The 57671-nt window shown below is 60.5% G+C and carries 48 protein-coding genes and 1 pseudogene (1 of these 49 running past the window's edge); 21 read left to right on the forward strand and 28 right to left on the reverse strand.

What is annotated here, in order from left to right; all coding sequences use genetic code 11:
* Positions 1-292 (forward strand): annotated as a pseudogene (locus tag C0V97_RS18310) (calcium-binding protein); the annotation flags it as partial.
* A gap of 147 nt (positions 293-439) precedes the next feature.
* Complete coding sequence (locus C0V97_RS05575) at positions 440-3154, forward strand: glycosyltransferase (protein WP_233581991.1); 2715 nt, start codon at positions 440-442, stop codon at positions 3152-3154.
* Positions 3155-3646: 492 nt separating this feature from the next.
* Here C0V97_RS05575 and C0V97_RS05580 read toward each other — a convergent pair whose 3' ends face one another.
* The gene (locus tag C0V97_RS05580) at positions 3647-6196 is read right to left on the reverse strand and encodes a membrane-bound PQQ-dependent dehydrogenase, glucose/quinate/shikimate family (RefSeq protein ID WP_127101549.1); all 2550 of its coding nucleotides are present in this window, start codon (positions 6194-6196) and stop codon (positions 3647-3649) included.
* 235 nt (positions 6197-6431) lie between these two features.
* Positions 6432-7394 (reverse strand): LysR family transcriptional regulator, encoded by a 963-nt coding sequence (locus C0V97_RS05585; protein WP_158625351.1) that lies wholly within the window; start codon positions 7392-7394, stop codon positions 6432-6434.
* A 434-nt stretch (positions 7395-7828) separates the two neighbouring features.
* Here C0V97_RS05585 and C0V97_RS05590 point away from each other — a divergent pair, with 434 nt between their 5' ends.
* From C0V97_RS05590 to C0V97_RS05600, 3 genes are all read left to right on the forward strand, one after another.
* Positions 7829-9976, forward strand: a complete 2148-nt coding sequence (locus tag C0V97_RS05590) for a TonB-dependent receptor (RefSeq protein ID WP_127101553.1) — start codon at positions 7829-7831, stop codon at positions 9974-9976.
* Between the two features lie 29 nt (positions 9977-10005).
* Positions 10006-11301 (forward strand): MFS transporter, encoded by a 1296-nt coding sequence (locus C0V97_RS05595; RefSeq protein ID WP_127101555.1) that lies wholly within the window; start codon positions 10006-10008, stop codon positions 11299-11301.
* 98 nt (positions 11302-11399) lie between these two features.
* Complete coding sequence (locus tag C0V97_RS05600; RefSeq protein ID WP_127101557.1) at positions 11400-12812, forward strand: amidohydrolase; 1413 nt, start codon at positions 11400-11402, stop codon at positions 12810-12812.
* Positions 12813-12878: 66 nt separating this feature from the next.
* Here the strand turns inward: C0V97_RS05600 and C0V97_RS05605 are convergent, their stop codons facing one another.
* The 9 genes from C0V97_RS05605 to C0V97_RS05645 all read right to left on the reverse strand — a co-directional run bounded on the left by C0V97_RS05605 (position 12879) and on the right by C0V97_RS05645 (position 22922).
* Entirely contained in the window at positions 12879-13916 is a 1038-nt protein-coding gene (locus C0V97_RS05605) for an ABC transporter permease (RefSeq protein ID WP_127101559.1), read from the reverse strand.
* Entirely contained in the window at positions 13909-14928 is a 1020-nt protein-coding gene (locus C0V97_RS05610) for an ABC transporter permease (protein WP_127101561.1), read from the reverse strand. Before C0V97_RS05610 ends, C0V97_RS05605 begins: the two co-directional genes overlap by 8 nt.
* Entirely contained in the window at positions 14921-16408 is a 1488-nt protein-coding gene (locus C0V97_RS05615) for a sugar ABC transporter ATP-binding protein (protein WP_127101563.1), read from the reverse strand. The genes C0V97_RS05610 and C0V97_RS05615 overlap by 8 nt, the downstream gene beginning before the upstream one ends.
* Entirely contained in the window at positions 16405-17421 is a 1017-nt protein-coding gene (locus C0V97_RS05620; RefSeq protein WP_199751652.1) for a substrate-binding domain-containing protein, read from the reverse strand. Before C0V97_RS05620 ends, C0V97_RS05615 begins: the two co-directional genes overlap by 4 nt.
* 82 nt (positions 17422-17503) lie before the next feature.
* Complete coding sequence (locus C0V97_RS05625; protein WP_127101565.1) at positions 17504-18385, reverse strand: sugar phosphate isomerase/epimerase; 882 nt, start codon at positions 18383-18385, stop codon at positions 17504-17506.
* The gene (locus C0V97_RS05630; RefSeq protein ID WP_127101567.1) at positions 18382-19413 is read right to left on the reverse strand and encodes a LacI family DNA-binding transcriptional regulator; all 1032 of its coding nucleotides are present in this window, start codon (positions 19411-19413) and stop codon (positions 18382-18384) included. Before C0V97_RS05630 ends, C0V97_RS05625 begins: the two co-directional genes overlap by 4 nt.
* 149 nt (positions 19414-19562) lie before the next feature.
* Positions 19563-20417 carry a sugar phosphate isomerase/epimerase gene (locus C0V97_RS05635; protein WP_127101569.1) on the reverse strand — a complete coding sequence of 285 codons (855 nt, stop codon included), beginning with the start codon at positions 20415-20417 and terminating at the stop codon, positions 19563-19565.
* On the reverse strand, positions 20414-22030 hold the full coding sequence (locus C0V97_RS05640; RefSeq protein WP_127101571.1) for an L-lactate permease: 1617 nt from the start codon (positions 22028-22030) through the stop codon (positions 20414-20416). The genes C0V97_RS05635 and C0V97_RS05640 overlap by 4 nt, the downstream gene beginning before the upstream one ends.
* 130 nt (positions 22031-22160) lie before the next feature.
* On the reverse strand, positions 22161-22922 hold the full coding sequence (locus C0V97_RS05645) for an SDR family NAD(P)-dependent oxidoreductase (protein ID WP_127101573.1): 762 nt from the start codon (positions 22920-22922) through the stop codon (positions 22161-22163).
* Between the two features lie 397 nt (positions 22923-23319).
* On the opposite strand from C0V97_RS05645, the gene C0V97_RS05650 reads away from it, so the two are divergent.
* Complete coding sequence (locus C0V97_RS05650; protein ID WP_233581992.1) at positions 23320-24789, forward strand: carbohydrate porin; 1470 nt, start codon at positions 23320-23322, stop codon at positions 24787-24789.
* A gap of 128 nt (positions 24790-24917) precedes the next feature.
* Here the strand turns inward: C0V97_RS05650 and C0V97_RS05655 are convergent, their stop codons facing one another.
* The 4 genes from C0V97_RS05655 to C0V97_RS05670 form a co-directional block, all read right to left on the reverse strand.
* Positions 24918-25943, reverse strand: coding sequence for a polysaccharide deacetylase family protein (locus C0V97_RS05655; RefSeq protein ID WP_127101575.1), 1026 nt, complete (start codon positions 25941-25943; stop codon positions 24918-24920).
* 225 nt (positions 25944-26168) lie between these two features.
* Positions 26169-26891 (reverse strand): histidine phosphatase family protein, encoded by a 723-nt coding sequence (locus tag C0V97_RS05660; RefSeq protein ID WP_127101577.1) that lies wholly within the window; start codon positions 26889-26891, stop codon positions 26169-26171.
* Entirely contained in the window at positions 26888-28966 is a 2079-nt protein-coding gene (locus C0V97_RS05665; RefSeq protein WP_127101579.1) for a hypothetical protein, read from the reverse strand. Before C0V97_RS05665 ends, C0V97_RS05660 begins: the two co-directional genes overlap by 4 nt.
* 247 nt (positions 28967-29213) lie before the next feature.
* Positions 29214-30134: a LysR family transcriptional regulator gene (locus C0V97_RS05670; protein ID WP_127101581.1), complete on the reverse strand. Its 921-nt coding sequence runs from the start codon at positions 30132-30134 to the stop codon at positions 29214-29216.
* A 139-nt stretch (positions 30135-30273) separates the two neighbouring features.
* Between C0V97_RS05670 and C0V97_RS05675 the strand changes: the two genes are divergently transcribed.
* The 3 genes from C0V97_RS05675 (at position 30274) to C0V97_RS05685 (ending at position 32947) form a co-directional block, all read left to right on the forward strand.
* Entirely contained in the window at positions 30274-30990 is a 717-nt protein-coding gene (locus C0V97_RS05675) for an SDR family oxidoreductase (RefSeq protein WP_233581993.1), read from the forward strand.
* A 135-nt stretch (positions 30991-31125) separates the two neighbouring features.
* Positions 31126-32322 carry an aldose epimerase family protein gene (locus C0V97_RS05680; protein WP_127101585.1) on the forward strand — a complete coding sequence of 399 codons (1197 nt, stop codon included), beginning with the start codon at positions 31126-31128 and terminating at the stop codon, positions 32320-32322.
* Between the two features lie 178 nt (positions 32323-32500).
* Positions 32501-32947 carry a DMT family transporter gene (locus C0V97_RS05685; protein ID WP_127101587.1) on the forward strand — a complete coding sequence of 149 codons (447 nt, stop codon included), beginning with the start codon at positions 32501-32503 and terminating at the stop codon, positions 32945-32947.
* A 4-nt stretch (positions 32948-32951) separates the two neighbouring features.
* Here C0V97_RS05685 and C0V97_RS05690 read toward each other — a convergent pair whose 3' ends face one another.
* Entirely contained in the window at positions 32952-33875 is a 924-nt protein-coding gene (locus C0V97_RS05690; protein WP_127101589.1) for a sugar-binding transcriptional regulator, read from the reverse strand.
* A 143-nt stretch (positions 33876-34018) separates the two neighbouring features.
* Here C0V97_RS05690 and C0V97_RS05695 point away from each other — a divergent pair, with 143 nt between their 5' ends.
* From C0V97_RS05695 to C0V97_RS05720, 6 genes are all read left to right on the forward strand, one after another.
* A complete protein-coding gene (locus C0V97_RS05695) occupies positions 34019-35449 on the forward strand; it encodes a sugar porter family MFS transporter (RefSeq protein WP_233581994.1) in 1431 nt (476 codons plus the stop codon).
* A gap of 67 nt (positions 35450-35516) precedes the next feature.
* Positions 35517-37004, forward strand: coding sequence for a xylulokinase (gene xylB, locus C0V97_RS05700; RefSeq protein ID WP_127101591.1), 1488 nt, complete (start codon positions 35517-35519; stop codon positions 37002-37004).
* Positions 37001-37684, forward strand: coding sequence for a hypothetical protein (locus tag C0V97_RS05705; protein ID WP_127101593.1), 684 nt, complete (start codon positions 37001-37003; stop codon positions 37682-37684). Before xylB ends, C0V97_RS05705 begins: the two co-directional genes overlap by 4 nt.
* The gene (locus C0V97_RS05710) at positions 37681-38712 is read left to right on the forward strand and encodes an NAD(P)-dependent alcohol dehydrogenase (protein WP_127101595.1); all 1032 of its coding nucleotides are present in this window, start codon (positions 37681-37683) and stop codon (positions 38710-38712) included. Before C0V97_RS05705 ends, C0V97_RS05710 begins: the two co-directional genes overlap by 4 nt.
* Before the next feature lie 75 nt (positions 38713-38787).
* Positions 38788-39330, forward strand: a complete 543-nt coding sequence (gene hxlB / locus C0V97_RS05715) for a 6-phospho-3-hexuloisomerase (protein ID WP_127101597.1) — start codon at positions 38788-38790, stop codon at positions 39328-39330.
* A gap of 156 nt (positions 39331-39486) precedes the next feature.
* Positions 39487-40116 (forward strand): EcsC family protein, encoded by a 630-nt coding sequence (locus C0V97_RS05720; protein ID WP_127101599.1) that lies wholly within the window; start codon positions 39487-39489, stop codon positions 40114-40116.
* A 104-nt stretch (positions 40117-40220) separates the two neighbouring features.
* Here C0V97_RS05720 and ilvC read toward each other — a convergent pair whose 3' ends face one another.
* From ilvC to miaA, 4 genes are read right to left on the reverse strand one after another with little or no spacing between them, the layout of a single operon-like run.
* The gene (gene ilvC, locus C0V97_RS05725; protein ID WP_127101601.1) at positions 40221-41240 is read right to left on the reverse strand and encodes a ketol-acid reductoisomerase; all 1020 of its coding nucleotides are present in this window, start codon (positions 41238-41240) and stop codon (positions 40221-40223) included.
* On the reverse strand, positions 41240-41767 hold the full coding sequence (ilvN, locus tag C0V97_RS05730) for an acetolactate synthase small subunit (RefSeq protein WP_127101603.1): 528 nt from the start codon (positions 41765-41767) through the stop codon (positions 41240-41242). The genes ilvC and ilvN overlap by 1 nt, the downstream gene beginning before the upstream one ends.
* Positions 41767-43563, reverse strand: coding sequence for a biosynthetic-type acetolactate synthase large subunit (ilvB, locus tag C0V97_RS05735; RefSeq protein ID WP_127101605.1), 1797 nt, complete (start codon positions 43561-43563; stop codon positions 41767-41769). The genes ilvN and ilvB overlap by 1 nt, the downstream gene beginning before the upstream one ends.
* Before the next feature lie 32 nt (positions 43564-43595).
* Positions 43596-44594, reverse strand: a complete 999-nt coding sequence (gene miaA / locus C0V97_RS05740) for a tRNA (adenosine(37)-N6)-dimethylallyltransferase MiaA (RefSeq protein ID WP_127101607.1) — start codon at positions 44592-44594, stop codon at positions 43596-43598.
* 41 nt (positions 44595-44635) lie between these two features.
* Here miaA and serB point away from each other — a divergent pair, with 41 nt between their 5' ends.
* Positions 44636-45526, forward strand: coding sequence for a phosphoserine phosphatase SerB (serB, locus tag C0V97_RS05745; protein WP_127101609.1), 891 nt, complete (start codon positions 44636-44638; stop codon positions 45524-45526).
* A 62-nt stretch (positions 45527-45588) separates the two neighbouring features.
* Here the strand turns inward: serB and C0V97_RS18635 are convergent, their stop codons facing one another.
* Both C0V97_RS18635 and C0V97_RS05755 read right to left on the reverse strand, forming a co-directional pair.
* Entirely contained in the window at positions 45589-45777 is a 189-nt protein-coding gene (locus C0V97_RS18635; protein ID WP_127101611.1) for a helix-turn-helix transcriptional regulator, read from the reverse strand.
* Positions 45774-46154: a hypothetical protein gene (locus C0V97_RS05755; protein ID WP_127101613.1), complete on the reverse strand. Its 381-nt coding sequence runs from the start codon at positions 46152-46154 to the stop codon at positions 45774-45776. The genes C0V97_RS18635 and C0V97_RS05755 overlap by 4 nt, the downstream gene beginning before the upstream one ends.
* A gap of 414 nt (positions 46155-46568) precedes the next feature.
* On the opposite strand from C0V97_RS05755, the gene C0V97_RS05760 reads away from it, so the two are divergent.
* On the forward strand, positions 46569-46982 hold the full coding sequence (locus C0V97_RS05760) for a hypothetical protein (RefSeq protein ID WP_127101615.1): 414 nt from the start codon (positions 46569-46571) through the stop codon (positions 46980-46982).
* Positions 46983-47066: 84 nt separating this feature from the next.
* On the opposite strand, the gene C0V97_RS05765 is transcribed toward C0V97_RS05760, so the two are convergent.
* Entirely contained in the window at positions 47067-48218 is a 1152-nt protein-coding gene (locus C0V97_RS05765; RefSeq protein ID WP_127101617.1) for an alpha/beta fold hydrolase, read from the reverse strand.
* 609 nt (positions 48219-48827) lie between these two features.
* Between C0V97_RS05765 and C0V97_RS05770 the strand changes: the two genes are divergently transcribed.
* The 3 genes from C0V97_RS05770 (at position 48828) to C0V97_RS05780 (ending at position 51740) form a co-directional block, all read left to right on the forward strand.
* Complete coding sequence (locus tag C0V97_RS05770) at positions 48828-50324, forward strand: CoA-acylating methylmalonate-semialdehyde dehydrogenase (RefSeq protein WP_127101619.1); 1497 nt, start codon at positions 48828-48830, stop codon at positions 50322-50324.
* Positions 50325-50501: 177 nt separating this feature from the next.
* Positions 50502-50774, forward strand: a complete 273-nt coding sequence (locus C0V97_RS05775) for a DUF3297 family protein (RefSeq protein WP_127101621.1) — start codon at positions 50502-50504, stop codon at positions 50772-50774.
* A 21-nt stretch (positions 50775-50795) separates the two neighbouring features.
* Positions 50796-51740 (forward strand): nucleoside hydrolase, encoded by a 945-nt coding sequence (locus C0V97_RS05780; RefSeq protein ID WP_127101623.1) that lies wholly within the window; start codon positions 50796-50798, stop codon positions 51738-51740.
* Between the two features lie 99 nt (positions 51741-51839).
* Here the strand turns inward: C0V97_RS05780 and C0V97_RS05785 are convergent, their stop codons facing one another.
* The 4 genes from C0V97_RS05785 to C0V97_RS18785 form a co-directional block, all read right to left on the reverse strand.
* Positions 51840-54062 (reverse strand): TonB-dependent siderophore receptor, encoded by a 2223-nt coding sequence (locus C0V97_RS05785; RefSeq protein ID WP_127101625.1) that lies wholly within the window; start codon positions 54060-54062, stop codon positions 51840-51842.
* Positions 54063-54218: 156 nt separating this feature from the next.
* Positions 54219-54344: a hypothetical protein gene (locus C0V97_RS18780; RefSeq protein ID WP_255424162.1), complete on the reverse strand. Its 126-nt coding sequence runs from the start codon at positions 54342-54344 to the stop codon at positions 54219-54221.
* Between the two features lie 24 nt (positions 54345-54368).
* Positions 54369-54761: a hypothetical protein gene (locus C0V97_RS18540; RefSeq protein ID WP_199751657.1), complete on the reverse strand. Its 393-nt coding sequence runs from the start codon at positions 54759-54761 to the stop codon at positions 54369-54371.
* Positions 54728-54862, reverse strand: a complete 135-nt coding sequence (locus tag C0V97_RS18785; RefSeq protein WP_255424163.1) for a hypothetical protein — start codon at positions 54860-54862, stop codon at positions 54728-54730. Before C0V97_RS18785 ends, C0V97_RS18540 begins: the two co-directional genes overlap by 34 nt.
* Positions 54863-55447: 585 nt before the next feature.
* Here C0V97_RS18785 and C0V97_RS05795 point away from each other — a divergent pair.
* Positions 55448-56635 carry an outer membrane beta-barrel protein gene (locus C0V97_RS05795; RefSeq protein WP_233581996.1) on the forward strand — a complete coding sequence of 396 codons (1188 nt, stop codon included), beginning with the start codon at positions 55448-55450 and terminating at the stop codon, positions 56633-56635.
* Between the two features lie 111 nt (positions 56636-56746).
* On the opposite strand, the gene C0V97_RS05800 is transcribed toward C0V97_RS05795, so the two are convergent.
* Positions 56747-57671, reverse strand: the 3' portion of a protein-coding gene (locus C0V97_RS05800) for a low specificity L-threonine aldolase (protein WP_127101629.1). 122 nt of this gene lie beyond the right edge of the window; the window shows 925 of its 1047 coding nt (coding positions 123-1047); the start codon falls outside the window, past its right edge; its stop codon occupies positions 56747-56749.

The raw sequence follows: 57671 nt of genomic DNA on the forward strand, positions 1-57671 counted from the left end.
GAATGGCGACAGCTTCGCCACCGTCACCGGTGGCAGCGGCGCAGCCAACACCTTCGGTGTGCTCGCCGGGCATAATGGTGGTGACATCACCATCACCGATTTCGGCAGCGCGGCTGGCAACATGTTCTTCATGTATAACTACCGCCCGGCGGATGCCGACAAGGCCATCCAGGATCTGCTGGCAACGGCAACGGTCACTGGCGGCAACACCACGCTGCAGCTCGACAACAACATGAAGGTTACCTTCCTCGGCGTGACCGATCTGAAGGCCTCGAACATCGTGATCAGCTGATCGTCAACAAACCATCAGTCACTCGCGTCTCTCTGCGAAGGCCCGGCTCACAGACCGGGCCTTCGTTTTTGTAACGGGTAAATCTGGGCTATAGAGCACACAGGCTGCTTCCAGCCAGTTTTGTCCTCATCACCCAGTGAGTGATTCTTGCCCGATCTATCCGACAGACAGACCCCCTCTGCCTTTGACATCGACACTCCCCAGGAAGAGACCCTGGCGGCCTCAGCCTATCTCGCAACCATTCGCGCAGATTCGCTCCAGGCGGAGCTACGCCTGACGAACCAGCAGCTGAAGCTGATGCGCCGTTCGCTGTCCTGGCGAATCATGGAGCCGCTGCGCTGGGTTCGGGCCTTGACCCTCGGTCGTCTGCCGCGCGGCATCCCTATCAATGAGGCCTGGGAGCAGTGGCTCGATTCCTATCGCACCGAAGGATTCTTCAAGGCGATGGGTCGGTTTTTTGCCGGGGGAATCGCGAAACGACGTCTTTCACGGCATAGTGATCAGGCGGGCGATCCGCTTTTTGTCCCGACCAAGGAGCTTGCTGCCTTTCTGCGACGCCCGGCGCCCAAGGCGACCCAGATGCTGCGCCCCCACTATCTGCTGATCGCCGATATGGGTTTGCAGCAATGTACCAAATATCGCGTGACCCAGAAGGCCGAGCTGATCCGTCGTCTCGGCTGGACCGTGCAGATCGTCGACTGGCAGGACAGCAGCGAGGCGCTCTCCTCGCTTCAGGTAGCGACCGAGATTCTGTTCTATCGCGTACCGGGCGTTGCCTCGGTACTCGGCCTGGTTGCAGAGGCCAAGAGGCTCGGTCTCAAACCGCGCTGGGAGATCGACGATCTTCTGTTCAGCAAGATCCTCTACCGGCGCAACGGCAATCTGGCGACATTGAGTTATCATGAGCGCCAGGGCCTTTACCATCTTGCCGATCTCTATCTGCGCGCGCTCCGTGCCTGTGGGCGTGGCATGGCCTCCACGGAAGCCCTGGCTACCGAAATGCGCAAGATCGGCATCGAGGATGTGCTGGTTCTGGAGAACGCGCTCGACACCCAGACTCTTGAGGTGGCCGCGAGCCTGCTCGCCAACCCAGCCCCGCGCGATGAAGACAGGATCTGGGTCTGCTACGGCTCGGGCAGCCGCGCCCATGACATGGACTTCAAGGTCGCGGAAACCGGTCTGATCGCTGCCATGAAGGCAGAACCGCGCGTGAATCTCCTGATTATCGGCCCTCTGAAGATCTCACCGCTCTTTGCGCAATTCGGCTCGCGCGTTCAGCGTCGGAACGAAGTCTCCTATGCCGCCTATCTGGGAGAACTGGCCAAAGCGGATATCGCCATTGCGCCGCTTGAGGACACGCTCTTCAATGACTGCAAGAGCAATATCAAATTTCTAGAGGCTGCCATCCTGGAGCTTCCCTCCATCTGCTCGCCCACCGATACCTATCGGCGGGTCATTCAGTCCGGTGATAACGGGTATCTCGCCCGCACCGCCGAAGAGTGGCGGGACACGGTTCTGGCGTTGGCCAGCGACGCGCAATTGCGTCGCCGCATCGGTCTGAAAGCGCGCGAGGCGGCGCTCGCGCTCTATGCGCCCGACCGTATCCTGACCCAGCAGGCCGCTCCGGTCTTCGGCAAGCCTCCCGCCTTTACCCACAAGGCACCGCGTGTCCTGCAGGTAAACATCTTCATGGCACCGCGCTCTTTCGGCGGGGCCACGATTGTGGTGGAAGCCCTTCTCAAGCCGCTCGCCAAGGCCGGCTTCGAGAACAGCATCATGACCACGCGCCCGGTTCTGGAGGCCCTCCCCGACGGGGCCCTACGCTATCGCGTGCTCGACACGGACGTCTTTTCCGTCGTGGCCGGGCGTAATGCCGCAACCGACAACATCACCATCGCCCGTCAGATCGAGCGCTGGATCGATGCATGGGACGTCGAGCTGGTGCATTTCCATGCAATCCAGGAGATGGGCGTCGGCATGGCCCGCATCTGCCAGCAACGCGGCGTGCCCTACGTGATCAGCCTGCATGATTGCTGGTGGCTGTCTGATAATCTCTTCATTACGCGCGATGACGGGCAGTACCATCTGGAGAAGAACGAAGTGCCGCTCGCCCCCGGTGAGTCGACACGCGCCCATTACCTGAATGAACGCCGTAAGGTCATGCGCCAGGCTCTGGCTGGTGCGGCAGCCATTCTGAGCCCCTCGGAAGAGCATAAGGGGCTCTATGTGCGCAATGGCGTGCCCTCCGACCGGATTCTGATCAATCGTAACGGCTTCACCTGGCCCTCGCGCCCCAAGGCGAAACGCCCGCCAGGTAGCAAGCTGCGCTTCGGTTTCGTCGGGGGAATCGGGTTTGTCAAAGGCTATGACCTGATCCGCAAGGCGCTGGAGCGCACCAAGCGCGATGACTGGGAACTGGTACTGGTCGATAACACGCTCAACCTGGGTTTCCCCTCGATCGATACGTCGGAATGGCTGGTAAAGGGCACGATCCGCACCGTTCCAGCCTACACCCAGTCCGGACTGGATGATTTCTATGATCAGGTGGACGTGCTGCTCTTCCCCTCGCAATGGCGCGAGAGCTATGGCCTGACCGTGCGCGAGGCTCTGTCGCGTGATGTCTGGGTGATTTCGACGGCACCGGGCGGCCAGGCTGAGGAAATCGTGGATGGCGTGAATGGCTCACTCATCCCGATCATCGATGATCCCGCCCCCCTTCAGGCCGCGATTGAAGCCATCCTCGATCAGAAGAGCCGGTTCGATTCCTATGTGAATCCGAACAAGGGCAGCCTTCCGAGCTACGAGGATCAGGCGCAGGAACTCGCCACGCTTTATAACCGCATCCTCGGACGCACAGCCTGAACAAACCAAGCCTCCACGGCTCAGCCCTCCCCCCTCTTCCGGCGACGGAAGAGGGGTTTTCTTTTGCCCATCGTCTCACGCAGAGAGCGCACGCCCAGCATGATTGCGGATCAGACGGCACCGAACGACTGTGCAAAGAAAGGCCGACGGTCCCGAGCTCAGATAGAGAGATACACCCAAGGCGCTCGTAGTTGGTTCTTCGGTACGTCAGCCGGTACTGTGCTGGCAGGCTGGCACTGACATAGAGGATAAGGCGGATATCCGGCTTGCTTGTCAGGACCTGATCATCCTGCCCCCGGGTCATCAATCCCGAGGGAGTATGGGCCGGGCCGGACCTTGTTGCGGTAGTGCATCTGCCGCAGCGTTACCCGGCATCATCCCCTGGGTATCAGACCCGGCAGAGCGCGGGCCTGACTGAGGATCCGTGATGAAACTGGAACCTCGAAGGGGCTCCCCTGCCGCGTCAAAACGGCAGGGGAACGAGAGAAACCGTCAGGGCGTTGCCGGGAGAGCATAAGCCAGGACGTAATCCCCCTTGTTTTCATTGGTGCCCGTACGCGTCGCGCCACCCGCGACCACCAGCACATATTGCCTGCCCTGTTCGACATAGGTCATGGGCGTACCCTGCCCCCCGACAGGCAGACGCTCGCGCCAGACTTCCTTGCCGGAGCGGAGATCGAACGCACGCAGGTAGTTATCAAGAGAGCCATGGAAGAAGGCGAGATTGCCTTGTGTCAGCATCGGACCCCCCAACGTGGGCATGCCAACCGGGATGTAAAGATGCGGAATGATCCCCTTCTGGCCGAACACGCCATGAATGGCGGCGTCCTGGATGCTGCCAACCGGCACCTGCCAAAGCGTCTTTTGCGTCCTCAGATCGATGGCTGTGAGCGAGCCATAAGGAGGCTTGAAGCACGGCGCACCGAGCGGAGAAACGAACATGGAGCGCTCCACGCCCCAAGGGGTGCCGAGCTGCTCGGAATATTCGCCCTCGGTCGAGGGAACGAGGCCGGCATGGGCGGCGTCCTCGCGCTTGATGAACTGTCCCCACATTGCCATGCGGATGTCGTTCACCACGAGCACACCGGTTTGCGGGTCAAGCGCCCCGCCGCCCCAGTTCGAGCCACCGTAATAGCCGGGCCAGATCAGGGTTTTCTGCTTGTCGCTCAGCGGGGTGAATTCCCCCTCCCAACGCATCTTCCGGAAAGCAATGCGGCAATAGAGCTGGTCGAACACCGTACCGCCCCACATATCGCTTTCCTTCAGCGGATCGACGCCAATGGAGAGAGCGGAATAGGGCTGAACCGGGCTGATTCGCTGGCCGGGCATACCGTCAGTCGCGACCTTGCGATTGGTCACAGGCACGACAGGTTTGCCTGTACGGCGGTCGAGCACGAAAATCTGGCTGCGCTTGGTCAGAGCAACGACGACCGGCGTGGTCTCGCCCTTGCCATCGGGCATATCGTACAGGATCGGCTGCGACGTCACGTCATAGTCGAACATATCGTTATTGGCGGTACGAAAATGCCAGTGTTCCTGGCCCGTGCGGATATCGAGTGCCAGAATTGCGTCGGTATATTCGTCCGAATAGTCATGGCGATTACCGGTCCAGAAATCCGGCGTCTGATTGCCCATGGGAATGAAGGCAAGGCCCAGCTTGGGATCATAGGAGGCCGTTCCCCAGAAATTCGGGGTTTCGGTGGCATAGATCTGTCCAGCGGGGAGTGGGCGGCTGTCCTTGTTGCCACGCGAGGCATCCCAGGCCCAGACCAGTCGGCCCGTGCGCACATCATAGCCGCGAATGACGCCCGAGGGCTCACCGACGGTCATGTTGTCGTTGATCTTGCCACCCACCATGATCACGCCATCAGCCACGAGCGGGGCGGAGGTCAGATAATAGGAGCCAGGTGCCGTCGGGCCGAGCCCTTCGAGCAGATTGACCATGCCATGATCGCCGAAATCCTCGCAGAGCGCTCCGGTCGTGGCATCGAGTTCAAAGAGGCGGGCATCGTTGGTCGTGCTGACGATACGACGCGCACAGGGGGTTTCCGCCGTGATGGCAACAGGCGCGGGCGTCGCGGTTTCTTCGGGCGGTGCAGCGGGCGCTGCCACGGGGGAGGCCTGGTCGGCAGACGCAGGAGCTTCCTCCGGGCCAAACGCTTTCGCATCAGGCGCCAGCAGCGACATGGTCGTGAGATCGGCATAGCTGACGCCACGGCAGCGCTTCCAGCCCTTGTTGCCGCGCGTCACCTGCATATGCGGGTCAAAACGCCATTTCTGCTTGCCCGAAACCGGATCGAGCGCAATCACCTTGTTCAGAGGCGTGCAGAGATAGAGCGTATCGGCGATCTTGAGCGGCGTGACCTGGTACTCAGACCCGTCAATGGCGAGGTCCCCTGTATGGAAGGTCCAGGCGAGTTTGAGATCGGTCACATTCTGCGCGTTGATCTGCGTATAGGGCGCAAAGCGGTCACCGCTCAGATTGCGGCCCCAGGCAGGCCAGTCATTGCCGTTCTGCTGCCCCAGAGCCCCATTGGGCTTGGGCTGCTGTGAGGCCTCTGCCGTGACCTCCGCATGAGGCTGGAACACGCCCAGAATGATGCCACAGAAAATGATGGCATAGATCGCGGCAATGCCCATGCCCCAGGCGCGAGGGACGCCTCCGGAGCGCAACGCACCACCACGCCCGCCCCCTGCAACAGGGCCACGCTCTGTGGCGCCGAAGAAAGGCGCCAGCACGCCCACAACGATGGGCAAAACGAGAAAGACCCCGACGCGTGGCAGAACGAGCCAGAACACATCCCCCACCTCGCCGAAAGCCCACCCAGCGGCGACCAGACTCAGGAGGATCGACAGGGGAAGGGCAATGGTCCGTCGGGCCATGACCAGGAACCCGACACAGGCCATGAGCAGGCCGAGGGCGATATAGGCCCAGCTTCCGCCAAGCCAGGCGAGATACACCCCGCCCAGGGCCAAACCCACACCGAGCAGACCGATCACCAGGCCAGCAAGGGTGCATAATAAAGGAACAACGCGTCGCACGGGACATCCTCACGCTACGCCCCCGGATAGGCTCTGCCCGGTATCCGGGCCCGCCACGCCGAAAGCCGATGGAGCTACGAGACCGTCAGACCAGTAAACCCTCCTTGATCCGAGAGAGGGGTTGTCCGGCTTGACAACTCAAAGGGTGGGTAATGTGCGTCAGGTACCTTTCTTTTCCTTCATCACGATTTCATTATCCCGCAATACTTCACCATTTTTTGTCCGATACCTCGCATCAGAAAACCTGCTCACCTCCCTCCCCTGTCCGGAAGGAATCAGGCAGGTTCGACATGATCGCGAGCGCATAGGCGACAGGCGCAGTGCGCACGGTGCCGCGCGCCCAGGCAATGCCGTGCTCCATGAAGAAATCATCCCCCGGCAGCCCTCCCTCCAGGACAGGGAGGCGTGAGAGCTGCGACTCCGACAGAAGCGAGACGGGCACGAGAGCGACCGCGTCGCAGGCCTCGCGCAATTCCTCCAACCTGCTGGGCACGCTGATCTCGACCAGACGATCGGGCAGGGACAGGCCGCGCGCCTGGAGGACCTGTTCGAAGCGATCGCGCATCGCCATGCCCTTGACGGGGAGCAACCACACGCGGTCAGCGTAATGCGCCCAGCCATCCAGAACCGCAGAGACGGTCAGCAACTCCCCGTCAGACTGAACCAGACAGTGCTCCAGGCAGAGCGTCCGGGTTTCGAAACGCCCCGACACAGCAACTCCCAGAAGATTGATCGCCACCATGTCGAGCCTGCTGGCATGCAGATCATCGAGCAGACGCTGACGCATGCCATATTCGATACTTATAGTGAGGAAAGGCTGCTCGCGCTTCATGCGCGACACCCAGACGATAAGTGGTCTCTCCAGCATCGGAGCCTGCAAGCCAATACGGACCTTGCCATGCAGCAGGGCCGTCTCACGCGCGAAATCCTCACTCAGCGCCTGCAACTCATGATCGATCCGCCGTGCCGCCAGCAAGACGCGCTCGAGTCCTGGCAGGGGCACAAGGCGGCCATGCACGCGCTCGAACAGGCGCTGACCGAGCAGGGCTTCAATCTCGATACAGGATTTCGAGACAGCGGCGGGCGAGATGTTCAACCTCTGCGCGGTCAGGCGCATGCTGCGTGTCGCATTCAGCATTTCCAGCAGATGCAGATGGCGCAGTTTGAGCCGCCGATGCAGCCTCGATCCAGTCACCATGCCCTGCCCGCTCCTTCGACAACCAGACGGTTGACGCAGCATAACCTTATTTCGCTTCAATAACGAAACGTTTTGCTTTCATTATCTTCCTACAACCCGCTCGGGGCGGCAGGTGTTACCGCCGCCTGCACTAATAATAACCGGCAGGAAGCACGATGACAGACAAGCCATTCCAGACGCGCCAAAAGGCCCTGTGGTGCCGTTCATCCTTCTTTTTGTTGATAGCGACGGCCCTGACACCAGCTCTCGGCTTTCAGGCCCAGGCTCAGGATCAGGCTCCTTCTGCCGGGGGCGGGCACGGGGCGCACAAGGCGCTTTCGCGGCACGCCTCTCCCGCGACCAGGGTATCTGTCCCTACCTCAGCCCCTGCATCGTCACGAAACCGCAGCGCACGGGATGCGACATCACGTCCCGGGGCATCACGTCCCGGGGCAATGAAAAGCGGCTCCGAAACGCTGACGGTCACCACAGCACGACGGCGCTTCCATTTTACCGCAGCCCAGCATGAAGCCGATGCCACCACCCATATCACGGCCGAGACCCTGACGCGTCAGGGAGTGGTGTCTTTGCTCGATCTGCCCCGCGTGGCCCCGAACCTGACCGTTCAGAGCGTGAACGGCACAGGTACAACCAATTTCTTCCTGCGCGGCATAGGGCTGAATGACTACACCCAGAACAATATGTCCTCGGTTCTCGTCTATTATGACGACGTCGCCTATCCCCTGGCGCGCATGGCCTCGGGCATGATGTTCGATATCGCCGGCGCCGCCGTCGAGCCCGGGCCGGTCGGTTTTGCTCATGGCCAGGCCGATACAGGGGGAGAGGTGGCATTTCATACCAATGACCCGACCGATGACTGGCATGGCGGGGTTTCACAGGATATTGCCTCCTACGCCCGCAGCCGCACCAATCTTTTTGTGTCCGGTCCGATCGTGACAGACAAGCTCAGCTTCAGGATCGCGGGGCAGACCATGCAGGGTGGCGGCTGGCAAACCAATCCGAGCAATGGCGCCCATCTGGGGGATGCAAATCTGGGCGCGCTGCGCGCCAAACTGCGTTGGCGGCCGGAAGAGCATACGGAAATCATGCTGAGCGGGCATTGGGTCCAGGATGATTCCGAGGTCGTCGCAGCCAAACCCGTCGTGAATTTCCTGCCAACGCGCCCCTACCCGACCCTCACCTACCAGCAGGCCCAATGGGACTATAATACGCGTCTCGCCAGATTGATCGGCCGCCCGACGAATCTGAAGCCCAGCGAGCACAATACAATGTGGGGGGCCGATCTCAAGGCATCGCATGATTTTGGCTTTGCGACACTCAGGAGCATCAGCGCCTTCGAAACCGAGCGCGTGGGCGAATATACCGATCAGGATGGCACGCTCTGGGCCACGGGCGATAACTACCGCAATATCGTCGCCAACAGCTTCTCGCAGGAACTGCGTCTGGAATCCCGCAAGAACCGGCCGCTCGACTGGGTGATCGGCGCCTATTACGACCGCGTGCGCATGACGCAGCAGTCCTTTTTCGATTTCACCGATTACGTGCCCACACGCGGCTATCTTCAGGAAACATCCTTCGGCCAGAACCAGCAGACATTCTCGCAATTCGCGCATCTGGCCTACAAGCTGCCCCATCGCCTGACGCTGATCGGCGGGCTGACCCATGAGGCTGATGACCGACAATTGCTGAATTTGCGTACGGTCCAGTTCGGACGTCGCTCCCTGCAGTTCCAGTCTACCGGGTCCAACATGAACCAGTTTGCCGGCACATTGGGCCTGCAATTTCAGGCTACGAAAGACCTCATGACCTATTTCAAGGTCAGCCGGGGCATGAAGCCGGGCGGTATGACCGCCAATAATACGGTCGTGCAGGGGCAGCTCGACCCGTTCAAACCCGAAACCGTGCTGGCCTATGAACTCGGCTTCAAGGCCGATCTCATTCCCAATCGTTTCCGGCTCAATGCAGCCGCCTTTTATTACGATTATCACGACCAGCAATATCTCGGCACCTATGTCGTGCCCAGCTATGGTCCTCTCGGACGCTTTGACAACATCCCGAAATCAGAGATCTGGGGGACTGAGTTCAATACCGAAATCAATCCGATACGCCATGTCTACCTGACGCAGAATTTCGGCTATCTGCGCAGCAAATACCAGCGCTTCCAGGCCATTAACGCTGCCGCCGTCAATGCCCAATACGCGCGCACGGGCATATGGGCGCCCATCTACACCGATTACGCCGGTACAGAAGGCATGAACCCAAAACTGACCCTTAATGGCTCTGGCGATTATCGTATTGCCTTCCTCAAGCGCTATGAGGGAGAGGCCGGGATCGACTGGAATTTCCGATCCGCACAATCCATGGTGCCGGGCGGCACCGGTCCCTATCAGCTTCCCGCCTATTTTTTGCTCGGCGCGCATCTCACTGTACATCCGCTCAAAGGACCGTGGACAGCCACACTCTATGCGTCGAATATCCTGAACAGGGAGTATTTCACCACGAGTTCGCAATCGACCACGACCTATTTCCGCATTCCCGGCCCGCCGCGCTTTATCGGCGGTCGGATCGGCCTGACCTACTGAACGCCCCCACCCGCAAGGAGAGTGACGCCATGACAGGATCGGAACAGGACAGAAAGCGGATCATCATGGCCGCCTGTGTCGGGAATTTTCTCGAATTCTATAATTTCATGGCTTATGCGTTTTTCGCGCCCATGATCGCCAAGGCTTTTTTTCCGCATAGCAGCGGTCTGGCCGGATTGTTCGATGCGCTCATCACCTTTGGCGCCGGTTTTTTCCTGCGGCCTCTGGGCGCGTTCTGCGTCGGCATCTATGCCAGACGCCATGGCCATCAGGCCGCACTCATGCTGACTTTTGTGATCATGGCAGTAGGCTCGCTGCTTCTCGCCGCCACCCCGCCAACGGGCGCGATCGGCATCATCGCCGCCTTCATGATTGTTCTGGCGCGCATGATGCAGGGGTTTTCCGATGGCGGCGAGGTCGGTCCGGCTACCGCCATGCTGTATGACGCCGCGCCTCCAGGCAAAGGCGGCATTATCAGCATCATGCAATATGTGACGCAGATTCTGGGTATGCTGGTGGCGGTGATCTTTGGGCTGATCCTCTCGCTCGTCCTCTCCCATGATGCGCTTTATGACTGGGGCTGGCGCGTCCCGTTTGTCATCGGCGTGGCCATACTCCCGTTCGGATTCTGGCTGCGTCGACAAATCCCTGCCGCGCATACAACGCATCACGAGCCCCATCCTTTTGGCGCAACGCTGCGCCTGCTGGTCACGCCCAAAATCCTGCTGGTCTTCGCACTCATCATTTGCGGGACCATCACCAATTACCTGCGCACATTCGGTGTCAGCTACGCCATTGCGGTGCTGCATCTGCCGCCCGGTATCGCCATGTTCGCCATGACCATCGGCCTGATCTGCGGCGTTACGGCGGTCATCGCCGGTATGCGTATCGCCAATCGCAATCCCGATCCGATGCGTTTCGTGCTTTGGGTTTCCCTCATCGGCACGCCGCTCTGCATGGTCTATTATGGGCTTTCCATCACCTATCCGGGGCTCTGGACCCAGATCGGCCTGAACGTCACGATCTTTCTCTCCTCGGGTCTGCTCATCGCCCCCGTTTGGCGCTTGCTGTTCGACGCTATTCCCGACCATAGCCGCGCCTTTATCTTTGGCCTCGTTTATGCCGTAGCCGTCTCGGTTTTCGGCGGTCTGACACAGCCGATAACCGTGCTGCTGATCGCCCGTTTCCATGATGCCATGGTGCCTGCCTGGATGATCGGTGTGCTGACGCCTCTCTCGCTTCTGGCCTATCTGGGCCTGCGCCACCTCATGAAGCAAGGGCATCGGCCAAGCGCCTTTTCCCCCCTGCCCGATCGTGCCTTGTGACATTGCCCAGCCAAGATTGGGTTCTGACATCCCCTGAGGGCACTCTTCCGCACGCGCTGGGCCTGCCTTCCTCTTCCGCCGACAAGGATTTTCTTCTCATGAAAAATACCGATGCCATCCTCTCCTTTGTCGATGACCGCGCTTCAAGCCTGATCGCGCTCAGCGATGCAGTATGGGAAGTGCCCGAGACCAATTTCGAGGAAGTCCGCTCCTGTGCGCTCCATACCGAGAAACTGGCTGAAGAAGGGTTTCGCGTCACACGCAACGTAGCCGGCATGCCCACCGCCGTCATGGGTGAGGCCGGCCAGGGTGGACCCGTCATCGCCTTTCTGGGCGAGTATGATGCACTTCCCGACCTGACCAATGCCGCAGGGGTCATGGAACACACCCCGCTCCCCGGCAATGGGAATGGCCATGCCTGCGGCCATAATCTGCTGGGCTCCGCCGCGTTGCTCGCTGCCACGGCATTGAAGAATTTCCTTGCCGCGCATGATCTGCCGGGACGCGTGCGCTATTATGGCTGCCCCGCCGAGGAAGGCGGTGCAGGCAAGGCCTTCATGGTGCGTGAAGGCGTGTTCGATGATGTCGATGCCGCGATCTCCTGGCATCCTCTGTTTTTCACCGGCGTGTTTCCCCCCTCCTCCCTCGCCAATATCCGTCTCGATTTCACCTTTACCGGCAAAGCCGCCCATGCCGCGGCTGCACCCTTCTTGGGGCGGTCCGCCCTCGATGCGGCAGAGCTCATGAATGTGGGTGTGAATTATCTGCGCGAGCACATGCTGCCCAGCTCGCGCATTCACTACGCCTATCTCGATGCAGGTGGCGCTGCGCCCAACGTCGTGCAGGCAAAAACCACCATACGCTACGTGGTACGGACGCTCGATCTGGCCGATCTGGTGCCGCTGACGGAGCGTGTGCGCAAGATTGCCCAGGGTGCCGCGCTGATGACGGAAACACAGGTGGAAGAACGCGTGATCAGCGCCATGGCCAATATCCTGCCCTGCCCCCCGCTCGAAGCCGCCATGCAGGGTCATGTCGAGCGTCTTGGACCGCCGCCATTCGATGAGGATGACCGTGATTTCGCCCGCAAGATGCAGGCCACTTTCCCCAGAAGCGACATCATTGCCGCCTTCCATCATGCTGGCGCCAGACCCGATCTGGACAAGCCGCTCGCCGATTTCGTTCTGCCTGCCGGGGGCAATCGCTCGTCACTCGGCTCAACCGATATAGGCGATGTGAGCTGGACCGTGCCCACCGTTCAGGCGCTTGGCGCAACCTGCGCTATCGGTACCCAGCTCCATTCCTGGCAGATGACCGCCCAAGGGCAGTCTTCGGTGGCGCATAAAGGCATGGTGCATGTGGCGAAAATCATGGCCCTGACCGGGCTCGACCTCGCAACCAATCCGGAGTTGCTCGAGGCGGCGAAGGCCGATCACGCGGCGCGTCTCGCAGTTCAGCCCTATGTGTCGCTCATTCCGGCGGAAACAATGCCCTCTGCCGATAATGAATGAAACCCTCAGGGCGGTCGGAGTCAGAGTCGCCGCCCTTTCGAGGATTCAGGTCGTCAAGGGGCGCTCTCAGCGCCTCTTTTTGACCATGGACTGGGCACAGGCCACCCCGATCAGCACCAGCCCCCAGATGGCGAGCGTCAGATAATCGCTGAAGCCGAGCAGATTGAACCCGGTCGCAATCAGCTGAAGCATGATCATGGCCAGAACCAGCCCTGTCACCCGTCCGAAACCGCCATTGGGATCGACCCCGCCCAGAACAGCGGCCAGAACGGTGACCAGCAGATAGGATTTGGCATAAGCCGCGCTGGCCGAATTGAATCGCGCCAGCATCAGGCAGGCGGCGCAGAAGCACAGGAAACCCGAAAGCGCGTAGATCCTGATCGTCACGCGATCGACATTGACCGCCGAATAGCGCGTGGCGAGTGCATTCGACCCGATCATGCGGATCGAAATCCCGAAAGCCGTATGCTGAAGCAGAAGATGCACCACGCCCGCCACCGCCAGAAAGGCGAGAAAGGCCAGCGGTATCTGCGCCAGTGAGGCATTGCCGATCTGACCATAAAGGGCAGGCAGTCCCGACACCACCTCACCACGCGTCAGCCAGATGCTCGTGCCTTCGACAATCGACATGATTCCCAGCGTGACCAGAATGGGATGGACTTTCGTCCGCACAATCAGCCATCCGGTCACGCCTCCCAACGCCGTCCCCAGCACCGCCCCCACCATGAGAGCGATCACGATGCAGAACCCGACATAGCCCGCGCCATGGCCCGCCAAAGGCAGATGGCCGAGCACCGTCACCATGGCAAGGCCACAGGCATTGGCAATCGCGATGATGGCCAGATTCAACCCGCCCGACATCATGGGGATCGCCATGGCCAGCGCCAGAAGACCGAGTTGCGGGAGCTGGAACATCATGGAGCGCATGGAGCCGAGGCTGAAAAACCCGGGCACGATGAGGCTGAACCCGATGGCGAGCGCCAGCGCGGCCAGAGCCTGCCCCGACACACGCGCAGGAAACAGCCGCCGGAACGGAGCGGCAAGATCGGTCATGGAGGCGGAATGTCCTGTCTTATTGCCGGTAACGGGCAGATTTTCAGACATGGGCTTGCTCCGGGATGGGCGCTTCCTCAACGAGCCGGGAGCGCTTGCGGCTCTGGACCGAAAGGGCAGTGAGCGTCGTGGAAGCGAGAATGATCGCGCCCGTGATGATCTCGAAGCAGTAGGGTGAGATATCGAGCAGATTGAGCCCGTTCTGGATGATGGCGAGCAGCAGGATACCGAGCGTGATCCCGCCGATCGTCCCCACGCCGCCCAGAAGCGATGCGCCGCCCAGAACGGCGGCGGAAAGGACCGATAATTCCGTGCCATAAAGCGCATTCGGCACGGCTTCACCCACGCGATTGGCCTGAACCAGCCCCGCCAGAGCCGCCATGAAACCGGCAAAGCCATAGGCAAAGAACTGCAGCTTCGAGATATTCAGGCCGATGCGACGCGCCGCCTCGGCATTGCCGCCCATGGCGTAAAGCTGCCTGCCGGTTCTGGACAGGGTAAGAAGGACCCAGCACAACAGGAGCGACACCACCATGACCACGATGGGCAAAGTGATGCGTATGAGATCGCCCCCCGATGTCTCGAATTGCAGGAAGGTGACGCGCTCGCTCCACCATTCGGGCAGGTTATAGATGGAGTGACCGCCCGTCGCATACATCAGCAGGGCGAAATACACATTCATGGTGGCGATGGTGATAATGATGGAATTGACACGCGCATAATGGATCAGCGCGGCGTTCAAAAAGCCGAGCCCCGTTCCCACGACAAGCCCAGCGGGGATAACGAGGAAGGGCGAGAGCCCATAATGCGTGGCCAGAAGCGCTGCAACATATTGCGCCACCGAAGCCGTGGCCGCGAAGGAAATATCGATCCCCCCAGCAATGAGCACGACGAAAAGCCCCGTAGCCATGATGGCCTGCACGGCGTAGCTTTCGGTCAGATCGACGAAATTCGACAGGCTGAGAAAGCTTGGCGTCGACAGGGACAGGGCTGCACCGAAAATGACGATCACCCCGGCCAGCCAGAACTCGGGCCGACTGCGCAGCGTGGCAAAATCAGGCATAGATCTGCGCCTCCAGCGCCTGTTCTGTGATGTGTGCCGGGGAATAATCACCCGCGATACGGCCATTGCGCATATGCAGGATGCGATCACAGGTGGCAAAAAGCTCGATCATCTCGTCCGAGATCACGAGAATGCCCACGCCCTGGGCGCTCAATTCGCGGATCAGGGCGTAGATCCCCTCCTTGTTCTTGATGTCCACCCCCACTGTAGGACTGTCGAGGATGAGAATCTTGGGATGGGATGCGAGCCAGCGTGCCAGAATGACGCGCTGCTGGTTGCCACCCGACAGGGTGTTGATGGCATCCTGAACCGAATTGACCTTGATATTCAGACGCGCCACCCAGTCCCGGGCGAGCTGTACGCGCGCCCGATCGGTGATGATGCCAAAACGATTGGCCAGACTTGGCAGAACGGCAATATCGAGATTATCGACGATGGATTGCTCGGCATTGATCCCGAGATTGAGCCTGTCTTCAGAGACATAAGCCAGACCCGCCGCCAGAGCATCCTGATTGGTCCGAAAACGACATTCCTGGCCATGCACGAGCATTTTCCCGGAATCTGGTCTGGTCATGCCAAAAAGCGAGAGGGCAAATTCCGTCCGTCCGGCACCCAGAAGGCCTGTCAGGCCCAGAACCTCGCCCTCATGCAGGGTGATCGAGACGTTCTCATACTCGCCCTTGCGCGTGAGCTGGCGGGTTTCCAGCAGGGCGGGACGGGCACTGCAATCGCGGGGAGCATGATGGGTCGCGATCTCGATACCGGTCATGAGATGGATCAGCATTCTCTGGTCGAGACCGGATGCAGGATACGTGCCCACCATCCGTCCATCGCGCATCACCGTAATACGCTCGGCAATGGCGGAGACCTCATCGAGCCGATGCGAAACGAAGACGATCGCAATCCCCTCCGCCGAGAGCTTGCGCACCAGATCGAGCAGGCGGCGCACCTCGGCGCGTGTGAGCGACGCCGTGGGTTCGTCCATGAAAATCAAACGCGCCTCACCCGCAAGGCCGCGCGCAATGGCCACGATCTGCCGCTCGGCAATCGACAGCGCATCCACCGGACACTCCAGAGGCAGATCATGCCCAAGACGGGACAGGATTTCCGTCGCCTTCCGCCGGATCGCAGCGCGCGGACTGAAACCACGCCCCAGATTGGCATCGAAGGCGATGTTCTCGGCCACGTTCAGATTGGGGAAAAGAGCCAGATCCTGAAACACCACCTGAATGCCCAGTGCACGGGCGCGCATCGGATCGAGCGGCAGCACATTCCGACCGCCAATACGGATCTCCCCGCCCGGGTCGGGAGCGTGTACCCCCGATACCGCCTTGATTAGCGTGGATTTGCCGCATCCGTTTTCGCCTACAAGACAATGGATCTCGCCTTCGCGTACATCCCAATCGATCCCGCGCAGCGCCTGGAAACTGCCGAATGTCTTGTGCACATGGCGCAGCTCCAGAAAGACTGCGTCGGTCACAGCCCCAGCGCCACCAGCGCATCGATGGTCGATCGATCGATGATCTGCATCTTTGGAGCAAGAATGCTGCGCTGCGCCGGATCGACCTGCAAGGCACCGATATCGGTCAGGTCCATACCGTTGGTGATGGGCTTGCCGGTCGCCATCATCATGCCCAGACGCACCAAGGTCTGCCCGGCCAGAAGCGGGTTCCAGATATAGCCACAGCGTATCGCGCCGGAGCGCACATATTTCGCCCCCTGCCCCGGAGAGAACGGTCCGACCACCGAAACGCTTCTGATCTTGCCACGTGCATCGACCGCACGCGCGGCCCCGATCGGCCCCTGCGACCCGAAAGCAAGCACCCCGGTCAGATCGGGATGAGCGCGCAACTGGTCCATGACGGTGCGATAACTGTCATCCACGCTTTCACCGCAGCCAAAACGATCCCCGATCAGATGCATGTCGGGATATCGGGCCTTCTGCAGCGCGATAGCCGCATCGGCGCGCATCTTGTGCTGGGGAACGGTCAAAGACCCGACAATGATGATGTACCCCCCCTTGCCGCCTGTCGCCTTTGCCAGCGCCTCCATATGGCGTTCGCCATCCGCAGCAGGAGTCGTGAATTCGAGATCCCACTCCGCGCCCTGCTGGCCGGGGCTTTCATGGCTGATCACATGAATACCCGCCGCACGCGCGCGCTGCAGAACCGGCACCAGTGAACTGGCATCATTGGGCACGACACCGATCACATCGACCTTGCGGGCGATCAGATCCTCGATGGCACTGACCTGCTGGGCGGCATCGGCCTGGGTGGGACCAATCATCCAGGCATTGCAGCCGGTCTCCTTGCCCGCGCTCTGGATACCGCGCTCCATGGCGTTGAACCACGGGATGCCGCCAATCTTGGCGACGATGGCAATTTTTGTCTGGGCCGCTTCGGCATGGGCACCGGAGAAGCGCGCGGAAGCGAAGGGAGAGAGAGCGGTCAGGCTGGCGGCGACGCCCATGAAACCGCGGCGGGAAAGGGTCATGATTTCGACCTTTTCAGAGCGTCACGGGGCGTCGTCGGGACACCCGCGTGACGGGATGGGATTCGGGAGAAGAGCCGCGCGTTCAGCGCTTCTGGCGACCGAGCGCTTCGCGTGCCGATTTCATCTGCACATCAGTGAAGGCCTTGGCATGGGCCGCGAGATCACGGCTGTCCTCCCAGAGATTGCGCCAGATGCCCAGAATCCCTTCGAGCGGTTGACCGACCACCGCAGAGGAGAAGGATTCGAAAGTGATCGGCCCCTGATACTGGATGCTCTCCAGCGCGCGGAAGATGCTCGGAAAATCCACCGAGCCCGAGCCGAGATAGCCGCGATGCGAATCCCCGGTATGAAAATAGCCCAGCAGATCGCCTGCCTCCCTGATGGCCTCGGCAGAATCCGCTTCCTCGATATTCATGTGATAGCAATCGAGGTGCAGTTTCACATTGGGCATCTCGACGCGTTTCACATAGGCAATGGCCTGGCGTGCCGTATTGAGCACATTGGACTCGTAGCGATTGACCACTTCCATGCCCAGCGTAATGCCGCTGGCCTGCGCCTTTTCAGCGACGCGACGCACCACCTCGATAGAGCCGCGCACGCCCTCTGCCGTCACCGGCGTCGCGTATTTCTGGAAAGCGGAATAGAGAATGCCGCAGACATGGGTCGCCCCGACATCCCGGGCGAGGGAAATGGCATCGAGCAGATGCGCCTCTCCCCGACGGATACGCTCGGGGTCGCCCGAGGAGATATCCATATCGGCGGTCAGGCCGAAGGACATGGTGATGCCAAGACGATTGGCCTCGAGTTCGCGCAGCGTTGCGGGCACGTCGAAAGCCTTGAGGTCCATGGTCGAGGCCTCGATCAGATCGTAGCCGAGTTCCGCCGTCGAGCGGATGGCCATGGCGGCGTCTTCAGGCGTCCAGCCAGCGGTCCAGACAAATGCGTGGAGTCCGAGCTTGTTCATGACAGGTTTCCTGTTCTGGGGGGTGCGGTCGACCCGCGCACCACCAGCGTGCAGGCCAGTCTGACCTGCAGGGGGGCAGTGCTTTCGCCCGCAATACGCAGCATGAGGCGCGACCAGCCCTCGGCGCCCAGCGCATCCACCGGCTGGCAGATGGCGGTAATGGGCGGCAGGGTGGCACGCATCCATGCATAATCGTCGTACCCGACAAGCGACATGTCACCGGGTACGGCGTATCCGCTCTGGTGCAGGCAACGCAGTGCCCCCAGAGTGATGGAATTGGTCAGGGCGATCACGGCGCTCGGCGCGTTCGCACCGGCAAGCGCTTCGGTCAGGCCGGGCGGCCCGTCCTCGAAATGATGACCGACTTCAAGAACACGCGGTTCGGGAAGACCAGCCCGTGCGCAATAGGCCAGAATACCTGCGCAGCGTTCGCGGATATTCGCCAGGGAAAGCGTGGTGGCCACGACGAGCATATGACGATGACCGAGCCCGGCGAGATGCGCCGCGATTTCGGTTGCTGCCTGCTCGTTATCAACGGCCACCGTATCAGCTGCGCTGGCACCGGGCAGGCGGTCCAGAACGACATAGGGCACGCCTGAGGCGTCGAGCAGCCCTGCATCGGCAAAACGATCGTCATTGGGCAGAACGATCATACCCGCCGGTCGCCATGACAGAAGCGCCTTCAGACGGGATGAAGCCAGCGCGCTATCCTCGCCAGCACTGGCCACGATGATGTCGTAGCCGTCGCGACGGGCGCAATTTTCGATACTCGCGATGATCGCAGTAAAGAAAGGATTATCGAGGCTGGGCACGAGCACGCCGACGATCCTGTTGCGCCCCTCGCGCAGCTGCATGGCGGCACGATTAGGCAGATAGCCGAGTGTATCGATCGTCTTCTCGACACGCGCACGAACGGCATCGGATACATTCTTGCGGCCACGCACGACGTTGGACACGGTAGCAACGGACACCCCCGCAGCTTCAGCGACATGACGTATCGATACCTTGCCCGGCCTGCGTGGCATCATCGCTCCCGTTAGTTAAACGTTTAACTTGCGAGAGCGAGGTAAGATGACTTTCGCATTTCAGGGAAATGACATTTTCGTCACCTTAACGCCTCGCCAGGGTCCGGCGTCGCCTTCCAACGGCGCGATCGGCATGGCTCAGAGGCCTGATGTCACGCGACCGAGACCTCGCCCGGCAGAATATCTCGAACGAAAGTCAGGGAGTCGCTGATCCTTTCTTCGATATAGGCCAGCTCGAGACGCCGCACCCTGCGCCAGGGCGCAGCATCGATACCCCGGCGCATACGCAAGGGAAGTTCCACCGCGAAAGGCAGCGCAGAGACTTCAGCGAGCAGAGCCAGACATTCGGCATCCCGACTCCCCCCTGCTCCCAACGCATGGAAGCTCCAGCCATCCTCATGACGGCGCACATTCTTGATATGGCAATGCGCACAGGCGGGCAGCGCATCGCGCATCTCCGCTACCGGATCGCAACTGGCGTCATGACTGGGCAGATTGCCCGGATCGAAGTTGAGTCCAACCCATGGAGAGCCAATCCTGCTCACCAGGGCTTTTCCCTGCTCTCCGGTATTGATCAGGCTGGGCTGGCCATCACCCGGATTTTCCAGCGCAATCACGATTCCGGCTTTTTCAGCATGGGCACCAAGCGTTTCCATGTTGCGAAAGAATTGTGCTTCATGTGCAGCGACCGCCGCATTCGTATTGATGATACTGGCGCCGATACCCGCAGCGAAATCGATACGATTCCGGAATATATCAATGGAGTCCGGCATCCCCAGATCGATATGGGACGACATCGCCAGACACCCGATCCCGGCATCATGAAGCGCGCGTCGATAAGCGCAAGCGCGGCCCTGGCTGAAAGCCGATTCATCGAACGGCTCGGTATAGCCGACGATATAGGCTGGCTCGACATGGGTGACGCCACAGCGCGCGAGGCTCTCGAGCATGACTGGCAGTTCCCACCCGTCATAGGGTGCGGCACTGAAGGAAATAATCCGACTCATGGAACAGGCTCCGCAGGCAGGGAGGGGACCACCCATCCGCTGATGAAAGGAAGGGACTGAAAAAGGCTGATCGCGCACATCAGCATGAGCAATCCAAGACTCCAGAAAATGACCCGACGGAGGATTGCCGCCTCCTTGCCAACCAGGGAAACCGTGGCACTGGCCACTGCCAGACTCTGGACACTGATCGCCTTGGCCACGACGCCACCAGAAGAATTGGACGCCGCTGCAAGAACGGGCGACATGCCGACACCCTGTGCAGCCGTCGTCTGCAAGCCACCGAAAAGGACATTGGACGAGGAATCCGAACCGGTCAGCGCGGCGCCAATCCAACCGATCAATGGCGATACCAGCGCAAATCCGGTGGGACCGAGCGTCGCCAGAAGAAGACCCATTGTGCGTGTCTGACCGGACAGATTGGCGACGAAGGCCAGAGCGAAAATCGCCGCCACCGTGATCACGGCATGGCGTATCTGATAGGCCGCATCCCGATAGGCCCGCAGAGCCAGACGTGGAGAGAGGCGCAGAACAAGCATCGTGATCACGCCAGACAAAAGGAGCAGTGTGCCTGTCGTCTCAAGAAGCGGCAGTTTGAAGCGCGTCGCTATAGCCGCACCGTCGGGCGACAGAATGGCAAGGCCCGGCCAGTCGAAACTGACAGTGGCTACGGCCAGAACCCGCGTGAGCGCGGGAATCTGCGCGAGCGAGAAAACCAGGATGATGATCCCGTAAGGCGCCAGTGCCTGCGCCATACGCCGCAGATCGATTGCGTTCTCTCTCGTCATTTCCGGCTCGTGCATGCCATTGGGCGCGAGACGCACCGTTGCGACCAGCACAGCCGAGGCGACAAGCGCGGCGATCACATCGGCCAGCTTGACCGAGAGATAATTCGATACGGCGAATTGCGTGAACCCGAAGGATAATCCGGCGAGAAAGGCGATACGCCAATGCGCGCGCAGGGCTCTGCGTCCGCCCACGAGGATCAGCAGGATGAACGGAATGAGCATGGCCAGGATGGGCGTCTGGCGCCCGACCATGGCGCCCAGTGTGGTCACCGGCAGGCCTGTTGCCGAAGAGAGGGCGATAATCGGAAGCGCAAGGGTGCCGAAGGCAACCGGCACTGAATCGGCGAGGAGCGTGCAGATGGCCGCCTGCATGGGAGGAAGACCGATTGCCACGAGCATGGCCGAACAGATGGCGACCGGAGCGCCCGCCCCGATCAGTCCTTCAAGCAATCCGCCGAACCCGAAGGCGATGAGGAGCATCTGTACGGGAGGCGCACCCGCCATACTGGCAAAAACCTGACCGAGCGCCTCGAAATGCCCGCTTCTGACCGTGAGTTCGTAAAGCCAGATGGCATTCAGAATGACCCAGGCTACCGAAATCAGACCGAATGCCCCGCCATAGGCGGCGATATTGAGCGACTGGACAGGGGCGACCCCGTATACCGCAAGGGCAATCAGCAGCGCTGCCGCCAGCGCTGCCAGGGTGGCGCGCTCGGCCCGCCAGCCGAGACATCCGAGAAGAATAAACAGGAGCAGGATCGGGAGGATCGCGATCGCAGACGACCAGACGAGCGACCCCAGCAGGGGCGCCGTGACCTGATGAACCATTGTACCGGTTCTCCAGCTTTTCGTGGGAGCGGGTAAGCGTCACACGTTTTCGCGGAACGCTCTTCCCGCGCTGAGGTCACACCTCCATTCAGCCACGCAGAGCGATGGCGGCATGACCCGATCGCATCACCTAATGGATGTGCGATCCGCCATTGATGTCCCAGGTCGCACCCGTGACATAGGAGGTTTCGGGGCGACACAGATAGGCAATCACATCCGCCACGTCGTCCGTATTCCCTGATCGTCCCATGGGCACATCCGCGATCAGCTTGGCCTTGCGCTCTGGGTCGAGTTTACCTGCCGTGATGTCCGTATCGATCAGACCGGGAGCGACCGAATTGACCGTAATCCCGAATGGCCCGGCCTCTCGGGCGAGCGCTCTGGCAAAGCCCAGAAGACCTGCCTTGGCGGCGGAATAGGCAACGGCTCCGAAGACACCGCCACCGCGCTCGGCAGAAACCGAAGACAGCATGACGATCCGGCCAAAGCGGCGGTCCATCATGCCGCCGATCACGGCGCGGGTTACCAGAAACGCACCACGGACATTGATATCCATGACACGAGTCCATTCCGCCTCCGTAACGTCATAAAAGCGGATGGGAGACGTGACGCCGGCATTATTGATGAGCGCCCCGATAGGCGGCAGTTCCTGCCCGATCTTCCCTACCGCCGAGGATACGGCCTCTGCCTGAGTGACGTCGCAGCCATAACCCCGGGCCTGTACCTTGTGGCTCTCGGCAATGGCGGCGGCAGTTCTCTGGGCGGCTGCCTCATCGATATCGAGAACGGCGATCGACCATCCCTGGGCCGCCAGCGCCTCCGCCGTACGGCGACCAATGCCACGCAGTGATCCAGCTCCTGTTACGATTGCTGTCTGATTGAGATTTTTCATAGCGATGAAACCTATTTCCGCTCATGCGCATCAAACCGCACTTCTGTAGCGGTACGATCAATGCACAATAAAACAAGTTAACTGTTCAAATTGTTCGAACAATCAATAAGTAATCGTCCGATCAAAAATCCTGATCGTCCCTTTTACTGGACTTCCAACCGGTAAAACACATTTCTTGTGAGAGATATCAAACTAATTGTGATTTGTATCACGCCTTTGTGCCATGTCGGGACGCAGTGCGACCGTTACGGTTCGCTCAGAAAATGATCGCTCTCGCAAGGATGCTGTTCGAGCAGGGAATGACCCGCCAGGACGCGTTCGCCAAAGCGAGTAGCCAATACCCGACCAACATCCTCACCTGTGACACCGCGCCCCCGAGACGCTGCGGAGAATTCTCATGCTGTCGAAAAAAACTGCTGGTCCTGTCCTGGCCGTACTGGCCACCTTTCCCTGCATGGACATCGCCCGTGCCCAGACGATCCAACAGGGCGAGGCGACCTATGATGCAGCAACCCGTGTCAACAAGCCGCTTCCTGCACATCCCTCAAGCAAGCCCGTTGTGCCCCCGTTCGAGCATCCTGACGCGCTTTTTCCCGACCCTGCGGGTGTTCTTTCCTGGTTGCGCAGCAAGGGGGTGGCCTTTCTCATGTCCACTACGAACGAATTTTCGGGCGCTGCTACGAAGCCTACCCCGGGTTTCAGCCAATATCGGCAAGGGGCAAGCGGTGCGGGTCAGGTCAATACCAGCCTGCACATGGACTGGTCCAAACTCGCCGGGATTCCTGGCTTTGCGACGCACACCATTTTCACCAGCCGCTATGGCATGACCGGGAATCGCATGTTTGGTGACTGGCTGGGTCACTCATCAGAAATCTATGGCGGCGCAGGCAATGTCGTTTTGCACCTTGTCATGGCCTATGGCGAAGAGAACCTGCTCGGTGGACGGATCGCGATTGCCGGCGGCCGGGTTTCAGAACTCACTGATTTCTCGAGCTCACCGCTCTTCTGCAATTTCGTGAACAACTCCATTTGCGGCAGACCGCGCGCCGCAGCCGACAATGATTTCATCAGCCGTTATCCGGCGGGTGTGTGGGGGGTGCGTTTCCGCGGGCGCCCCTCGCAATACACCTATGTCCAGACTGGCGTTTATTTTCCTGAGCGGAACATGTTCGGCCCTGAATATAACCGCTCTGGGTTCAAATTCAGCGGCGGCTCAGCCATTCGCGGTCAGTCGGTTCCCGTCGAGATGGGGTGGGAGCCCCGATTTGGGGCGCAGAAGGGCCTGCCGGGGCATTACAAGATCGGCGCGCGCCTGATGAATGTGCCTCTCGCCGACGTCTATGCGGATGATGACGGCAGGAGTTTTGCCTGGAGTCGGCGCTCGGCGCGACAACATCCCAGAAGCTGGGGGACCTGGTTCGAGGCTGACCAGAAAATCTGGGTGCCGCATCAGGCAGGTCACCCGGCCAGTGGGGACAGGGGAACGACAATTCTTGCCGGGTTCATTCTAAACGATAAACGGGTTTCCCTGCGTCACTGGCAAACCTATTTCGGCGTCGTCAATCGCGGGTTCATTGCCTCTCGTCCTGAGGATGCTCTCAATATCATCGGCATGTACGAAGCGATGTCACCCGGCGTCAGTGCGACCGAGGCCGCCTATCTGGACCAGGGTCTCATCGCCCGTCTTCCTTATCGGGCAACCGGGGTACAAACCCACGCTGCAGTCCTCGAGGCCAATTATCAGATACAGGTCATGCGCGGCGTCGCCATCGCGCCCGATTATCAGATCTTCATCAACCCGAATGGCCAGAACAATCTGCGCACTGCCCATGTGTTCGGCTTCAAATCGACCGTCCAGATCTTCTGACTCCCCCCCACCTGCGTAACAATGCGCCGAATTTCTGCTGCTATCGGCCGCCACTTCCCGCTATCGGCCCCTGTCAGATACGCCGTTCGACACAGCACGCGCTGCGCAAGAATTCAGAGAGAAACCACTCAATTCGTCTTGCAGTAGCCTCGTATCCACGCGGGCGCTTCGGGCTCTAGGGCGCCATTGACGGCAATATGGCGCTCTCTGGCCCAGCGATAGCCCCACATCGGTCCGTAGGCGGTAGCCATTCTGGGCTCGCTGGCATAGGCAGGATCGGCCTGGGCCTCTTCCAGAGTGATAAAGCGCGTTCCGTCTTTCCTGAAAATATCGATGATCGCAGGGAGCGCCGCTGCGTTCAGCCGGTTGCTGTGCAGGAGCATGATCGAGGGAATTTCACGCCCCATGACGCGGGTATCGAGCGCGCGATAATAGGGAATCTCGATCCGGACATAATCCAGATAAGCGCGCTCGATTTTCTCCATCGCGTCGCTTCGCCCATGGGCGAAAGCACATTCATAAGCGTCGTTGAAAAGATAATCCTCGACGTCGATCGTGGTCGCCGCCAGACGATACCCATGACGATGCACAATATCAGAGAGGGCCAGACGCTTCGCTTCGGTGTCCCCGACATGATTATACGGAAACCTGAAAAACGTGAGCGTGCGCCCCGCCTGATGCGCAAGCGGTCCGATCGTGGCCTCCCCTTGCGTGATTTCCTGCTCTACCTGAACGGGCGTCAACCTGTTGCTGTCGAAATGATGATAGCCGTGATTGGCCAGAACAAACGCTCCCTCGTTCCAGCGCTGAAGAAGCCGTGGACCTTCCGGACCCAACGCCTGCACCTTGTCTTCATTGATGAATGCTGTGACCGGAACAGCATGTCGACGCAGAGCATTCAGAATAGCCGCATTGGCTGCCAGAGCCGCCGCGCGATTAGCTTGCTGCGAGGCCCCCGGCGGCATCACGTAAGGCAGATCATCGAAGGTCATGGCGACTGCGTGAAGGGCAGAGGCATCAGGGCCTGAAGGGGGAGGCTGCCGATACCCCGAAGCACAGGCCCCAGATATCGGAACGACCAGAGACAGGAAGCCGAACGCGCGCAACGCCCGCAGTGAAAAACGCATCAGAGACGGAGGGGTGATTTCTTGCATGATCTTCTTTGCTCCTGACGGGGATCAACGCCACGCGTTCCCCGATCAAGAGCAGGAAAGTATCGAACCACGGCCTTGTAACGTCAGAGAAATGACCAATGATGGCAAAGGTCTGTCATCACAGGGTCAGCCACGCGTTGAGAGAGCCGTGCCTGGGAAGACGGCCGGAGGCTCCCTATCCCTGTCAAAGCCTCCGACATGCGCCCGCCCGGGATCCTTCGCGGCTTATTCCGCGCCTAGTGCGGTCGGAAGCTCATTGACTGTCACCACACGCCAGACACCATTGATGCGCTCGATGATCGAAAGCGACAGATTCTGGATGGAGAAGCGCAGTCCTGTATCAGGATGGACATTCAATGCATGCGAAAGCGCCGCGCGAATGGCCCCGCCATGGCTGACCACCACCGTATCCTGCCCCGCATGATGGTCGGCCATTTCATCCAGCGCATGGCCGACACGCGCACACACATCCAGCATGCTCTCCCCACCCGGAGGCTGCTCCGATGCTGAGAGAGACCAGAAATTATGGGCGGTCTGACGCAGCTTCATCGGCAGTTCCTCATGAGGAAGGTTATGCCACTCCCCCATGGATTGCTCGGTCAGGCGCGGTTCGATAGTCAGCGTGCGGGCACCGTACCCGGCTGCGAAAATAGCCTTTGCCGTATCCTGCGCGCGCTTGAGGGGCGAGACCACCCAGTTGGCCTCATCCGGAAGCCTGCGCCCAAGCGCGGTATAATAGGGCACCTGCAGAGCCAGATGCTCGGAACAGAGTTCGACATCCAAAGACCCGTAGACACGCAGCCGGGCGGTTTCCTCCACAATGGCATGACGAATAAGCCAGAACCGCGTGACACCCGAGGGGAGTTGCATGGAGTCAAGAAAATGACCGTGCGCCTTGGGCGCGGTCGCCCCGGTATCATTGAATTGGGGCGTATTCGGCTGGGTCATGATACCAGAGACTTTCGCGAGAAATGAGAGTGAGGCGCATAGCGCGGGATAGGGCCAGCCGCTTCGAGCAAGTCCCAGTGCCGCAGGATGAGAGAAAGCTTGTCGAAAACGCGACGCATATCGGCAAATTCCCGCGCGAGACGCACCGTGTCGGTCATGCCGGCATGGGAGGGCTCACCCGAAACCAGTCGCGCCCCGGCGCAGAGACGCAACGCTCCGGCATTTTCGCCCCCCAGAGCCGGGTGCGGCACGGGCACGGGCTGCCCCAGATGGCAGAGCAATTCAGCGAGCGGAGATGCCGCGATCCAGGGTGACAAGTCGCTATTCAACCAACGATGCAGTGCGCGCGCCTTTTCCAGTGCCAGTGGCTTTTCCGGCGTCTTTGGATCCTGCACGAGGAAGGAGAAAACGGTCGGAATCACATCCCAGACTTCCTGCCCGCCCAGATTTGAACGTTCAAGAGCCGGCACCGGAAGCAGGGTCAGAGCGGGATGAAGGTCGATCACGTCATGCGCATTGGTCTCGAAGCGCCGCAGGATGTCGCTGATGCGTTTGGGCGGCACAGAAGTGAAAGCGGCGCTCTCAGCCAGGGCCGCTTTCCAGCGCAAGGCGAGCCCCAGATTGCCCCCACGGCGCAGGGGCGTGGGAGGGCGGGTTGCGGGCCAGTCGCATCGATTGAAATAGGCCGAAAGGCCGCCCGGAAGCGTGTAACCGGCCAGGGCGCCGGGTTCAGTTCGCGGCAGGAGAACCGCGCCGCAAAATGGAGGCCCGGTCAGGAACTTGGAGCCCGTGGTCATGACAAGCATGCCCTTGCGGACGAGGGCGTTGATGCGCTCGGGGGCGAGGCGGGCCTGACAGGCATCGACCACGATTGTGATCTGATCCGGATAGGCCTCCATGAGGCTGTCTATCAGTTCGGCACGGGGGCCGACGAGACCGGTTTTGGACATATCGAGTTGATGGAGAATAACGTGACGTCCCAGGGCGAGTTGCTCCCATACGCAACATCGTATCGCCTCATCACGCTCGGCTTCATCACGCGGACTGCCATCCGGGTGGCGGATGTCGATCCCCACAAGCCGGGTGGCCGTGGGAAAGCCTGTCAGGAACTCCGCCTTGTCAGCCTGTGTACCAAGCGCGGTGCCAGATGCGAAGTGACGCCCCTGGGCCGCCAGAGGCACGCCACTTCCTGTCTCATCGGGGGCGATGAGAATATTGACCACTGGCGCTCCGCCCGCACGCCTGAGCCCGATCGCCAGTACGGCCAGTTCGCAATCGGTCCCTGATGCAGCAAGCACAACATGATCGCGGCCTTCGAGCCCGTAAAGCGCCGCCAGACCATCACGCACAGAGAGACAGGCGCTCTCGCAGGCCTGCTGCGCCGATGCCCCTTTCAACGCCTCGATCAGGAATTTCCGTCGTGCCGTTTCCGCCCCCAGATAGCCGCGTTCGGAAAGCGACGACGCTGTGGAGGAGGAGAAGGTCACCGCCCATGGGCGCGGGCGGTGCGAACATCCGTACCGATTGAGCCCGGTTGCGGGATCGATGACAAGACGCTCATCCCCACCATCGGCCATCAGATCCTCAGACGGAGCAAGCCACGGCCAGAGCGACGCGAGCCGCGCGAGCAACAGCGCAGGCTCGACGGGAGAAAGCGATGCCTGGGGGCAGAACTGCGTGAGAAACGGCCAGAGCGCGGTAACGCGCTCTGCACAGGGCGGATGTTCTCCGGCGAACTCTCCGAGCCAGCCCAAATCGACCGGGAGCGCGAGCGTTTCACAATCGAGGAGATGGAACCGTGCAGCCACCCGGGCAGCGACGATGGCCGCAAGAGGCCTGTCCCGCACGGGTAGTTCCTGCAGCAGGAAGCTCCACTCGAGCGCGTAACGGAGAAGGGTGGGCGCCATATCCGGGCGTTCGAAGGCCAGAGCACCCAGGGTGATGGAGTCGGCAGAAACGGTGAAAGCCTGGGTCAGACGCGGGGAGAGATTGAAGACACTCTTATCCGACAGGCTTTGCAGGTCCGGGCGATCAAGCGCCGAGAACAAATCATCCGTCACTTTTTCTGCAAGCACGCGACGCCATCCCGATGTGAAGAAGCAGGCCTTATAGACCATGGCAGGGGGAACCCCAAATCAATCGAACCGGTCCTTACCTGTCCTGTCGCGATCCCTTGCCGGCATTGGTCAGACGTGGATCGGTCGTGGCCTCACGCCGTCCGGGCATGGGAACATGAGCGATCCATCCTGGCAGAAAATCGAAAAGGCCTGACGCTCAAAGCGCCACCTCCCAACGCCATTGCAGCGAGAGCGGCAGTCATGATCAGAAGGCATCCGGACCAGCTTTCTGGCGCACCAGAGCGATGATCCTCTCCCTCAGCCAACGATGGGCGGGATCGGCATTCAGGCGCGGATGCCACAGCACGCTGACGGTGATTCCAGGTGTTTCAACCGGCGGGTCGAAAGCGTGCAGTCCGCTCGTTCCAGCGGGCGTCAGGCATGAGCGCGGGACCAGAGCCACCAGCGCGCCCCCTCGCGCGAGGCGCAAAGCGTCATCGAAACCAGGCACGACAACCGCGACCCGACGGTGCAGCCCAAGGGCCTCAAGAGCCTCATCCACAGGACCACGCAAAGCGCCACGCCTGGAGGTGACGACATGCCGACAGGCCGCGAAACGCTCCGGTGTGAGTGGCGCCGCAAGCACGGGATGATCGTCACGCACCACGGCCGCAAAGCGATCATGAAAAAGCGGCTTCATACGCATCTCCGGCCCAAAATCATCCGGCCCGATCACCCCGATTTCCAGATCGACCCTGCCCTCACGCAGGGCAGTGGCCTCCTTGTCGCGACGAGGCAGGAAAACGAGTGTCACCGTGGGCGCTTCTGCCAGCAGAGCTTCGGTTAGAATTGTGCCATAGGCTTCGAGAAACCCGTCATTGGTGCGCAGGATGAAGACGCGCTCGAGCGTCTTGGGCGCAAAAGTTTCCTCGGCGGGGGAGAGAAGTGCACAGGCCCGAGCCGTGACCTCCCGCACTTGATCACGCAGCACAAGGGCATGGGGTGTCGGCACGAGGCTGCGCCCCGCCCGCACCAGAAGCGCGTCGCCTGTCGCCACTCGCAGTCGGGCCAAGGTCCGGCTCATGGCAGAGGGACTCAGATCGAGCGCTTCTGCCGCCTTGAGCACACTCTCCTCTCTCAGCAGCGCCTCGAGAGCAACGAGAAGATTGAGATCTTTCGGGATCATGACTCCGCCTCCTGTTCTGCCACGCTCCATAAGGGGCGTTTGATGCATTGATATCCTGCAATTCATGCGTCTGGCGCCATCATGGAGCAGCCTCCACTTTTGGAGTCCATGCTTTCCTGCGTCAGCAAAGGACTACGTCTTGACGACAGCACCCCTGTCTGCACCGCCTCCTCCGCATCTGCTTCTCGTGGGAGCGTCTCGGGGGCTTGGCCTCGCCCTGGCCGAGGCCTTTCTCATGCGCGGCTGGCGCGTTACCGCCACACGACGCGGTACACCCGAAGATGGGCTGGCCGAGCTGGCCACGCGATTTCCTGACCGTCTGACGACTGAGAGGCTCGACATCGCCTGCGACGCCCAGATCGCAGCGCTCAGACAAACGCTCTCCGGCGAGCGCTTCGAGATGCTGTTCATCAATGCGGGGACAACCAATGCTCAGCCCGATCAGCCCATCGGCCAGGTCAGCGCCTCGGATTTCATGGAGATCATGCTGACCAATGCCCTCGCCCCCATGCGGGTGATCGAGACGCTGGATTGTCTCGTCAGCCCTCAGGGACTGATAGGGGTGATGTCCTCGGGACAGGGCAGTGTCGCCAATAACAATGGCGGGCAGCGCGAACTCTATCGTGGCAGCAAGGCGGCACTGAACCAGTTCATGCGCTGTTACGACGCGCGTATCGGCCGGTCACGCCCCCTCGCGCTCATTGCTCCGGGCTGGGTGCGTACGTCACTGGGTGGCGCGCAGGCACGCTTCTCGATCGAGGAAACGATTCCTGGTGTGGTGGACGTTCTGATCGCCCATCGCACTGAAAAAGGGCTGGTCTATCGCGATTATGCCGGGAAAGATGTCCCCTGGTGAGCCGAGACTTCTCGCAAACTGTTATGAAAGGATACGCAAACACGGATTAGACGTACCCATATAACGGGTTTATGAACGTTTCGTAACATATCACTGTGCCATGACGGCTTGGCCGCATGGCAGCGAGGCGTTCTCATGTGCTCTGCCCCTTTCTCCCGTCGCGTTCTCCGTCGCAAGGCCCTGCGTTCCGCCGCCTTGGCACTTGCCGCCGGAATGGGCTTTTCTCCCGCCATGGCAGCGACCATGACCGCCTCCCCTTTCGGTAAAACGAGCGATGGCAAGGCTGTCAGCGCTTACACACTTAAAGCCCCCAACGGGCTTGAGGTCACGATCATGACCTATGGCGGGGTGATCACCCGGATCATGGTGCCTGACAGGGCTGGCAAGCGTGAAAACGTGGTGCTCGGCTATGCGACCCTTGCCGAATACGAGGCCAAGAGCCGCGCCAATGGCGTGTTTTTCGGCGCCCTGATCGGTCGCTTTGCCAATCGTATCGCAAAAGGACGCTTTACCCTTGATGGCCATGATTACACCGTGCCGGTCAATAATGGCCCGAACTCGCTTCATGGCGGGAAAGAGGGCTTTGACCGGCGTGTCTGGAGCGCCCGTGACATCGCCCGTACCGGTCAAAAGGTCGGGGTGGCGCTCTCTCTCGTCAGCCCGGATGGCGATCAGGGTTATCCCGGCGCGCTGCACGTCACCGTGACGTATACGCTGGACGATCAGGGGACGCTGGGCATCGAGTACAAAGCCACGACAACAAAGCCCACGGTGCTCAACCTGACCAATCATTCCTATTTCAATCTCGCCGGTGCAGGCTCACAGGACGGGATTTTCAATCACATGCTTCAGGTCAATGCCCGGGCTTATACCCCCACAGATGCCACACTGATCCCGACCGGGGCGATCGCACCTGTGGCGGGCACACCCTTCGATTTCACCACGGCCAAGCCCATCGGCAGGGATATCCGCAAGAGCGACCCGCAATTACTCATGGCGCATGGCTACGACCATAACTGGGTGATTGACGGAGCACCCGGCCCCGATGGGCTCAGACCGGTCGCGACCCTGTGGGACCCCGGCAGCGGTCGGAGCATGAGCTGTGCCAGCACGGAACCCGGGGTGCAGATCTACACCTCGAATTTCCTCGATGGCTCCGATGAGGGGAATGGCCTGATTTTCCGTCAGAGCGATGCCGTGACCTTCGAAACACAGCATTTCCCCGATAGTCCGAACCAGCCGAAATTTCCCTCCACCCGTCTGGACCCGGGACAGACTTTCCACAGCCGCACCGTGTTCCGTTTCGGTCTGCATGACGCAAACAACCAGTGAAACATCAGGGTCAAACAGCGAGGAGTCTGATTTAGATCCTAGTCGACGAAGCCGTTTTCCCTATCCTGCGTTGAGCCCCGGAAATGGCGCCTGCGTTGCCAGGCGTCATGCTCCACCGGCTACGCAGACGGCATGAGCCTATGCCCGATGGCGTCGCCTTCTCGATTGAGGGGTTGTCATGAACGCTGCCTGGGCTCTTCCCTTTATCCTTATTGCCGGTGCGCTTCAGGCGCTGGGCGCCACCATGAACGGGGCATTGGCGAAATCCCTCGTCAATCCGTGGCTTGCCACGTCAGTCTCTTTCCTGCTCGTGCTGTTTCTCGCCATCGCCCTGTTTGCATGCATGCCGCGCCCGCTTCCCAGCGCGGGTGATCTTGCCGCGATGCCCTGGTGGGCGCCGCTTGGCGGCATCACGGGGGCCGTGGCTGTTTTCGCAGGGCTGCTGCTGATCCAGAAACTGGGGGCGGGCCCGGTCAACGGCCTGACGATTACGGCCAATCTCGTGACCAGCCTGCTGATCGATCATTTTGGGCTGCTGCGCATGGAAGTGCACAGCCTCAACCCCTATCGTATCGCAGGTGCCGTGCTGATGATCGCTGGCGTCGCGCTGATCGCGCGTTTCTGAACGCTCAGCCGAGCAAAAATGCCGCCGTGTCGCGATCTGTCACCAGGGACGTGACAATGCCGCTGCGCAAGGCCGCCAGAACAGCGTGATGCTTGTCCGGTCCGCCCGCAACCGCAATTACATGGGGAATAGCGCGCAAGACGGAAAATGGAATGGAGAGCGTCCGCTCGGCGAGGGAGGTCTGGATGAAAGCACCGTCCTTATCCATCGGCAGGGCGCATATCTCGCAGGCCATATTCTTGTCTTTCAATTCCTCACGCTCGGCAGCTGTCAGAACGGCACTCACCTGTGAGCCCGCCTCCGATGCGCTGCCGATGGCCACGACAGCCAAAGTGATTGCGGGCCATTCGGCAATGGCGGCGCTGATTTCGGCCTGGCGGGCGATGACTGCCCGGGCCTGCTCATCTGAGACGATCAGTGGGGCATAGATCGGCAGGCTGGCGCCTTTGGAGGCCTGGGCGAAACGCCGGACGAGATTGATCGAGCTGTTTTCGACCGATCCGGCCACCCCCGTCATCTGAACGACGCGACAGCCCGGCAAGGCACGAATGGCCTCGGCGACGACATCGATCGTTCGGCCCCAGGCAACACCGATCACGTCCTGCTCCGTCGCAACTTCCTCGAGAAGTTCGGCAGCCGCCTTGCCCAGCGCCGCCCGGCAGGACGATATCTCGGCGAAGGGGCCGCTCAGAACCAGCGCATGGCGCAAGCCGTATACGTCCTGGAGTCGGGCAGAAAGCTCGGAGTCGATCGTGCGATCCTCATTGATCTGAATCTTCACGAGCCCGGATTCGAGGCTCTCCTCGAGAATACGCGCCACCTTGAAACGGGAGATCCCGTGGCGTGTGCCGATCTCGATCTTGCTCAGACCATTCAGATAATATTCGCGCGCCACTTCTATTGCGAGCAGGCGTTCAGCGGGTCCCATTCCATCCTCCCGGGCAAAGCGGCTTCCTGACAGGAAATTCACATATGAGCGATTTAGTGATCATATGAGCAGATCTTTCTTGCGTCGATGCGACGATCGTCACATCAAGATGTTCGAATTTACTTCCCATCGGAGGGTCGTCCGTGTCGAACATCGAGTTAAACGGGTCCATCACACGCGACGGGTACCAGACCGCGCCTGCGGAAATGCCCGGATCAGCCAAACGCGTTCTGGCTTTCGTCGTCGTGATTGCCGCGCTGGGCGGCACGCTTTTCGGATATGATTGCGGCATCATCTCATCTGCCCTTTTATCGATCGGCGCTGATTTCGGTCTGAGCTCCTTCGGCAAGGAGATCGTGACCAGCGCCATTCTGGTGGGGGGTATTTTCGGGGCTCTCGGCTGCGGTCCCCTCTGCGACCGCTATGGCCGCAAGAAGACCGTCCTTGCTGTTGCCGTCCTCTTCATTCTCGGTGCGATTGCCACGAGCCTCGCCCCCGATGCCACAACGCTCACCATTACCCGCTTCATCCTCGGTCTTGCCGTAGGCGCCATCACCCAGATCATGCCGGTCTACATCGCCGAGGTCGCCCCGGCAAAACGCCGCGGGGCTCTGGTCGTGCTTTTCCAGATGATGATCGCCGGGGGCGAGCTCATCTCCTATCTCATCGGGTACGCTTTCAGCGGGAATTGGCGCCTGATGTTCATGCTGGCCGTCATTCCGGCTCTGATCCTGTTTTTCGGCATGATGGTCATGCCCGAAAGCCCTCGCTGGCTGATCACGCAAAACCGTGCCGATGAAGCCAAGCGCGTGCTGACACGTATTCGCGGCAATGCCCATCTTGCGGCACGCGAAGTCGAACAGATCGTCACTGTTGCTGATAATGAAGGCGATAGCGGCAGCTGGCGCGATCTCGGCAAGGCCTGGGTACGCCCTGCTCTCGTTGCCGCACTCGGTGTGTCCATCCTGTGCCAGCTGACGGGTATCAACGCGGTCATCTATTACGCCCCCACCATTCTCACCCAGTCTGGCTTCGGGGATTCGGCGTCGCTTCTGGCCAGCATCGGCGTCGGCGTCACGCTGGTCGCCATGACCATTGTCGGCACGTTTCTGGTCGATCACATGGGCCGCCGTCGCCTGATGCTGCTGTTCATCCCGCTCTCTGTGGTGGCACTCGTCGTCCTTGGCGCGGCCTTCATGGGCGGTCATCCGAGCGGTTCCATGCAATGGGTCGTGGTCGTCTCGATGCTGGCCTATATCGCCTTCAATGGCGGCAGCCTGTCGGTGGTGGTCTGGCTTTTGAACTCCGAAGTCATCCCGCTCTCGGTGCGTGGCAAGGGAACCGGTCTGGCCTCTGTCTCGATGTGGGTGTCCGACCTGATCGTCAGCCTCACCACGCTCAGCCTGATCGAATTCATGGGCGCCTCGGGTACATTCTGGCTCTACGGGGCGATCTCGGTTCTCGCCTTCTTCTTTGTCTATCGCTACGTGCCGGAGACCAAGGGGCGCAGCCTCGAGGATATTGAGGCCTCGTTGCAGGACGGGAGCTTCCTCTCGCACCGCAGCGCGCCCTGATTCCCATGAAGCGCTCGTATCATCACACCCCGCTCATCCGTGCCGCTTCGAGGGAAGGAAACGCGCCATGAAGATCGTCATGGGGGTCGACAGCTCGACCCAGTCCTGCAAGGTCGAACTGCGTGACCTCGAAACCGGCGGCATCCTGGGTCGGGGCAGCGCCAGCCATCCTCCGGCATTTGCCCCCAGAAGCGAGCAGAACCCACAAGACTGGTGGGAAGCCTTCGAGCGAGCACTGAACCGCGCCGTTGAAACCGCCGCGATCGACCGCACCGCGATCGTGGCCATCTCGGTGGCGGCGCAATGCCATGGCCTGATTGCCCTCGACGAGCAGGACAGGGTGATCCGCCCGGCCAAATTATGGAACGATACGGAGAGCGCGCCTCAGCTGGCGCGGCTGCGTGAGGCCATTGGCGCCGAGAACTGGATCCGTAAGGTAGGGTCCCTGCCGACGGCGGCATTCACTATAGGGAAAATTGCCTGGCTGGCCGAAAACGAGCCCGAAAATTTCAGGGCCATGCGTCGCATCTGCCTGCCGCATGACTGGCTCACCTATCGCCTGTGCGGCGTCCATGTGACCGATCGTTCCGAGGCCTCCGGCACGGGGTACTGGAGCGCCACGGAAAACCGGTATGTTACGACCTATCTCGATCTGATCGCCGCGGACAGGGGCTGGGCCTCGATGCTGCCCCGTGTTCTGGGCCCTGACGAAGCCGCCGGAACGATCCTGCCAGACATCGCTGATCGGCTCGGCCTTTCGCGGGATATCCTGATCGGCCCGGGGGGTGGTGACCAGCATGCGGCCGCGCTCGGCCTCGCTGTCGAGGAAGGCGACGCGGTCTACACGATCGCAACATCGGGCGTCATCTTCACGACGGCCAGCCGCCCCGTGCATGATCTCTCCGGTCTTGTGGATGGCGTAGCCGATTGCGCCGGGGGCTATCTGCCTCTGGTATCGACCCTCAATGCAGCGCGGGTGACCGATTGGGCAGCCCGGCTTCTCGACGTCGATCATGCAGGGCTCAGCAAGCTGGCGCTCGAAGCGGATCCCCTCGCCTCTCCTGTTTTCGCCGCCTTTCTCGATGGAGAGCGCAAGCCGAACCGACCTGATTCCTATGGGCTGATGGGCGGCCTCACTGCCGCGACATCGCGCGCCGATCTGGCGCGTGCTGCGCATGATGGGGTGTTACTTGCCCTCATCCGGGGCGAGACCATCATGAATCAAGCGGGCATCGCGACGGATGGCCGCGTAATCATCACTGGTGGCGGCGCACGGTCCAGTGCCTATCGTCAGATACTGGCCGACTATACCCAGCGCAGCGTCATGATTGCCGACCCAGCGGAGGCCGATGAATCGACCGCACGCGGCGCAGCCATCCAGGCCGCCGCCATTGCCACGGGGCGCGACGTGCAAACGATGCGCCAGCTCTGGGCCCCGCGTTATGAAACCGTCGCCGAGCCTAATAGGGCCATGGCGCATAGTCGTACCAGGCTGCTCGACCGCTATCTCGCTCTGAGCGCATGGTCCGGCTTTGACGGACGCATGCGCTCATGAACGCCTTGGGATCCTCGCCATCCTTACCGAGCGGATTTCCGCTTGATGAGCCCATCATCCAGTTGGTGCGCGCAGGGAATATCTGCCTTGGTGGCAGCCTCTATGCTGCACCGGCTCATGAGCGCCTCGCCATGGCAGACGCCCTGACGCGCGCGCATCTCTGGGCGCACGCCGATTTCTTCGCTCCCGGCGCAGAAGGCGTTGATCTCGCCACGGTCGATGCCATTCTGGCGCGCGAGCATGGCGCCCTGGACGCACATCTCCTGGATAACGACGCTTTCGTGTGGTTCGACCGCCTCGCGACACGCGCCCTCGACCGCCTGACCCTACCGCTGGAAACCGACGGGGATCTGCACGGTGCCGTCGCGACCCTTCGTCACCGGGGGATAAGCCCCTGGCTCGCTCTTGCGCCCCAATCCGCCATCGCGGAGGCGGAGCCCTTTCTAGAGTCGGTTGATGGCGTACTCGTCATGCTGATCGCGCCCGGTACGAAAGATGCCGCCTCCCTCTCCCTGCTGGACAAAAACCGGGCCCTGCGTGCGCGCGGCGTGACAAGCGGAGTGGATGGCGGCGTCACGGCGGAGACACTGCCCCGGATCGTACAGGCAGGCGCCTCTTATCTGGTCATCGGGCGCAGCCTGCTGGCCCAATCCTCCCATCAACAAGAAGAAATCTCATGACAACTCTCCCCAATAGCCTGCCTGACACAATGCGCGCCTCTGTCCTCATGGAGAAAGGTGTGATTGCCTTGCAGGAGCGCCCCGTTCCTGTCCCCGCCCCGGACGAAGTGCTGATCAAGGTCGCCTGCGTGGGCGTCTGCGGCTCCGATGTCCATTATTACAAGGAAGGACGTATCGGCGATTTCATCGTCGATGCGCCTCTGGTTCTGGGTCACGAGGTCTCGGGACGTATCGTTGCCGTAGGATGTGACGTTTCCGAAAGCCGCATTGGTGAGCGCGTTGCCATCGAGCCGCAACGCCCCTGCCGCACTTGCCCGCAATGCATGGCGGGACGATACAATCTTTGTCCCGAAATGAAGTTTTACGCGACACCGCCGATTGACGGGGCCTTTCAGGACTATGTGACCATTCAGTCGCCCTTCGCCCACAAGGTTCCGGACTCGCTGAGCAATGAGGAGGCCGCCCTGCTCGAACCGCTCTCCGTGGGTATCTGGGCGTGTCAGAAGGCACAGATTGGCCCCGGCTCACGCGTGCTGATTGCCGGCGCAGGGCCGATCGGGATTATCACCGCCCAGGCAGCGCGGGGGTATGGCGCTTCTGAGATCATCATGTCGGACCTGCTGGAAGATCGTCGTAAACGCGCCCTCACCCTTGGCGCGACACGCGTGATCGACCCGGCACGGGAGTCAGTCAGTGATCTGGGCGTCGATGCCTTCATCGACTGCTCCGGCGCAACGCCGGCCATCAAGTCAGGCATTACCGCGGTGCGCGGGGCCGGGCATGTGGTACTCGTGGGCATGGGGGCCGATGAAGTCCCCCTGCCACTGCCGATCATTCAGGTGCGTGAACTCACCCTGACAGGCACGTTCCGCTACACGGGGACCTGGCCCATCGCCACGCAGATGGTCGCGCAGGGCAAGGTCGATCTGAATGCCCTCGTCACGGCGAAATTCGATCTTGACCATGTGCAGGACGCGCTCGAAGCGACCTTCGACCCGATATCGCTCAAGCCTGTCATTTATTTGTGAGACGGGCGGGGCTCTGCCCCGCTCCCCGGAAAGGGGCTCGCCCCTTTCATCCCAGTTTATTGTCGGAATCATGATATGGCACCCCCTTCCACCAAAAGCGCCGTAGCTCTCGTGCGGGACGAAACGGCGACGCTGCTGGAAACACTGTCAGAGCAGGAGCTGAAAGACTTCGGTGCGGCTTTGATGCGGCGAAACGGACGGCTTTTCTTCACTGGGCAGGGCCGCTCCGGGCTCATCGCGCAGATGGCGGCGATGCGCTGCATGCATCTCGGCTTGCAGGCTCATGCTGTGGGTGAGGTTACAGCGCCAGCCATACGTGGCGACGATAGCCTCGTCATCTTTTCCGGCTCTGGCACGACGCCGGTATCGCTGCACTTTGCGCGCATCGCCCAAGAGCTTGGTGCCACCATCCTGGTGATCACGCGTGAGGCTGAGAGCCCACTGGCGTCCATGGCCAATCACACCCTGATCATCCCGGCTCAGGGCTCAGCGCAATTTGCAGGCAGCCTGTTCGAACAAGGCGCCCTGCTCACTTTCGACGCCCTCATCGCCTCAATCGTCACAGAACACTTTATCGCCTTCGACGCCATGCAAGGACGCCATACGAATTTGCAGTAGAAACAAAGAACTCATGAATGAATGATATAACTTTTGAGACCAGTGCCGAACACAGCGTCGTGAATGCGGGCCATTAATCATATTTACTATCAAATAGCATAATTTTAACTATATTCGATTGATATACTCATCACCTTCGCGGAAGAGACGGTTCAGATGTCCGATGACAAACTCAGTGTTATCAGCAAAGCGCTCGAATGGGGCTATGAAAAAGCGGTAAGTGGTGGCGGGGTTTTACGCACCGCGCAAAGCCTGGGAAACGAGTATCTCGACGCGAACAACGGCGACAGAGAGAAAGCCGTCAATAGTCTGATCAGATGGCAAAATACTAAAGCCGCGACTGGAGGCTTTGTGACAAATTTGGGCGGCGTCATGACTTTACCGGTTGCGATACCAGCGAACATGGCTTCAACATTGTACATACAGTTGCGTATGATCGCCGGAATTGCCTATATTGGAGGTCATGACGTTCTAGATGACCGAACAAAGACCCTCTGTTTTGTCTGTCTGACGGGCAACGGCGCAGCTGAAGTTGTTAAATCTGCTGGCGTTCAATTCGGCAGCAAGCTCACCGCCTCAGCCATTCAAAAATATATTACGGGCGAAATGATCAAAACCATAAACAAGGCAGTTGGCTTTCGCTTGGTCACAAAAGCTGGTTCGACAGGATTGATAAACCTCACAAAAGTGGTTCCTGTCGTCGGGGGTATTGTTGGAGGCGCTTTTGACGGCGTTTCCACGAACATCATCGGCAATACGGCCCGAAGAACGTTTATCTACGAATAAACCCTGAGTGTAGCGAAATTATATTCCTATATTCGGATCGCTGAGAAGAAAGCGGGGACCGAAGCCCCCGCTTTTCCATTTCCGATCCCTAACGGGATAGAAGATCAGTTCTTGGCCTTGTCGACCAGCTTGCCCTTGGCAATCCAGGGCATCATGCCACGCAGCTTTTCGCCGGTCTTTTCGATCTGGTGAACATCGTTACGAGCGCGGATGGCCTTGAAGCCAACGCCGCCCGACTGGTTTTCCAGAATGAAGTTGCGCACGAAGGTGCCGTCCTGAATATCGGTCAGAACGCGCTTCATCTCGGCCTTGGTTTCTGCTGTCACGATGCGCGGGCCGGTGACATATTCACCGTATTCGGCCGTGTTCGAGATCGAGTAGTTCATGTTCGCGATGCCGCCTTCGTAGATCAGATCCACGATCAGCTTCATTTCGTGCAGGCACTCGAAATAGGCCATTTCGGGAGCATAGCCGCCCTCGACCAGCGTCTCGAAACCGGCGCGGATCAGCTCGACCAGACCACCGCAGAGCACGGCCTGCTCACCGAACAGATCGGTTTCGACTTCTTCCTTGAAGCTGGTCTCGATGATGCCAGCGCGGCCGCCACCATTGGCCGAAGCGTAGGACAGGGCGATTTCAAGCGCCTGACCCGTTGCGTTCTGGGCAACAGCCACGAGCGACGGCACGCCGCCACCCTTCTGGTATTCAGAACGCACGGTGTGGCCGGGGCCCTTCGGGGCAACAAGGAACACGTCCAGGTCAGGGCGGGCTTCGATGATGCGGAAATGGATCGACAGGCCATGAGCGAAAACGAGCGCTGCACCCTGCTTCAGGTTCTTTTCCAGCGAGTCCTTGTAGAGCGCGCCCTGGCCTTCGTCAGGCGTCAGAACCATCACGACATCGGCCCATGCAGCGGCGTCAGCGGGGTTCATGACCTTGAAGCCAGCGCTTTCTGCCTTGGCAACAGCCGACGACTCAGGACGCAGGCCGATGACCATATCGGTCACGCCGCTGTCCTTCAGGTTGTTGGCATGGGCATGGCCCTGGCTGCCGTAACCGATGATGGCAACCTTCTTGCCCTTGATCAGGCCCAGATCACAGTCACGATCGTAATAGACGCGCATCAGAAAGACTCCTCGATGGATTGAAAGACTTCGGTACCACGGCCTATAGCGGCGATTCCGGTCCGGGACACTTCCGCAAGACCAAGCGGTTGCATCAATTCGACGAAAGCATCGATTTTCTCGGCACTTCCCGTCAGTTCAAAAACGAAAGACCCTGCCGTCGTGTCGACCGCATGGGCGCGAAACGCCTGGGCAATACGCATACCCTCGGTACGCATCTCGCCCTTGCTGACCACCTTGATCAGGGCCAGCTCGCGCGCCACATGCGGGCCGCATTCCGTCAGGTCACGCACGCCATGCACAGGAATAAGGCGCGCAAGCTGGGCCTTGATCTGGGCAATGACCATCTCCGTGCCAGACGTCACGATGGTGATCCGCGACAGATTGCGCGAGGCATCGATGGCAGAGACGGTAAGGCTCTCGATGTTATAGCCACGTCCTGAAAACAGACCGACGACGCGGGCCAGGGCACCGCTCTCGTTTTCGATCAGAACCGCAATGACGGCTCTCTGGATATCCTGTGCCATCAGACCAGCATCATGCCTTCTTGTGTAATCCGGGCTGCATTGGCCTCCTGATCGGGGCCAAGCAGCATCTCGTTATGCGGGGCGCCCGACGGAATCATCGGGAAGCAGTTCTCGTCCTGCGCCACACAGATATCCGCCACCACCGGGCCGTCATGACGCAGCATCTCATCAATCACGCCATCCAGCTCGCCCACGCAGGTGGCGCGCAGCCCCTTGCCGTGAAACGCTTCTGCCAGACGGATGAAATCAGGCAGCGCCTCGCTATAGGATTGTGAGTAGCGCGAGCCATGCAGCAATTCCTGCCACTGACGCACCATGCCCATATAGCGGTTGTTCAGGATGAACAGCTTCACTGGCAGGCGATACTGCGCCATCGTGCCGAGCTCCTGGATATTCATGAGCGTCGACGCTTCCCCGGCAATATCGATCACCAGCGCATCGGGATGCGCCACCTGTGCGCCGACCGCCGCAGGCAGACCGTAGCCCATGGTGCCGAGGCCGCCAGAGGTCAGCCAGCGATTGGGCTTGTCGAACTGGAAATGCTGCGCCGCCCACATCTGATGCTGGCCGACTTCCGTGCTCACGAATGTATCGCGCCCCAGCGCCTGCGTGGCTTCATAGAGGCGACGAATGGCATATTGCGGGCGGATGATGGCGCTCGGAGCCTGATCCTGCACAAAGCCGAAGGAGTCCAGTGCGCGCCAGCCTTCGATCTGTGCCCACCAGGGGCTCAGATCCTGACCATCGCCATCCCAGGCAGCAAGAAGCGCCTCAATCGTGCGGCCGACATCACCAACCAGCGGCACATCGACGCGAATGATCTTGTTGATCTGCGAAGGGTCGATATCGGCATGGACCTTGAACGAGTTGGGCGAGAACGCATCCACACGCCCGGTCACACGGTCATCGAAACGCGAGCCGAGCGCTATCAGCAGGTCGCAGCCATGCGTGGCCAGATTGGCCTCGTAGCTGCCATGCATGCCCAGCATGCCCAGAAACTGGCGATCGGTGGTCGGAAAAGCGCCCAGCCCCATCAGGGTGGAGGTCACCGGGAAATTTGTACGGCGCGCCAGCTCCCGCAGACCTTCCGCAGCCTTGGGGCCAGCGTTGATCACGCCGCCGCCCGTGTAGAGCAGCGGGCGCTTGGCGCGCTTCATGGCCGCTATGGTCTGGCGGATCGCCTCGCCATCCGCATCGAGATTCGGACGATAGGGGCGATGCAGACGCCCTTCGCCCGGTGCGGGCAGAGGCGCGTTGCCGACCGAGATGTCCTTGGGCAGATCAATCAGAACGGGGCCAGGGCGACCGCCAGCGGCCACCTCGAAGGCCTCACGCACGATCGGCGCCAGATCCTGCCCGCGACGCACCAGATAATTATGCTTGGTGGCAGGACGTGTGATGCCGGTCGTATCGGCTTCCTGAAACGCGTCATTGCCGATCAGCGCCGTCGGCACCTGGCCGCACAGGCAGATGAGCGGGATGGAATCCATCAGCGCATCAACCAGACCGGTCACGGCATTGGTGGCACCGGGGCCACTGGTGACCAGCACCACGCCCACCTTGCCGGTCGAGCGCGCATAGGCCTCTGCCGCATGAACAGCGGCCTGCTCATGGCGCACCAGGACATGACGGATATGATCCTGCTTGAACAGCGCATCATAGATGGGCAGCACCGCGCCGCCGGGATAGCCGAAAATGACCTCGACACCCTGCTCCACAAGCACGCGCAGGAGCACCTCGGCACCATTGAGCGGCGCTGTCGAAGTTTTTCCGGTCTGCTGTGTTGACGCGTTCATGTGAGCGCACCCCTTTCATTGAGCGGGCGGGTTTATGACGGTGATGAGGATTCGTCAATGGCCGATTGAATGAAAGTTGCGATATTTTCGAATTCTCTTTCCGAAAATTGCGTACCCTCCTCATATCTTTGCAAGGAAATCATGCAATCCTGCTCTGCGCCCAGCGCATGGTGATTGAACCACGTCGCCTGGCGTCGTGTGTACTGCCCCGTGGCAATGACTGCACGGCGTATCGCTTCTGCCTCAGGCAAAGTCCCGGCAAGAACGGCGCTCAGTTCGGGAACGCCATGGGCGCGCATGGCAGGCAAAGAGGGTGAAAGGTCCCGCGCCACAAGACGTTTGACCTCTTCCATCGCTCCGAGCGCCATCATGCGCGAGAACCGCTCTGCGATCGCCGCACGCAACGCCTCGCGTGGCGGATGGAGCCTGACGGAGACAAAGCGAAACGGCGCTGACGGCAGCCCGGGCCGGCTACGCCAGTACAGCAGCCCATGATCCGTCCCACGCAGCACTTCGAGAGCACGTGCGACGCGCTGCCCGTCACCGGGTTTCAACGTACGCGCCGTCTCCGGGTCATCGCGCATCAGAAGCGCGTGAGCGGCCTCGCTGCCCTTGTCCTCCACGAGCGCGCGCGCCCAATCGCGCGCGGCGTCGCCAGGATCGGGCACCTCGACCAGTCCGTCCAGCAGCGCACGCAGATACATACCTGTGCCACCGCACAGGATTGGCAGTCGTCCCTGGGCGCGCGCAGCTTCCATTTCCTGCAATGCAACCTCGCGCCACCAGGCCACGCTGCCCGGCTGTGCAGCGTCGAGCACGCCATAGAGACGATGCGGCGCACGTGCCTCGTCCTGCGCATCGGGGCGCGCTGTCAGCACATGCAGATCGGCATAGACCTGCATGGAATCGGCATTGATCACCGTGCCACGAAAGCGCTCGGCCAGCCCCAGCGCGAGCGCCGACTTGCCGGAACAGGTCGGTCCCGCCACAATAAGGGCGATCGGGGCCAGGGCAATCGGAGCGTCAGCCATTCTGTCTTGCTGTCCCAAGCGTTTCTACCTGATGGGCCAAGATGACCTTACCTTACGTTCTCGTTCTCGTTGCCGACCCTGCACAGGGCACCCTGTCCAAAGATGCCATCGACATTGCGCGGAACATGGTCAAGGGCAAGAACCCTGTTGTACTTTCACCCGGCGAGGCGGTCGAAATCCCCTGCCCCACTCCGGCGCCGGGCGCGCCAACCATCGCTACCATACGCGCAACACTGGCCCGTCATAAGGTGGATACCCTGCTGGTCAAGACACGCGGCCGTCGCAAGGCCGTGCTGGTGGCCGATATGGACAGCACCATCCTGAACGGCGAAACCCTCGATGAGGTCGCAGCCCTCCTAGGTGTGGGTGAGGATGTCGCCCGTCTTACGCTCGATACAATGAATGGCAAAATGGATTTCGAGGAATCCCTGCGCACACGCGTGGCCCTGCTGGAAGGCAGATCCACCGCCTGTCTCGAGGAAGTCTGGCAGAAATCGACCCTGAACCCGGGCGCGCGCGCTCTCGTCCAGACCATGCACGCCCATAACGCCCGCACGGCGCTCGTCTCAGGCGGCTTCACCTATTTTACCAGCCGCGTTGCTGAGGCCTGTGGCTTCGACGAGCATCACGGCAATGAATTCGATATTGTGGACGGGGTGTTCACGGGCAAACTGGCCGCCCCGGTTCTGGGCCCTGACAGCAAGGAAGAACATCTCAACCGTCTGCTCGAAGAACGTGGCGTCAAGGCCTCGGCGGCCCTCACCACGGGCGACGGCACCAACGACCTGCCCATGCTCGCCGTGGCCGGTCTGGGCATCGCCTATAAGGGCAAGCCGAAAGTGCGCCAGATGATCGACATGCAGGTCAATCATTCGACCCTGCGCGCGCATCTCTTTGCTCAGGGTTATCCGGCGAGTGTTTTCGTAGAGTAAGGGTTCATGGGGCGCTGCCCCATCCCCCGGAAAGGGGCTTGCCCCTTTCATCCCCTTGCAGGTCAGGGGATAAAGATCGCCTCAATGCTCAGGCCGAAGATTTTCGCAATAGCGAATGCCAGCGGCAGGCTCGGGTCGTAGCGCTCATTTTCGATCGCATTGATGGTCTGGCGCGAGACGCCAAGCGCCTCGGCCAGCGCATTCTGGCTAAGGCCCTGAGCCAGACGCAGATCGCGCATACGGTTTTTCACCGGTATTTTCGGCTGGCAAAGAAAACGCTGACAAACCACAACCCGCCCATGATCGGCCAAACAGCGAAGGCGCGCAACGGCGGGAGACCGGCGACCTCGCCAAACCCCCATCCGAAGGTAATGAGCGCCGTCCCCAGAAATGAAACTGCGATCGCATCGAACTGAATGCGCCTCTGCAGTTCATCCATGCGATGAAGCCCCCGCAATATGGCCCACGCCATGGCTAAGGCGCCGATCATCGGCATCATGCTGAGCGCGACCAGACAAAGCCCGGTAGGATGGGCCGTAAAAAGTATCAAATTCGCAATGAAAAGCAGAAGCATGTAAAGCGCTATGGCGGCGCCCAGTTCGACGACATAACGGCTTGGCCTGAACATGAGGTCCTCCACGTAAAGCACGCTTTACATATTACTCATCAAGACATGGAAAGCAAGCTTTACACAAATGTCGCATTGGCAGAGGCGATGACCACAAGACAACGATCTCTGAGGCGGAGGAGGAACAGTTCGGCTATCCCATCTCTTTGTGCCTGAGGGAGATCCGCGATGGGGCCCAAGCGGAAACTCGCGGGAACAATTGCTCACAACCAGCGTGCGATATGTCTGGAATCACCTGCAGGCATTATAGATATCATAGAAATCCTGAATACCATGCGATCTTGAGGAATCTTTGTTTTGCCATTACATAGAATATCCTTATATCAGCCAGAATGCACCAAGACATAAAATCCGGATTTTCTCGCATCCTGCTAATTTCTTCTGGATTTCTTCTCGCGATAGCGGCAATCGCGCATGCCATCACACTCTGTCTCGGTCCGTCCGCCTATGGGATCATGGGCGCTGGCCCCGTTATGGCACGAAGGGCGTTGCAAGGAGATCTGGCGCCCGGCAGCGATCCTTGGCGCGATCGGTCTCGTGCTGCTTCTCGGCGCTTATTGTGCGTTCGCAGGGGCACGCTTGCTCCCGCGACCACCTTTGCCGGCGCTGCGCCTTACCCTCTTTACGGTCACGGCGCTGCTTCTGGGACGCGGCGCCATCGGCGTGTTTCTGCTGACCTTGCTGCGCCTCAATGGCGCTCATATGGAAACTCTCTATATCGCCGGACTGGGCAGGAGCTCCACCTTCTGGATAGGGAGTTCCACCCTGTGCCTTCTCCTCGGCGCGATGCAGCTCGCCGCCACGTCGTTATCACGCGACCTCTATTGAGCGCAGCGCATTACTGGTGAGACAGTTTCCAAAGGGCGATTGCCCTTCGAAGAGTTCGGGGAAAGGCCCTGGAAACCGTTCTTCTCACTGACAATCGGACGAAATTGCATCTCCCTGAAGACTGCGATCGGCAAAAGCCTGCGCTTCGCTCTCTGCTGCGTTCAGCAGCGGGGAGTGCTCCACACGATAGTGATGCACGCTCACACGGGTTCCCGCAGAGCATAGGGCCTGCTTCAGCTTCTCCTGCTGGGCAGGGGGAACCTGTGTGTCGCTCGTGGCAATACCCAGCATGACGGGAGAGGCCAGCTTGAGCGACGGGTAGCGCGCCCATTGCAATGCAGGAGCAAGAGCATTTTCCGCGTCGGGCTGGAACGTATTCTCCGGGGTCAGGCCCGCATGTTCGACCGCGCCGAAAAAATCACCGCGACAGAGTTCGCTGGCCTTGTGGTAAAGCGGCAGCGCCCGTGGCTTGAAGGCACTTGATGGGTCGAAGGAGGCATCTGCCGCGCCCAACGATGCCCCGAGCAGCAATCCGTAAACGACACCGGGTGCGAACCGGCGTGCGCCATGAGATTGCGTCAGGATATGGCCCGAATCACCATCGAAATAGGGCGCCCCGAGCGCAATCGTGCCTTTGACCTGAAGGCTTGGCGCGTAAGAACTGGCGATTGCGGAGGCTGCGAGGACGGCCTGTGCACCCTGATCATGTCCGAGCAGAACCACATGACCGCTCAACGCCGGGAAGCGACGACGCGCGGCGCGAACCGAATCGAGCACGGCCATACCTTCGGATTTCGCATTGAGATAAAGCGCCGCGCCTGGCTCGCCCAGCCCCGGATAATCCGTAGCGACAACAGCGTAGCCTCGACGCAGCCAGCTTCCGTAAAAGCTCGCCTGAGGGCCGCCGATTCCCATGATCGAGGGAGCACAGGTCAGGCCAATACCGCTGGTACCATGCGCCCAGGCCATGACAGGCCACCCACCGGCAGGCGGCGTGCCACGCGGAACCATGACCTCGGCGGAGACCGCAACCAGATGGGTGGGGTTATGGGCATCCGTGCTGCGATAAGCCATGCGGTACGCGGCCCCCGGAATGGGTGCATTCTTCTGTTCGAGCGTGATGGCCTGACCGGCCGCGACGGGAGCGTATCGCGATTCGGCATCCTCATCGGCGTCCATCGCACAGGCGGTGAGGGTCAGGGCGGAAACGGCCATCATGGCAAGAACAGAACGCATCAGACCTCTTTGATCTCGGAGGAAAGGAAGGAGAGAAACCCGCAGGGTGCCGAAAGAGAGCGTTCCGGCGACGTCGGTCCCGGATCGAGCCCAGGGCAGGCGTCGAGCCGGGCTGCCCGGATACGGCAAACGCTGGTTTTGTCATGCCGGTTCAGAGAAGGAAAGGGATGCTTGACCCAAGAGTTGGGCAGTTTCATGGCCAGGCAGGCACACTCTCCCTGCGCAGGGCCACGATTGCCACACACACTCGGCACGCTTGCAATGCCGAACAGGCACAGCGCACAGAGACGCCTGCTTCGTTAAGCAGGATAGGGCATCGGCTCCCAGAGCTTGGGCGCAGCAGGAATTGCCGCCCGGCTCCGGCGTCGCTATCGGTGCGGCTAGGAACGTCATCGCCCTGCACTCACCGGAACGTGACCCGGCATAACACAAAATGGAATTTTTTTTCTTTTCCGACCAGAAAAAGAGAATATTAATTTCCGGACAGAGTATGGCACAGGCCAGTCGCGAGAGTTGAAATCGGCGCGCGCAACTAGATGCTATAGGGCGGAAGAAGCGCGGTGGTCCAGGAGGATACACCGCAAAGCCGCGAGAGAGAGGAAGACGTTCATGAGCAGTCTGATTCAGCATTACATCAACGGGTCACGTACCGAAGGCCATGGCAGCAAGCGCGGCGATGTGTTCAACCCTGCCACAGGCAAAGTGACGGCCCAGCTCGCCCTTGGCGATACGAAGGACGTCGATGATGCGGTTGCCGCTGCAAAGGCTGCTTTCCCTGGCTGGTCCCAGACCACGCCGCTCGCCCGTGCGCGCGTCCTTTTCCGTTTTCGTGACCTGATCGAGAAGCATGCACGTGATCTGGCTGCCGTCATAACCTCGGAGCATGGCAAAGTCCTGTCCGATGCGCTGGGCGAAGTCACGCGTGGCATGGAAGTCGTGGAATTCGCCACGGGAGCGCCCGAGCTGCTCAAGGGCGAATTTACCGAGCAGGTCGGACGCGGCATCGATGCCTGGTCGATGCGCCAGCCTCTGGGCGTGGTCGCAGGTATCACGCCGTTCAACTTCCCGGTCATGGTGCCGCTCTGGATGGCGCCGATGGCTCTGGCCTGTGGCAACTGCTTCATCCTCAAGCCCTCCGAGCGCGACCCTTCGGCCTCGCTCGTTCTCGCCGATCTGCTGAAGCAGGCCGGCCTGCCCGATGGCGTGTTCCAGGTTGTGCATGGCGACAAGCTGGTCGTGGACGCGCTGCTCAAGCACCCGGATGTGCAGGCCATCAGCTTCGTGGGCTCCACCCCCATTGCCCGCTATATCCACGAGACCGGTGTAGCTCATGGCAAGCGCGTGCAGGCACTTGGCGGCGCCAAGAACCATGCGGTGATCATGCCCGATTGCGATCTCGACAAGACCGTCGATGCGCTCATGGGGGCCGCCTATGGTTCGGCCGGCGAGCGTTGCATGGCCATTTCAGTGGCGGTGGCTGTCGGTCCGGTAGCTGATGCGCTCATCGAGAAGCTGATCCCCAAAGTGCAGGCGCTCAAAATCGGCAATGGCACGGATGACGCGACCGAAATGGGACCGCTTGTCACCAAGATCCATCGCGACAAAGTGGCCTCTTATGTCACGCTCGGCGCAGAGGAAGGCGCCAGGCTTCTGGTCGATGGGCGCGATTTCAAATCGGCACAAAACCCGGACGGGTTCTTCCTTGGCGGGTCGCTGTTCGATCATGTGACACCCGAGATGCGCCTCTATCGCGAGGAAATCTTCGGCCCCGTTCTTGCGGTGGTGCGCGTGCCCGATTTCGAAACAGCGCTCAAGCTGGTCAATGAGCATGAATTCGGCAATGGCACCGCCATCTTCACACGCGATGGCGACAGCGCACGCGCCTTCACCCATCGGGTGCAGGCCGGCATGGTCGGCGTGAACGTGCCAATTCCGGTACCCATGGCGTTCCACTCCTTCGGCGGCTGGAAAGCCTCTCTGTTTGGCGATCATCATATGCATGGGGCCGAAGGCGTGCGCTTCTTCACCAAATACAAGGCCGTCACCTCGCGTTGGCCGACAGGAATCCGTCAGGGAGCGGATTTCGTAATGCCCACGCTGGGCTAACACCCCAGGGCATATGGGCTCAGGAGATAATGTCCTCCGGCCGCAAAACTGCCCCAAACGGGCGCGAGGGTGGGTACACCCTGCGCCCGTTTTGCGTTCCGGCGCTTTGCGCGAGCCGGAACTCGGGCTATGTCCCATGACAAGAACTGGAACACGCGCCAAACCGGAGGAAATCCCATGAGCGACACCATGCCAGACCGTCTGAGCGCCACACCGGGCAGCCCGTTCTATGACGAGGCCCTGCTGGAAAAAGGCATCGGCATCCGCTTCAACGGTGAAGAGCGCACGAATGTGCAGGAATACTGCATCAGCGAAGGCTGGGTACGTCTGGCCGTCGGCAAGACACTCGACCGCAAGGGCAACCCCATGACCATCAAGGTATCCGGCAAGGTCGAAGCCTGGATCAAGGGCCCTGAAGGGGATGACGCCGGAGAAGCGGGCAAGGCGTAATCTCTGACAGGGAACCGTTCCATGACGCCCACACGGATCATCATCGATACCGACCCCGGACAGGACGACGCCGTTGCCATTCTGCTGGCGCTGGCCTCGCCAGAGGATATCACGGTCGAGGCGATCCTCACTGTGGGCGGCAATAGCGGCATCGCCAATACCACGCGCAATGCCGCCGCCATTCTGGAACTGGCTGGACGTGCCGATATCCCGCTGCATAGCGGATGCGACCTGCCTATGGTCCGCCCGCCTGTGCGCGCCGAGCATGTGCATGGCGAGAGCGGACTGGACGGTGCGGACCTGCCTGCGCCGACCAAACAAGCCGACTCTCCCCATGCGGTCGATTTCCTGATCGAAACGCTACGACACGAGCCCGAGGGCAGCCTGACCATCGTAACGCTGGGCCCGATGACCAATCTGGCCACAGCTCTGCAAAAGGCCCCCGATATCGCGCCACGCATCAATCGCGTCGTGTCCATGCTCGGGGCCTGTTTCGAGGGGGGAAACATCACCCCCAATGCCGAATTCAACGCCTATGTCGATCCTGAGGCCGCCGCCATCGTGCTCGCCTCGGGGGTACCGGTGGTTCTGCTGCCGCTCGATGTCACGCATCAGGTGCTGACCACCCCCTCACGGCTCGGGCGCATACGCGCCATCGGCAACGCTGCCGGTCGCTGCGTGGGCGGTATGCTTGGCTTTTCCGAGCGTTTCGACCTCGAGAAATATGGCTGGCCCGGTGCGCCCCTGCATGACCCCTGCACCATCATGTGGCTGCTGCGCCCCGATCTGTTCCAGGGTCGCCTCGTCAATGTCGAGATCGAGACACAAAGCCCGCTCTCGGCAGGCCAGACCGTTGTCGATTACTGGAGCGTGACCGGCAGGCCCGCCAATGCACTCTATATGCGCGACGTCGATTCAGACGGGTTTTATCAAGTCCTGACAGAGCGGCTGTCGCGTCTTCCCTGAAGGCGTGACACGCATACATGACAAAAAACCCCCGAGGCGCTCCTGCGCCCCGGGGGTTTTTCATGCCTGCCGGAATAGTGAGTATCCCGACACAGGATCTTACCAGGCGAAACCGATCGTTGCCTGGGCATTACGGCGCTCGCCGTAATAACAGAAGGCCTGACCGTAGGAGGCGTAGGCCAGACAGTTGGTCACGTAGTTCTTGTCGAAAATATTGCGGACATTAGCGCCGAGCGTCCAACCCTTGAGGGCATGCGAAACCTCGCCCAGATCGTAGCGCAGTGTCGCATCGAACAGCGCGTATTGAGGCACATTTGCGCTGCCATAGCTGGCCTCACCGCCATAGGCCGAGGCGGAGTATCGCATTCCCGCGCCGAAACCGAGCGATTTGAGCGGCCCCTTGGGCAGCGTATAAAACCCGAAGAGCGAGGCATTGCCTCGACCAGACTGGATCAGCGGCTTGCCGGTCGAATCATCATGGACGCGCTGCACACTGACTGCGGCATCGACCGTCAGGTTATGCCAGTTATCGATATGCGCCTCGAACTCGAATCCGTCGGAATGCACAAGACCATTCTGCACGTTATAGATCGTGTTAGGCACCGAAACGAGCACGTTGGTCTGTTCGATATGAAATCCCGCCGCCGTAAGCAGCACCGGTGTCCCGGGAAGCTGGTATTTCAGACCGCCCTCGAGCTGTTTGCCAATGGAGGGATTTGCCTGGGCCTGGGTCTTGCCCCCGTCATTGGAGACGATGCCCGTCTGAGGCTGGAACGAGGTCGAATAGCTGATATAGGGCGCCAGTCCGAATTTGAAGTGGTAGAGCCCCGCTGCGCGCCAGGTGATCTGGCCCGGGCTCTGCTTCGAGTTCGAGGCCGAATAATACTCGATCTGGCGTGAGCGGAACCAGTCATTACGAATGCTGCCGGTCAGCACCAGACCGCGCCAATGGATCTCGTCCTGTCCGTACACGCCGATCTGATGCGAATTCACCTTGTAGCGCGCATAGGTCTCGAGCGGGTTGATCCCCATGTCATAATTGGGAGCGAAGACATCCAGATCGGGTGCCGCGCTCTGTCCGGCCGTCTCATTGGCCCATTGCTGCTGATAATCAAAACCCGCCATGAGCAGATGGGTGAGCGGTCCTGTACGCAGCTTGCCATGAATATTGCTGTCAAAGGCCAGATTGCGCGTGTGCTCGGTCGTGCCAAAGCCATAACGTGGCAGAAGGCTGTCCGTGTCCCAGTAACCGGCATTATAGACGCTGCGATATTGGGTCTTGATGTCGTCATAACGACCGCGCGTCGAGAAATTCCAGTCCTCGTTGAACCGGTGGTTATAAATGTAGGTAAACGCACCGTGCTTGCGGTTGAATTTCTCGAAGCGTGCATCGCCATCGTAGAAATTGCGAGGCAGATAGCCACCAAATGGCGCAGGCTTGAGCGATCCTTCAAGCGGCACACCGCCATAGGTGCCTGCCTCGGGATCATACTGATAATTACCCAGAAGGGTCAGGGTATCGGGTCCATTGCCCCCGAAAGCCACGGAAGGGCTGATCGAGAAACGTCGACTCCCGGTACGCACGAGTTGCGTGTGCTGACCGTTGATCGTGCCATAAAGACGATAGCGGATCTGACCATCCTTCGTGGCATAGCCTCCCATATCGGCATCGACGCGATAGAGGTCGAACATGCCTCCCGTGGCATTGACAGACCCGTAAGAGGCGCGATCCGTGGGCAGCTTGCTGGAAAGCGCAACCAGACCGCCGGGGCTGGATTGGCCATACAGCGCCGAGGCCGGTCCCTTCAGGATCTCCAGTCGCTCGAGGCGCGACGTATCGACCTGGGCGATGGCATATCCTGTCGGGCTGTCCTGCAGGCGCAGCCCATCCAGAAATTCAGGAATGGTGAATCCGCGCAGCTGAAACAGGTCATAGCGTGTTCCCACACCGCCGCGCAGGTCAGGCGTGATTCCCGCCGCATAGCGTATGGCCTGGTTGAGCGTCAGCACGCCCCGAATATCCATCTCGTTTCGCGTGACAACCGTGACGGACTGGGCGGTCTCGATAAGCGGTGTCGAGGATTTGGTTGCCGAGGAAGCGATCGTCGCCCCCTTCTGACCGCGTACCGTCAGATGCTCGGTTTTGCTGGCCGCAGCCGCGCGGGCCGGGAGTTCGGAGGCAGCACGCCCCGAAGCCTGCCGGCCTTGTTTGGGGTGCCCCGCGTCTTTCTGCTGTTGGTCCTGCGCCTGGGCGCTCCCCGCCATAAGCGCCATGAGGGAAACACACATCGCCAGACCCGTCCGGGTGAAATCCGCGCGCATAAGAATGTCCTGCCGTGAGAAAACGGCAGAGCCATACCGATACTGCGAGTCATTCGCAATTTAAGTTAACAACTCGGTTATGTTCTACCGAGAGGGTGTGGCCTAAATATCACCCTTTCGTGATTATGTTACCAAGGAGATCCAGGCGGATCGACTTCAAGCCAGAATCTCCAGCACTTTCTGCGCCATGACCCCGCCCAGAACACGGTTATTCTCAGGCGTGAAATGCACACCGTCGCTTCCCTCTGTGGTGATATGAGCCCCCGCATCGAGAAAATTCACACCTCCCGCCTGAGCAAGAGCCTGCTAAGATGCGGCCAACGCCTCGGATTTCGGCTGTGCCCCGGCAAATTCAGCTGCGAGCCAGGCTCCCGGGATCGGTTTGAGCGCGGGCGGCGCGACAATCAGAAGCGCCGGTGCCGGATAGGCCGTCCCCACGCCGCCTGCGCTTCTGGCAACCTGCATCGCCAATGCGGCCATGCCCCGGGCAATTTCATGGGGGGTTCGACGATACACGGCCTTGGTGTCATTCGTCCCCAGCATGATGATCACCAGATCGAGCGGCATATGGCTGGCCAGAGCGGCCGGCAGATAAGCCGATCCGTCGAGACGCGGGTCATTGGGATCTGCAATGCTCGTCGTTCGCGCGCTCAGCCCCTCCTCGATCACCCTGAAGCCGTCCCCCAGAGCACGGGCCATGATTCCGGTCCAGCATAGCGTGTGCTGGGCGTTCCTGAAGGGACAGGCATCCAGCCCCAGGTGAGAGAATCGCCGAAGCACAGGATATGGCGTGTGGTCATGCGCGTCGCTCCATATGGGCAAGGTCGGCCCCTTGGGGTCCGGACCAGCATGATACGAAATGATCAGCACGCCAATCACATTTCCCGGACAGGATAGGGTCGGGAGGCCCGTATCGAGGATCGGATGAGGAGGTCTGCGCTTGCAAGGCACGCCGATGCAGGCCCGAGAGTCAGGACCGCGCCATCATCATTCCGACCAAATAACGATGTCACATTTTGTCATGATATCGAGAGCAAAGCCTGGCTATCATCACGAGGCCCCGGATTTGCGCGAGAAAATCGTGTCTTGCACCGCGTTTTCCTCCCGATACTGGAAGAGATCGGGACCCTGACGGCTGTCATCCCCTCATGTTACAGCACTGTCATCTGAAAACCACAGTTAAGAACAAATTCTGTTGCCTTGTTGATACAATTATCATTCCAAAATAAAACGATCTTGTTGGATCGACGATACTCCCATGAAGGGCCGATTAGTCCCCCGGGAGCTTACTATAGGGATGGGTTATGAACCTGCTTCGCCAAGTTTCGCGCCATTTCCGCAAAACCGTTGCGGCCGGAGCGCTCACGCTTCTGGCCACGACTGCCATGCAGGAAACTGCCCATGCCCAGATTGCTGTCTTCAAATCGGCAGAGAGCCCGTGGCTGAAGGATATCGTCCTGACCGGGCTGATCGAGGGGGGCATCACCGCCAATCCTGCGCGTCCCGATAATGGCATCAATTTTGGCAACTTCCTTGGGGATCACGCCAACCAGGCCCAGCTCAACCAGCTCAGCCTGACACTGACCAAGCCGATCGATCCGACCAAATCCACCTATCAGGTCGGCTTTACCATTCAGGGGCTCTATGGCTCCGATGCGCGCTATTATCACCTGCTTGGCGTGTCCAACCGGGCTATCGGCGATCGCTACCAGCTGATCCCGGCGCAGGCCCATGTGGATGTCCATGCGCCGCTTCTGACCCCTGGCGGGATCGACATGCAGGTCGGCATCCTGCAGGCCCCCATGGGCGTCGAGGTTCTCGACCCGACGGCGCGCCCCTTCTACACCTTGGCCTATACTTCCCAGTATTCCGTACCCTTCGAGCATCTTGGCGCCATGTTCCACTGGCACATCACCAAGATGTTCGATTTCAACTTCGGCATCGATACCGGCAACCAGACCACCTTCGGCGGTAATGACAACAACAATGCCGCAGCCGGATATTTCGGCTTCAACGTGAACGGCCTCGCAGACGGCAAGCTGAACATCGTCGAATTGTCACGCGTCGGCCCGGAAAACGGCGTGGGCGCACTGGGGCCGATCGCCAACACGGCGCAGCGCTTCTGGAACGATATCGCCGCCTATTACACCCCGACAGACAAGCTGAGCCTGACGGGTGAGTTCAATTTCCTGCATGACAACGGTCTCCACGCGGAGACCTGGAGCGTGGTCACCTTTGCAGGTTACAAGATCACGCCCAGCCTGACCTTCAACTATCGTGGCGAACTCTATCGCGACAGCACGGGTCTGTTCGTCGTGAGCTTCCTGAACAACCAGGCCTATATGAACGCCTTCAAGGGCGGCTATGCGCCTGCCGAATCCGCTCCGGCCACGACCTATGGTGCGCTTACCCTCGGCGTGACCTACAAGCCCGACCTCGGTCATGGCGTACGCGTGTTCGCGCTCCGTCCCGAGATCCGCTTCGACCGCTCGCTCAATGGCACCACCCCCTTCAATGATGGACGCAACAGCGGCGTCTTCACCTTCGGTGGCGATGCCATGATCGGCTTCTGAATCGTCTGCGCCTCACAGGGCAGCCGGTTTTCCGACCAAAAAAGGCGCGGTCCCGATGGGTCCGCGCCTTTTTCTGTTTCTTCTCCTGCCTGACAGCCCAGCTGGACGTATTCAGAGCGCTGCGAGAAAGCCATCCACATCGGCGGTTTCCGTGGCCCAGCAGGTCACGAGACGGATAAGCACGCCGTCAATTCCGGGCGGCGTCGACCAGCGATAAAAGCCGAAACCCTGCGCTTCCAGGTCTGCAACGCTGCGCTCTGGAAGGACGACAAAGACCTCGTTCCCCTGCACATCGAAGGGAAGTGAGGCTGCGGGATGGCGTTGCAGCCCATGGGCCAGTCTCTGCGCCATCGTGTTGGCGTGCCCCGCATTGCGCAGCCACAGATCATCTGTGAGCAGGGCATGAAGCTGGGCGCTGAGATAGCGCTGCTTGGACCAGAGATGACCGCTGCGCTTGACGCGGCGCAGGAAATTCTTTGCCAGATCCTCGCGGAAAATCATCACGGCCTCTGCCGCCATGGCCCCATTCTTGGTGCCTCCGAAACTGATCATATCGAACCCTGCTCGCCAGCTGACATCGGCAGGACGGCAGCCCAGCGCGGCCACGGCATTGCCTAGACGCGCTCCGTCGAGATGGGTGGCGAGCCCCGCCTCACGCGCGCGATCGGTCAGAGCCCTGAGATGATCGAGCGTATAGACCGTTCCCCACTCCGTGCTCTGGGTCAAAGACAGGGTCTGAGCAGGACTCGTATGCACACCATGGCCGATATTCGCGCGCAGGGCGCGGTCAAGATCAGATGGCACCATGCGCCCATCGGCGGAGGGTATCGGCAGGAGCTTGGCGCCATGCATGAAGAATTCGGGCGCGCCCCCCTCGTCATTGGCGATATGGGCACTCTGATCGCAGATCACGGCCCCGAAGGGATCGGTCGCGGTCGACAGGGCCAGGCTGTTTGCTGCCGTGCCCGTGGCTACCGGAAATACCCAGACATCGCGTTCGAACACGTCGCCCGCCAGAGCCCTCAGCTGCGCGGTC

The organism is Asaia sp. W19 (genome assembly GCF_003994335.1).
Lineage (GTDB): Bacteria > Pseudomonadota > Alphaproteobacteria > Acetobacterales > Acetobacteraceae > Asaia.

Bases quoted from the DNA above. Each gene is read 5' to 3' on its own strand.
- C0V97_RS05585 (WP_158625351.1), bottom strand. From the start codon at position 7,394: ATGGTGACTGGATCGAGGCTGCATCGGCGGCTCAAACTGCGCCATCTG.
- C0V97_RS05590 (WP_127101553.1), top strand. From the start codon at position 7,829: ATGAAAAGCGGCTCCGAAACGCTGACGGTCACCACAGCACGACGGCGC.
- C0V97_RS05595 (WP_127101555.1), top strand. From the start codon at position 10,006: ATGACAGGATCGGAACAGGACAGAAAGCGGATCATCATGGCCGCCTGT.
- C0V97_RS05600 (WP_127101557.1), top strand. From the start codon at position 11,400: ATGAAAAATACCGATGCCATCCTCTCCTTTGTCGATGACCGCGCTTCA.
- C0V97_RS05605 (WP_127101559.1), bottom strand. From the start codon at position 13,916: ATGTCTGAAAATCTGCCCGTTACCGGCAATAAGACAGGACATTCCGCC.
- C0V97_RS05610 (WP_127101561.1), bottom strand. From the start codon at position 14,928: ATGCCTGATTTTGCCACGCTGCGCAGTCGGCCCGAGTTCTGGCTGGCC.
- C0V97_RS05620 (WP_199751652.1), bottom strand. From the start codon at position 17,421: ATGACCCTTTCCCGCCGCGGTTTCATGGGCGTCGCCGCCAGCCTGACC.
- C0V97_RS05625 (WP_127101565.1), bottom strand. From the start codon at position 18,385: ATGAACAAGCTCGGACTCCACGCATTTGTCTGGACCGCTGGCTGGACG.
- C0V97_RS05630 (WP_127101567.1), bottom strand. From the start codon at position 19,413: ATGATGCCACGCAGGCCGGGCAAGGTATCGATACGTCATGTCGCTGAA.
- C0V97_RS05635 (WP_127101569.1), bottom strand. From the start codon at position 20,417: ATGAGTCGGATTATTTCCTTCAGTGCCGCACCCTATGACGGGTGGGAA.
- C0V97_RS05640 (WP_127101571.1), bottom strand. From the start codon at position 22,030: ATGGTTCATCAGGTCACGGCGCCCCTGCTGGGGTCGCTCGTCTGGTCG.
- C0V97_RS05645 (WP_127101573.1), bottom strand. From the start codon at position 22,922: ATGAAAAATCTCAATCAGACAGCAATCGTAACAGGAGCTGGATCACTG.
- C0V97_RS05650 (WP_233581992.1), top strand. From the start codon at position 23,320: ATGCTGTCGAAAAAAACTGCTGGTCCTGTCCTGGCCGTACTGGCCACC.
- C0V97_RS05655 (WP_127101575.1), bottom strand. From the start codon at position 25,943: ATGCAAGAAATCACCCCTCCGTCTCTGATGCGTTTTTCACTGCGGGCG.
- C0V97_RS05660 (WP_127101577.1), bottom strand. From the start codon at position 26,891: ATGACCCAGCCGAATACGCCCCAATTCAATGATACCGGGGCGACCGCG.
- C0V97_RS05670 (WP_127101581.1), bottom strand. From the start codon at position 30,134: ATGATCCCGAAAGATCTCAATCTTCTCGTTGCTCTCGAGGCGCTGCTG.
- C0V97_RS05680 (WP_127101585.1), top strand. From the start codon at position 31,126: ATGTGCTCTGCCCCTTTCTCCCGTCGCGTTCTCCGTCGCAAGGCCCTG.
- C0V97_RS05685 (WP_127101587.1), top strand. From the start codon at position 32,501: ATGAACGCTGCCTGGGCTCTTCCCTTTATCCTTATTGCCGGTGCGCTT.
- C0V97_RS05690 (WP_127101589.1), bottom strand. From the start codon at position 33,875: ATGGGACCCGCTGAACGCCTGCTCGCAATAGAAGTGGCGCGCGAATAT.
- xylB (WP_127101591.1), top strand. From the start codon at position 35,517: ATGAAGATCGTCATGGGGGTCGACAGCTCGACCCAGTCCTGCAAGGTC.
- C0V97_RS05705 (WP_127101593.1), top strand. From the start codon at position 37,001: ATGAACGCCTTGGGATCCTCGCCATCCTTACCGAGCGGATTTCCGCTT.
- C0V97_RS05710 (WP_127101595.1), top strand. From the start codon at position 37,681: ATGACAACTCTCCCCAATAGCCTGCCTGACACAATGCGCGCCTCTGTC.
- hxlB (WP_127101597.1), top strand. From the start codon at position 38,788: ATGGCACCCCCTTCCACCAAAAGCGCCGTAGCTCTCGTGCGGGACGAA.
- C0V97_RS05720 (WP_127101599.1), top strand. From the start codon at position 39,487: ATGTCCGATGACAAACTCAGTGTTATCAGCAAAGCGCTCGAATGGGGC.
- ilvC (WP_127101601.1), bottom strand. From the start codon at position 41,240: ATGCGCGTCTATTACGATCGTGACTGTGATCTGGGCCTGATCAAGGGC.
- ilvN (WP_127101603.1), bottom strand. From the start codon at position 41,767: ATGGCACAGGATATCCAGAGAGCCGTCATTGCGGTTCTGATCGAAAAC.
- ilvB (WP_127101605.1), bottom strand. From the start codon at position 43,563: ATGAACGCGTCAACACAGCAGACCGGAAAAACTTCGACAGCGCCGCTC.
- miaA (WP_127101607.1), bottom strand. From the start codon at position 44,594: ATGGCTGACGCTCCGATTGCCCTGGCCCCGATCGCCCTTATTGTGGCG.
- serB (WP_127101609.1), top strand. From the start codon at position 44,636: ATGACCTTACCTTACGTTCTCGTTCTCGTTGCCGACCCTGCACAGGGC.
- C0V97_RS05755 (WP_127101613.1), bottom strand. From the start codon at position 46,154: ATGTTCAGGCCAAGCCGTTATGTCGTCGAACTGGGCGCCGCCATAGCG.
- C0V97_RS05760 (WP_127101615.1), top strand. From the start codon at position 46,569: ATGCCATCACACTCTGTCTCGGTCCGTCCGCCTATGGGATCATGGGCG.
- C0V97_RS05765 (WP_127101617.1), bottom strand. From the start codon at position 48,218: ATGCGTTCTGTTCTTGCCATGATGGCCGTTTCCGCCCTGACCCTCACC.
- C0V97_RS05770 (WP_127101619.1), top strand. From the start codon at position 48,828: ATGAGCAGTCTGATTCAGCATTACATCAACGGGTCACGTACCGAAGGC.
- C0V97_RS05775 (WP_127101621.1), top strand. From the start codon at position 50,502: ATGAGCGACACCATGCCAGACCGTCTGAGCGCCACACCGGGCAGCCCG.
- C0V97_RS05780 (WP_127101623.1), top strand. From the start codon at position 50,796: ATGACGCCCACACGGATCATCATCGATACCGACCCCGGACAGGACGAC.
- C0V97_RS05785 (WP_127101625.1), bottom strand. From the start codon at position 54,062: ATGCGCGCGGATTTCACCCGGACGGGTCTGGCGATGTGTGTTTCCCTC.
- C0V97_RS18540 (WP_199751657.1), bottom strand. From the start codon at position 54,761: ATGGCCCGTGCTCTGGGGGACGGCTTCAGGGTGATCGAGGAGGGGCTG.
- C0V97_RS18785 (WP_255424163.1), bottom strand. From the start codon at position 54,862: ATGACCACACGCCATATCCTGTGCTTCGGCGATTCTCTCACCTGGGGC.
- C0V97_RS05795 (WP_233581996.1), top strand. From the start codon at position 55,448: ATGCAGGAAACTGCCCATGCCCAGATTGCTGTCTTCAAATCGGCAGAG.